Source organism: Pseudonocardia sp. NPDC049154, assembly GCF_040648315.1.
Lineage (GTDB): Bacteria > Actinomycetota > Actinomycetes > Mycobacteriales > Pseudonocardiaceae > Pseudonocardia.
Map to the genome: position 1 here is coordinate 1 of NZ_JBEZDN010000005.1, position 54,722 is coordinate 54,722.

Annotated in this window: 56 protein-coding genes and 1 pseudogene (1 of these 57 running past the window's edge); 26 read left to right on the forward strand and 31 right to left on the reverse strand. The window is 72.6% G+C overall.

Annotation, left to right across the window (positions count from 1 at the left end; genetic code table 11):
* Both AB0B41_RS04500 and AB0B41_RS04505 read left to right on the forward strand, forming a co-directional pair.
* On the forward strand, positions 1-708 hold a 708-nt coding region (locus tag AB0B41_RS04500; protein WP_358198881.1), incomplete at its 5' end, for an electron transfer flavoprotein subunit alpha/FixB family protein.
* A 97-nt stretch (positions 709-805) separates the two neighbouring features.
* On the forward strand, positions 806-1,456 hold the full coding sequence (locus AB0B41_RS04505; RefSeq protein ID WP_358198883.1) for a TetR/AcrR family transcriptional regulator: 651 nt from the start codon (positions 806-808) through the stop codon (positions 1,454-1,456).
* A 15-nt stretch (positions 1,457-1,471) separates the two neighbouring features.
* Here the strand turns inward: AB0B41_RS04505 and AB0B41_RS04510 are convergent, their stop codons facing one another.
* From AB0B41_RS04510 to AB0B41_RS04530, 5 genes are all read right to left on the reverse strand, one after another.
* Positions 1,472-1,714, reverse strand: coding sequence for a lipoyl domain-containing protein (locus tag AB0B41_RS04510; protein WP_358198885.1), 243 nt, complete (start codon positions 1,712-1,714; stop codon positions 1,472-1,474).
* Complete coding sequence (locus tag AB0B41_RS04515) at positions 1,711-2,676, reverse strand: pyruvate dehydrogenase complex E1 component subunit beta (RefSeq protein ID WP_358198887.1); 966 nt, start codon at positions 2,674-2,676, stop codon at positions 1,711-1,713. Before AB0B41_RS04515 ends, AB0B41_RS04510 begins: the two co-directional genes overlap by 4 nt.
* A 74-nt stretch (positions 2,677-2,750) precedes the next feature.
* A complete protein-coding gene (locus AB0B41_RS04520; protein ID WP_358198889.1) occupies positions 2,751-3,725 on the reverse strand; it encodes a thiamine pyrophosphate-dependent dehydrogenase E1 component subunit alpha in 975 nt (324 codons plus the stop codon).
* The gene (locus AB0B41_RS04525) at positions 3,718-5,436 is read right to left on the reverse strand and encodes an FAD-binding protein (protein WP_358198891.1); all 1,719 of its coding nucleotides are present in this window, start codon (positions 5,434-5,436) and stop codon (positions 3,718-3,720) included. Before AB0B41_RS04525 ends, AB0B41_RS04520 begins: the two co-directional genes overlap by 8 nt.
* Positions 5,433-6,785: an SRPBCC family protein gene (locus tag AB0B41_RS04530; protein ID WP_358198894.1), complete on the reverse strand. Its 1,353-nt coding sequence runs from the start codon at positions 6,783-6,785 to the stop codon at positions 5,433-5,435. The genes AB0B41_RS04525 and AB0B41_RS04530 overlap by 4 nt, the downstream gene beginning before the upstream one ends.
* Positions 6,786-6,996: 211 nt before the next feature.
* Between AB0B41_RS04530 and AB0B41_RS04535 the strand changes: the two genes are divergently transcribed.
* Positions 6,997-8,166 carry a thiolase family protein gene (locus tag AB0B41_RS04535; RefSeq protein ID WP_358198896.1) on the forward strand — a complete coding sequence of 390 codons (1,170 nt, stop codon included), beginning with the start codon at positions 6,997-6,999 and terminating at the stop codon, positions 8,164-8,166.
* A 72-nt stretch (positions 8,167-8,238) separates the two neighbouring features.
* Here the strand turns inward: AB0B41_RS04535 and AB0B41_RS04540 are convergent, their stop codons facing one another.
* Positions 8,239-8,847: a TetR family transcriptional regulator gene (locus AB0B41_RS04540; RefSeq protein ID WP_358198898.1), complete on the reverse strand. Its 609-nt coding sequence runs from the start codon at positions 8,845-8,847 to the stop codon at positions 8,239-8,241.
* A gap of 222 nt (positions 8,848-9,069) precedes the next feature.
* Between AB0B41_RS04540 and AB0B41_RS04545 the strand changes: the two genes are divergently transcribed.
* Both AB0B41_RS04545 and AB0B41_RS04550 read left to right on the forward strand, forming a co-directional pair.
* Entirely contained in the window at positions 9,070-9,846 is a 777-nt protein-coding gene (locus AB0B41_RS04545) for an SDR family NAD(P)-dependent oxidoreductase (RefSeq protein WP_358198900.1), read from the forward strand.
* 52 nt (positions 9,847-9,898) lie between these two features.
* Positions 9,899-10,663: a crotonase/enoyl-CoA hydratase family protein gene (locus tag AB0B41_RS04550; RefSeq protein ID WP_358198902.1), complete on the forward strand. Its 765-nt coding sequence runs from the start codon at positions 9,899-9,901 to the stop codon at positions 10,661-10,663.
* Between the two features lie 62 nt (positions 10,664-10,725).
* On the opposite strand, the gene AB0B41_RS04555 is transcribed toward AB0B41_RS04550, so the two are convergent.
* A complete protein-coding gene (locus AB0B41_RS04555) occupies positions 10,726-11,652 on the reverse strand; it encodes an MFS transporter (RefSeq protein WP_358198904.1) in 927 nt (308 codons plus the stop codon).
* 96 nt (positions 11,653-11,748) lie between these two features.
* Between AB0B41_RS04555 and AB0B41_RS04560 the strand changes: the two genes are divergently transcribed.
* The 4 genes from AB0B41_RS04560 to AB0B41_RS04575 all read left to right on the forward strand — a co-directional run bounded on the left by AB0B41_RS04560 (position 11,749) and on the right by AB0B41_RS04575 (position 16,284).
* Positions 11,749-12,891 carry an acetyl-CoA C-acyltransferase gene (locus tag AB0B41_RS04560; protein WP_358198906.1) on the forward strand — a complete coding sequence of 381 codons (1,143 nt, stop codon included), beginning with the start codon at positions 11,749-11,751 and terminating at the stop codon, positions 12,889-12,891.
* 98 nt (positions 12,892-12,989) lie between these two features.
* Positions 12,990-13,862 carry an acyl-CoA thioesterase domain-containing protein gene (locus AB0B41_RS04565; RefSeq protein WP_358198908.1) on the forward strand — a complete coding sequence of 291 codons (873 nt, stop codon included), beginning with the start codon at positions 12,990-12,992 and terminating at the stop codon, positions 13,860-13,862.
* Positions 13,863-13,933: 71 nt separating this feature from the next.
* Positions 13,934-15,142 carry an amidohydrolase family protein gene (locus tag AB0B41_RS04570; protein ID WP_358198910.1) on the forward strand — a complete coding sequence of 403 codons (1,209 nt, stop codon included), beginning with the start codon at positions 13,934-13,936 and terminating at the stop codon, positions 15,140-15,142.
* The gene (locus AB0B41_RS04575) at positions 15,142-16,284 is read left to right on the forward strand and encodes an acyl-CoA dehydrogenase family protein (RefSeq protein ID WP_358198912.1); all 1,143 of its coding nucleotides are present in this window, start codon (positions 15,142-15,144) and stop codon (positions 16,282-16,284) included. Before AB0B41_RS04570 ends, AB0B41_RS04575 begins: the two co-directional genes overlap by 1 nt.
* A 60-nt stretch (positions 16,285-16,344) precedes the next feature.
* Here AB0B41_RS04575 and AB0B41_RS04580 read toward each other — a convergent pair whose 3' ends face one another.
* On the reverse strand, positions 16,345-16,854 hold the full coding sequence (locus AB0B41_RS04580; RefSeq protein WP_358198914.1) for a MaoC/PaaZ C-terminal domain-containing protein: 510 nt from the start codon (positions 16,852-16,854) through the stop codon (positions 16,345-16,347).
* A gap of 122 nt (positions 16,855-16,976) precedes the next feature.
* Between AB0B41_RS04580 and AB0B41_RS04585 the strand changes: the two genes are divergently transcribed.
* Positions 16,977-17,864 (forward strand): amidohydrolase family protein, encoded by an 888-nt coding sequence (locus tag AB0B41_RS04585; RefSeq protein ID WP_358198916.1) that lies wholly within the window; start codon positions 16,977-16,979, stop codon positions 17,862-17,864.
* A complete protein-coding gene (locus AB0B41_RS04590; protein ID WP_358198918.1) occupies positions 17,864-18,700 on the forward strand; it encodes a mycofactocin-coupled SDR family oxidoreductase in 837 nt (278 codons plus the stop codon). The genes AB0B41_RS04585 and AB0B41_RS04590 overlap by 1 nt, the downstream gene beginning before the upstream one ends.
* Positions 18,701-18,741: 41 nt before the next feature.
* On the opposite strand, the gene AB0B41_RS04595 is transcribed toward AB0B41_RS04590, so the two are convergent.
* The 9 genes from AB0B41_RS04595 to AB0B41_RS04635 all read right to left on the reverse strand — a co-directional run bounded on the left by AB0B41_RS04595 (position 18,742) and on the right by AB0B41_RS04635 (position 28,154).
* Positions 18,742-19,620: an enoyl-CoA hydratase-related protein gene (locus AB0B41_RS04595; RefSeq protein ID WP_358198920.1), complete on the reverse strand. Its 879-nt coding sequence runs from the start codon at positions 19,618-19,620 to the stop codon at positions 18,742-18,744.
* Between the two features lie 115 nt (positions 19,621-19,735).
* The gene (locus AB0B41_RS04600; protein WP_358198922.1) at positions 19,736-21,307 is read right to left on the reverse strand and encodes an AMP-binding protein; all 1,572 of its coding nucleotides are present in this window, start codon (positions 21,305-21,307) and stop codon (positions 19,736-19,738) included.
* Between the two features lie 22 nt (positions 21,308-21,329).
* Entirely contained in the window at positions 21,330-21,632 is a 303-nt protein-coding gene (locus AB0B41_RS04605; protein ID WP_358198923.1) for an antibiotic biosynthesis monooxygenase, read from the reverse strand.
* 59 nt (positions 21,633-21,691) lie between these two features.
* Positions 21,692-22,519, reverse strand: coding sequence for an enoyl-CoA hydratase-related protein (locus tag AB0B41_RS04610; protein ID WP_358198925.1), 828 nt, complete (start codon positions 22,517-22,519; stop codon positions 21,692-21,694).
* Between the two features lie 10 nt (positions 22,520-22,529).
* Positions 22,530-23,702, reverse strand: a complete 1,173-nt coding sequence (locus tag AB0B41_RS04615) for an acyl-CoA dehydrogenase family protein (RefSeq protein WP_358198927.1) — start codon at positions 23,700-23,702, stop codon at positions 22,530-22,532.
* Positions 23,699-24,727, reverse strand: a complete 1,029-nt coding sequence (locus AB0B41_RS04620; protein WP_358198929.1) for an acyl-CoA dehydrogenase family protein — start codon at positions 24,725-24,727, stop codon at positions 23,699-23,701. The genes AB0B41_RS04615 and AB0B41_RS04620 overlap by 4 nt, the downstream gene beginning before the upstream one ends.
* An 8-nt stretch (positions 24,728-24,735) precedes the next feature.
* Positions 24,736-26,040: an acyl-CoA dehydrogenase family protein gene (locus AB0B41_RS04625; protein WP_358198931.1), complete on the reverse strand. Its 1,305-nt coding sequence runs from the start codon at positions 26,038-26,040 to the stop codon at positions 24,736-24,738.
* Between the two features lie 15 nt (positions 26,041-26,055).
* Positions 26,056-27,120, reverse strand: coding sequence for a phosphotransferase family protein (locus AB0B41_RS04630; protein ID WP_358198933.1), 1,065 nt, complete (start codon positions 27,118-27,120; stop codon positions 26,056-26,058).
* Between the two features lie 128 nt (positions 27,121-27,248).
* Positions 27,249-28,154, reverse strand: coding sequence for an NmrA family NAD(P)-binding protein (locus tag AB0B41_RS04635; RefSeq protein ID WP_358198935.1), 906 nt, complete (start codon positions 28,152-28,154; stop codon positions 27,249-27,251).
* Positions 28,155-28,255: 101 nt separating this feature from the next.
* Here AB0B41_RS04635 and AB0B41_RS04640 point away from each other — a divergent pair, with 101 nt between their 5' ends.
* Positions 28,256-29,059, forward strand: a complete 804-nt coding sequence (locus AB0B41_RS04640) for an enoyl-CoA hydratase/isomerase family protein (protein WP_358198937.1) — start codon at positions 28,256-28,258, stop codon at positions 29,057-29,059.
* On the forward strand, positions 29,056-29,613 hold the full coding sequence (locus AB0B41_RS04645) for a nuclear transport factor 2 family protein (protein WP_358198939.1): 558 nt from the start codon (positions 29,056-29,058) through the stop codon (positions 29,611-29,613). Before AB0B41_RS04640 ends, AB0B41_RS04645 begins: the two co-directional genes overlap by 4 nt.
* Here the strand turns inward: AB0B41_RS04645 and AB0B41_RS04650 are convergent.
* The 3 genes from AB0B41_RS04650 to AB0B41_RS04660 form a co-directional block, all read right to left on the reverse strand.
* Positions 29,600-31,129: an acyl-CoA synthetase gene (locus tag AB0B41_RS04650; protein ID WP_358198941.1), complete on the reverse strand. Its 1,530-nt coding sequence runs from the start codon at positions 31,127-31,129 to the stop codon at positions 29,600-29,602. The genes AB0B41_RS04645 and AB0B41_RS04650 overlap by 14 nt on opposite strands.
* Positions 31,130-31,160: 31 nt before the next feature.
* A complete protein-coding gene (locus AB0B41_RS04655) occupies positions 31,161-31,949 on the reverse strand; it encodes a glucose 1-dehydrogenase (RefSeq protein WP_358198943.1) in 789 nt (262 codons plus the stop codon).
* Between the two features lie 102 nt (positions 31,950-32,051).
* Positions 32,052-32,660 (reverse strand): helix-turn-helix domain-containing protein, encoded by a 609-nt coding sequence (locus AB0B41_RS04660; protein WP_358198945.1) that lies wholly within the window; start codon positions 32,658-32,660, stop codon positions 32,052-32,054.
* Positions 32,661-32,865: 205 nt separating this feature from the next.
* Between AB0B41_RS04660 and AB0B41_RS04665 the strand changes: the two genes are divergently transcribed.
* The 6 genes and pseudogenes from AB0B41_RS04665 to AB0B41_RS04690 all read left to right on the forward strand — a co-directional run bounded on the left by AB0B41_RS04665 (position 32,866) and on the right by AB0B41_RS04690 (position 37,130).
* Positions 32,866-33,312, forward strand: a complete 447-nt coding sequence (locus AB0B41_RS04665; RefSeq protein ID WP_358198947.1) for a MaoC family dehydratase N-terminal domain-containing protein — start codon at positions 32,866-32,868, stop codon at positions 33,310-33,312.
* On the forward strand, positions 33,312-33,725 hold the full coding sequence (locus tag AB0B41_RS04670) for a MaoC/PaaZ C-terminal domain-containing protein (RefSeq protein WP_358198949.1): 414 nt from the start codon (positions 33,312-33,314) through the stop codon (positions 33,723-33,725). The genes AB0B41_RS04665 and AB0B41_RS04670 overlap by 1 nt, the downstream gene beginning before the upstream one ends.
* 34 nt (positions 33,726-33,759) lie before the next feature.
* Positions 33,760-34,884: an acyl-CoA dehydrogenase family protein gene (locus AB0B41_RS04675; protein WP_358198951.1), complete on the forward strand. Its 1,125-nt coding sequence runs from the start codon at positions 33,760-33,762 to the stop codon at positions 34,882-34,884.
* Positions 34,881-35,852 (forward strand): annotated as a pseudogene (locus AB0B41_RS04680) (class I adenylate-forming enzyme family protein); the annotation flags it as partial. The gene AB0B41_RS04675 and the pseudogene AB0B41_RS04680, both read left to right, overlap by 4 nt.
* Positions 35,853-35,922: 70 nt before the next feature.
* On the forward strand, positions 35,923-36,318 hold the full coding sequence (locus AB0B41_RS04685; RefSeq protein WP_358199206.1) for a fatty acid--CoA ligase family protein: 396 nt from the start codon (positions 35,923-35,925) through the stop codon (positions 36,316-36,318).
* The gene (locus AB0B41_RS04690) at positions 36,315-37,130 is read left to right on the forward strand and encodes an enoyl-CoA hydratase-related protein (protein WP_358199208.1); all 816 of its coding nucleotides are present in this window, start codon (positions 36,315-36,317) and stop codon (positions 37,128-37,130) included. The genes AB0B41_RS04685 and AB0B41_RS04690 overlap by 4 nt, the downstream gene beginning before the upstream one ends.
* A gap of 195 nt (positions 37,131-37,325) precedes the next feature.
* Here AB0B41_RS04690 and AB0B41_RS04695 read toward each other — a convergent pair whose 3' ends face one another.
* The 9 genes from AB0B41_RS04695 to AB0B41_RS04735 all read right to left on the reverse strand — a co-directional run bounded on the left by AB0B41_RS04695 (position 37,326) and on the right by AB0B41_RS04735 (position 45,395).
* Complete coding sequence (locus AB0B41_RS04695) at positions 37,326-38,192, reverse strand: ABC transporter substrate-binding protein (RefSeq protein WP_358198953.1); 867 nt, start codon at positions 38,190-38,192, stop codon at positions 37,326-37,328.
* Positions 38,193-38,246: 54 nt separating this feature from the next.
* Positions 38,247-38,822: a hypothetical protein gene (locus AB0B41_RS04700; RefSeq protein ID WP_358199211.1), complete on the reverse strand. Its 576-nt coding sequence runs from the start codon at positions 38,820-38,822 to the stop codon at positions 38,247-38,249.
* Between the two features lie 2 nt (positions 38,823-38,824).
* Complete coding sequence (locus AB0B41_RS04705) at positions 38,825-38,977, reverse strand: hypothetical protein (protein ID WP_358198955.1); 153 nt, start codon at positions 38,975-38,977, stop codon at positions 38,825-38,827.
* 203 nt (positions 38,978-39,180) lie between these two features.
* On the reverse strand, positions 39,181-40,365 hold the full coding sequence (locus tag AB0B41_RS04710; protein WP_358198957.1) for an acyl-CoA dehydrogenase family protein: 1,185 nt from the start codon (positions 40,363-40,365) through the stop codon (positions 39,181-39,183).
* Complete coding sequence (locus AB0B41_RS04715; RefSeq protein WP_358198959.1) at positions 40,362-41,489, reverse strand: acyl-CoA dehydrogenase family protein; 1,128 nt, start codon at positions 41,487-41,489, stop codon at positions 40,362-40,364. Before AB0B41_RS04715 ends, AB0B41_RS04710 begins: the two co-directional genes overlap by 4 nt.
* A gap of 48 nt (positions 41,490-41,537) precedes the next feature.
* Positions 41,538-42,767, reverse strand: coding sequence for an acyl-CoA dehydrogenase family protein (locus AB0B41_RS04720; protein WP_358198961.1), 1,230 nt, complete (start codon positions 42,765-42,767; stop codon positions 41,538-41,540).
* Between the two features lie 13 nt (positions 42,768-42,780).
* Complete coding sequence (locus AB0B41_RS04725) at positions 42,781-43,812, reverse strand: TIGR03617 family F420-dependent LLM class oxidoreductase (RefSeq protein ID WP_358198963.1); 1,032 nt, start codon at positions 43,810-43,812, stop codon at positions 42,781-42,783.
* A 21-nt stretch (positions 43,813-43,833) separates the two neighbouring features.
* The gene (locus tag AB0B41_RS04730; protein WP_358198965.1) at positions 43,834-44,985 is read right to left on the reverse strand and encodes a thiolase family protein; all 1,152 of its coding nucleotides are present in this window, start codon (positions 44,983-44,985) and stop codon (positions 43,834-43,836) included.
* Positions 44,982-45,395 carry an OB-fold domain-containing protein gene (locus tag AB0B41_RS04735; RefSeq protein ID WP_358198967.1) on the reverse strand — a complete coding sequence of 138 codons (414 nt, stop codon included), beginning with the start codon at positions 45,393-45,395 and terminating at the stop codon, positions 44,982-44,984. Before AB0B41_RS04735 ends, AB0B41_RS04730 begins: the two co-directional genes overlap by 4 nt.
* Before the next feature lie 141 nt (positions 45,396-45,536).
* Here AB0B41_RS04735 and AB0B41_RS04740 point away from each other — a divergent pair, with 141 nt between their 5' ends.
* From AB0B41_RS04740 to AB0B41_RS04770, 7 genes are all read left to right on the forward strand, one after another.
* The gene (locus AB0B41_RS04740; RefSeq protein ID WP_358198969.1) at positions 45,537-46,781 is read left to right on the forward strand and encodes a CaiB/BaiF CoA-transferase family protein; all 1,245 of its coding nucleotides are present in this window, start codon (positions 45,537-45,539) and stop codon (positions 46,779-46,781) included.
* 1 nt (position 46,782) lies between these two features.
* Positions 46,783-47,940 (forward strand): acyl-CoA dehydrogenase family protein, encoded by a 1,158-nt coding sequence (locus tag AB0B41_RS04745; RefSeq protein WP_358198971.1) that lies wholly within the window; start codon positions 46,783-46,785, stop codon positions 47,938-47,940.
* A gap of 19 nt (positions 47,941-47,959) precedes the next feature.
* A complete protein-coding gene (locus tag AB0B41_RS04750; protein WP_358198973.1) occupies positions 47,960-49,606 on the forward strand; it encodes an AMP-binding protein in 1,647 nt (548 codons plus the stop codon).
* Positions 49,607-49,616: 10 nt separating this feature from the next.
* Positions 49,617-50,405, forward strand: a complete 789-nt coding sequence (locus AB0B41_RS04755) for an FCD domain-containing protein (protein WP_358198976.1) — start codon at positions 49,617-49,619, stop codon at positions 50,403-50,405.
* 117 nt (positions 50,406-50,522) lie between these two features.
* Positions 50,523-51,725 carry an amidohydrolase family protein gene (locus AB0B41_RS04760; protein ID WP_358198978.1) on the forward strand — a complete coding sequence of 401 codons (1,203 nt, stop codon included), beginning with the start codon at positions 50,523-50,525 and terminating at the stop codon, positions 51,723-51,725.
* A gap of 1 nt (position 51,726) precedes the next feature.
* Positions 51,727-52,851: a serine hydrolase domain-containing protein gene (locus AB0B41_RS04765; RefSeq protein ID WP_358198980.1), complete on the forward strand. Its 1,125-nt coding sequence runs from the start codon at positions 51,727-51,729 to the stop codon at positions 52,849-52,851.
* Positions 52,852-52,908: 57 nt separating this feature from the next.
* A complete protein-coding gene (locus tag AB0B41_RS04770; RefSeq protein ID WP_358198982.1) occupies positions 52,909-53,817 on the forward strand; it encodes an enoyl-CoA hydratase in 909 nt (302 codons plus the stop codon).
* Positions 53,818-53,846: 29 nt separating this feature from the next.
* Here the strand turns inward: AB0B41_RS04770 and AB0B41_RS04775 are convergent, their stop codons facing one another.
* Together AB0B41_RS04775 and AB0B41_RS04780 are read right to left on the reverse strand one after the other, a co-directional pair.
* A complete protein-coding gene (locus tag AB0B41_RS04775) occupies positions 53,847-54,440 on the reverse strand; it encodes a TetR family transcriptional regulator (RefSeq protein WP_358198984.1) in 594 nt (197 codons plus the stop codon).
* Positions 54,441-54,516: 76 nt separating this feature from the next.
* Positions 54,517-54,722: the final stretch of a helix-turn-helix domain-containing protein gene (locus AB0B41_RS04780; protein ID WP_358198986.1), read on the reverse strand. Its footprint extends 727 nt past the window's final position; only the last 206 of its 933 coding nucleotides appear in the window; its start codon lies off the right edge, out of view; the stop codon is at positions 54,517-54,519.

Below are 54,722 nucleotides of genomic sequence, written 5' to 3' on the forward strand. Positions count from 1 at the left end.
GAGTCCAAGGACCCGGCCGCGGTGCTGATCGGGGTGTCCGCGGACGGTAAGGAGATCGCCGGCCGGCTGGCCATCAAGACCGACTCGGCGCTGCTGGGCGACGTCGTGGCGATCTCCCCCGAGGGCGGGACGCACTCGGTGTTCGGTGGCGCGTTCATCGCCGAGGCCAAGGCCAACACCGCGCATCCGGTGTTCACGCTGCGTCCGGGCTCGGTCGAGGTCGAGGCTGTCGACGGCGCGGGTGCGGAGGAGACGGTCGAGGTCCCGGCGGCATCGGGTCGTAGCGCCACGGTGCAGTCGCGGGAGCCGGTGACCGTCGGGGATCGTCCGGAGCTGACCGAGGCGTCGGTGATCGTGTCCGGTGGGCGTGGAGTCGGGTCGGCGGAGCAGTTCTCCGTGGTCGAGGGCCTGGCCGACTCGCTGGGTGCGGCCGTGGGTGCGTCGCGGGCGGCGGTGGACTCGGGGTTCTACCCGCACCAGTTCCAGGTCGGGCAGACCGGCAAGACCGTGTCGCCGCAGCTGTACATCGCACTGGGGATCTCGGGTGCGATCCAGCACCGGGCCGGCATGCAGACCTCGAAGACGATCATCGCGGTGAACAAGGACCCGGAGGCGCCGATCTTCGAGATCGCCGACTTCGGCGTGGTGGGCGACCTGTTCAAGGTCGCACCGCAGCTGCAGGAGGAAGTCACCAAGCGCAAGAACTGAGCGTCCGCCGGCTCCCGCGCGAGAGCGGGTCCGTGCGCCTCGGGCCGACCGACGGTGTTCTGCCGGGCCGGTCCGAGGCACGCCGTAGGCTCTCCGGGTGGCGACGGACGGCGGCATGGAGATGGGGCGGACCCGGCGCAGCAGCGCGGTGGTGCGCGATGCCGTGCTCGCCGCGGCGCGCGAGGTCTTCACCGAGCGGGGCTTCGCGGGCGCGCGCACCCGGGAGATCGCCGCGCGGGCGGACGTGACCGAGAAGGTCATGTTCCGGCACTTCCCCAGCAAGGTCGACCTGTTCCAGGCCGCGGTGTTCGAACCCTTCCAGCAGTTCGTGGACGCGTTCCTCGCCGAGTTCGACCAGCGTGTGGCCCGCGGACTGAGCGCGGAGCAGCTCGCGGGCGACTACGTGCGGATGCTGTTCGACTTCCTCACCGAGCACCGCTCGGACGTGCTGAGCCTGCTCGCCGCCTACGCCCACGATCCCGAGGTGCTCGCGGTGGGGGAGGGCCCGGGGCCGCTGGACCGGCTGCTCGACGAGCTCGCCGCGGCCGTCGTCGTCGGGCTGGAGGAGACGGGGCTGAAGCCCCCGAACCCTCGGCACGTGGTGCGGTTGACGTTCGGGATGGTGTTGTCGGCCACCGTGAGCAACCCCTTGCTCTTCGGCGACGACGGGACCGGGCCCGAGGAGCTGGTGGAGGAGCTCACCCAGTACGTGATCGGCGGCGTGCTGCGCCGCGACCGGCCCGGGTGAGCCCCTCCGGAGGACTCAGCCGGTGGGCTCGATCTCGGCGACGAGGGTGCCGACCTCGTAGTCCTCGTCCTCCTCGACGAGCCAGCGGACCGTCCCGGTCGCCGGCGCGTCGATCTCCTGCTCGACCTTCTCGGTCTCCAGGACGTACAGGGGCTCCTCGACGGTGGCGCGACCACCGTCGGGGATCAGCCGCTCGGTGAGCCGCCCCTCCTGCATAGACATCCCCAGCTTCGGGATGCGCACCTGCACCGTGCTCACGACACCGCCTTCCGGATCGCGTCCTCCACATCGGACATCTGGTAGAGGTAGGCCTGCTCGAGGTGCGGGGCGAACGGCACCGCGGAGTCCCGTGAGGTCACCCGCACGACCGGGGAGGCGAGCTCACCGAGCAGCTCCTCGGAGATCGTCGCCGACACCTCGGCCCCTACTCCGAACCGGCCGACGGCCTCGTGCACCACGATCGCGCGGCGGGTCTTCGCCACCGACTCCAGCACGGTGCGGGAGTCCCAGGGCGCGACCGTGCGCAGGTCGACGACCTCGACGTCGATGCCCTCGCCCGCCAGCTTCTCGGCGAGCTGCAGGGACTGGCCGACCGGGCGGCCGTAGGTGATCACCGAGACGTCCCGGCCCTCGCGGGCCACGTTCGCGGTGCGCAACGGGATCCGCGCCCCGGGCTCGGGCGCGGGCCCCTTGGTCCAGTACATCTGCGTGTGCTCGACGACGACGACCGGGTCGTCGTCGAAGATCGAGGACAGCAGCAGCCCCTTGGCCTCGGCGGGGGAGGAGGGCACCACGACGGTCAGCCCGGGGACGTGGGCCAGCCACGCCTCAAGCATGTCGGAGTGCTGCCCGCCGAACCCGCCGCCCGCGCCGGTCGCGGTCCGGATCGTCAACGGCACGTGGGTCTGGCCGCCGGACATGTAGCGCAGCTTGGCGGCGTGGTTGACCAGCTGGTCCATCGCGACCGTCACGAAGTTCATCAGCATGATCTCCGCGACCGGGCGCAGGCCCGCGACGGCCGCGCCGACCGCGGCGCCGACGATGGCCTGCTCCGAGATCGGGGTGGTGCGCACTCGGGACGTGCCGAACTCGGTGGAGAGGCCGGAGGTGACCTTGAACGTGCCGCCGCCCTCCTTGTCGCCGATGTCCTCGCCGAGGACGATCACCGACTCGTCGGCCGCCATGGCCTCGCGCAGGGCCTCGTTGAGTCCCTGCTGCATGGTGATCGACCTGCGCCGTGCTGATGATTCGCTCGCACGCTCGCGCTGTGCTGATGATTCGCTCGCACGCTCGCTCATGCAGGCACCTCCTCGCGGTACACGTCGCGGCGCAGCTCGTCGAGCGACGCGGGCGGGCTGTCCTTGGCGAACGCGACCGCCGCCTCGACCGCGGCCTTCGCGTCCCGCTCCACGGCGGTGACCGCGTCCTCGGCCACGCCGAGCTCCAGCAGCCGCGCGCGCAGCGCGGGTACCGGGTCCAGGGCCTGGGCCGCGGCGAACTCCGCAGGGTCCATGTAGGCGCCCGTGTCGCCGAAGTAGTGGCCCATGAAGCGGTAGGTCTCGGCCTCCAGCAGGGTCGGCCCCGCGCCGGAGCGCGCCCGCTCGACGGCCCGGTCCGCCGCGGCGAGCAGGGCCTCCGCGTCGTTGCCGTTCACCGTCTCGCCGACCATGCCGTAGGAGGCCGCGCGGTCCGCGATGTGCGGGGCGGTGGTGCAGTCCGCGTAGCGGGTCGACTCGGCGTAGCGATTGTTCTGACAGAGGAAGACCACGGGCAGCTTCCACAGGGACGCCATGTTCAGCGCCTCGTGAAACGCCCCGATGTTGCTCGCCCCGTCGCCGAAGGTGGCCACGGTGACCCGGCCGTCGCCGGTGACCTGCGACGACAGCGCCAGCCCGACGGCGATGGGCAGCCCGCTGCCCACCACCCCCGTGGTCACCATGACCCCGCTCTCGGGGTGCGTGACGTGCATCGGGCCGCCCTTGCCCTTGCAGGTGCCGCCGGAGCGCCCGAACAGCTCGGCGAACAGCGGCTCCAGCGGGATGCCCTTGGCGATCTGGTCGTGCACGCCGCGGTAGGTGGTGACGAGGTAGTCCTCGCGGGTCAGCGGGGCCAGGCCCGCCGCGGCCACGACCTCCTGACCGCGGGGAGAGTAGTAGGCGATGGCCAGCTCGCCGGAGGTGAGCAGGCCGCGCATGGTCTCGTCGGCCGTGAGGATGCGGACGGCGCCGCGGTAGACGTCGAGCAGCCGGTCGGCTGCGGGATCAGTCACGGGAGGGTGCTCCGATCAGCTCGGGGTCAGAGGTGGGGTCGGCCGCGTCCGCGGCGTGGTGTGCCGCGATCCAGCCGAAGGCGAACGAGGCGCCGATGCTGGCGCCCGCGCCGGGGTAGTGGCGGCCCATCACCGAGGCCGTGCCGTTGCCGGTGGCGTAGAGGCCGGGCAGCGGGTCGCCCGCCTCGTCCAGGACGCGGGCGTGCTCGTCGGTCAGCAGGCCACCACTGGTCCCGACGTCGCCGGGGTAGAGGGCGAACGCCGAGAACGGTCCCTTCTCGACGGGCCCGAGGCATGGGTTCGGCCGCTGCCTCGGGTCGCCGTAGTAGCGGTCGTAGGCCCGCTCGCCCTTGTGGAAGTCCGGGTCCTCGCCGCGCGCCGCGTGCTCGTTGAACCGGTCGACGGTCGCGCGCAGCCGCTTCGGCGGGATCCCGCAGAGGGCGGCGAGCTCCTCGAGGGTGTCGGCGCGCTTCTCGTAGCCGGACTCCAGCCAGGCCTTCGGCGTCACCCCGCCCGGGGTGGTGCCCCACAGGTAGCGGCGGCGGAACCGCGAGTCGGTGATCCACCAGCTCGGGACGGCGCTGCCGGTCTCCTGGTGCCGGGCGTACATCGCCCGCCCGACCTCCATGTACGACGCGGCCTCGTTCGTGTACCGCTCGCCGGTCCCGTCGACCAAGAGCGCGAACGGCTTGGACCGCTCGTACACGGCGAACACCGGCGTGCCGTCCGGCAGGATCGACGACGGGATCCACCAGGCCTCGTCCATCAGGTCCACGGCCGCGCCGTGCGCCATGGCGATCCGGGTGACCTCGCCGGTGTCGCCGACGTTGGCCGAGGTCCAGTCCGCCGACGCGGGCCGGCGGCCGAACTCCTCGCGCATCTCGGCGTTGCGCGCGAAGCCGCCCGCCGCGAGCAGCACGCCGCGGCGCGCGCCGATCCGAATGGCCCGCCCCGCGCGCTCGACGACGGCGCCGACCACCCGGCCGTCGACGTCGACCAGGTCGACCAGCGGGCTGGAGGTCCACAGGGGGATCTCGGCCTTCAGCAGCGCGGTGAGCAGGTAGCCCTGCAGCGCCACGCCGGAGCCGCGGATCCGCTTGCCGCGCAGGGCCGCGGCCATGAACGTCGCGCCGATCCGCGCCACGGTCCGGAGGCTCTTCCCGGTGCGCGGCGCCACGGACAGCGCCGCCACGTCGCCGGTGTAGGCGGGAACCGGGGGCATGTCGTCGCTGATCCGGAACTTCGACTCCCACGGCCCGAGGGTCGCGGTGTCGAACAGCTCGGTCTCCAGCGAGCGCCCGCGGGCCTTGCCGCCGGGGCGGTCGTCGTAGTAGTCGGAGTAGCCCTCGCAGTGCCGCCACGGCACCCCGGCCTCCTGCAGGAACCGGGTCATCGGCTCGACGGTGTCGAGGAACGCCTCGGTCCGGGCCTTCGACGTGGCGGGCCCCTCGTCCCCCACGACGGCGGCGAAGTACGCCAGGGCGTCCTCCCGCGAGTCCGGCACGCCCGCGGCCCTGCTCACCGGGTTGTCCGGCAGCCACAGCACACCGCCCGACATGGCCGTCGAGCCGCCGAGCAGCGGCTCCTTCTCGACGACGAGGGTCTGCAGCCCCCGGTCGTGGGCGACGAGCGCGGCGCACAGCGCCCCGCCCCCGCTGCCGACGACGAGCAGGTCGGTCGTGGCGCCCCAGTCCGGTCCCGGGCCGCTCACGAGCTCACCGGCGGCATCGCGAGGTACCTCCGCAGCGTGCGGTGGAAGTGGGAGATGGCGCGTTCCTGCACGGGATTGACCCGGGAGCCCGGGAACCCGCGCGACTTCATGCCCTGCTGGACGGCGTGCATGTTCTGGAAGTCCTGCTCGAGGATCTTGCCCCACTCCTCGTGGTCCTCCCACACGGTGTGGAACTCGCGCGTGAGCTTCGGCTCGGCGCCGGGGGCGTAGCGCGCGAGCGACCAGATGTCGTAGATGCAGGTGTCCGGGTCGTCGCCGTTCGGGCGGGCTCGGTACCAGAGCGCGCCGTCCGGGTAGGGCAGCACGATCAGGTTCGGGAAGATGTGCCAGTCCTGACCCGCGCGCACGAGGTTCTCCATGCCGAGGTTCGGCCAGCCCGCACCCTCCTCGATCGCGGCCTCCGCCGCGAACCTCATCATCGAGCCGAGCACGACCATCGGGTCCGACCCGTCGTCGAGATCGGTCATCAGGCGCCGGGCCGCGGCCAGGTCGCGCGGGGTCCAGATCGCCTTGAGCTGCTCCTCCATCAGCTCGACGAACCGGACCAGGCCGGGGCGCAGGTCGTCGGGGAAGGGCAGGCCGAGCCGGCGGGACGGGGCGCCCATCGGCCAGTTGCCCTCGGCGCTGGTGAACATGGAGTGCGGCCCGAAGGTGGCGCTGACGGTCATATCGTCGTTGTCGCGCAACAGCTGCGGGTGCGTGGTCTGCACGTGGTAGCCCTCGTTGAAGGCCTCCAGGGCGACCTTCCAGTTCGCGGGCAGGACCACGGTCTTGTACCAGCGATAGCGGAACTTCTCGAACTCGAACGGATCGAAGATCTCGGGGATCGGGTCGAGGTACTCGCGCAACGGCTGCGCGTCGCGGTCCATGTTCACGAACACGAACCCGCCCCACGTGTCGACCAGCGGCTCCTTGAGCCGGAGCTCGCCGCGGTCGATGCCGCCCCAGTCCTGTTCGTCGACCACGTCACGCACCGTGCCGTCGAGGTTCCACCGCCAGCCGTGGTAGCGGCAGTAGAAGTTCTTCGCGGTGCCGCAGCCCTCGGTGAGCTTGCGACCGCGGTGCTGACAGGCGTTGTAGTACGCGCGGATCGACATGTCGCTCATCCGCACCACGATGATCGACTCGTCGGTCACCTCGAAGGTCAGGTAGTCCCCGGGGTCGGGGATCTCCTCCTCGCGGCAGGCGACCTGCCACACCCGGGGCCAGAGCCGTTCCTTCTCCAACCGTACGTAGGCGGGGTCGATGTAGGCGTCCTTGGGGACGAAGTCGTCCCGGACGCCGTGGTCCGGGGCGGCGAGGGGGCGTACGGGATCCACAGCGGTCACCGGGGGGTCCTCCACGTCGAGGTCGTCGGTTCGGGATCAAGACAGCGGCCACTGTCTCTGTCGTGGCGGCGTGTGTCAAGCGTCACGGCGACCTCGTCCGGGTCACCGCCCGCCGATCCGCGGTGACCCACCGCACGTCAGGACGGGTTCCGGCGCCGGCAGGGTGGAGATACCGTTAAATAGTTAGGACAGCACCCCTGGGAGGTCCCTCATGCCGGAAGCCGTCATCGTCGACGCGGTGCGCACCCCGATCGGTAAGCGGAACGGGTCGCTCGCGTCGGTGCACCCGGCGGACCTGTCCGCCGACGTCCTGAAGGCGCTGGCCGCCCGCACGGGGCTGGACCCCGAGCTGGTCGACGACGTGCTGTGGGGCTGTGTCAACCAGGTCGGCGACCAGAGCGCCCAGATCGGCCGCTACAGCGTGCTGGCCGCGGGCTGGCCGGAGTCCGTCGCGGGTGCCACGGTCAACCGGGCCTGCGGATCGGGGCAGACGGCCATCGACCTCGCCGCCGGCATGGTCCGGGGCGGCCTGTACGACGTCGTGGTGGCCGGCGGGGTCGAGTCGATGACCCGCGTCCCGATGGGCTCCGGCCGCGGCGAGGGCCGCCCGTTCGGCACGAACGTCCGCACCCGCTACGCCGCCGACCTGGAGAGCGGCGAGTTCCCCGGCCAGGACTTCAACCAGGGCGTCGGCGCGGAGCGGATCGCGCAGCACTGGGGCTTCTCCCGGCAACGGCTCGACGAGTACGCCTCGCGCTCGCACGAGCTGGCCGCCGCGGCGATCGACGCCGGGAAGTTCGCCTCGCAGGTCGCGCCGATCTCCGCCGTGCCGGACTTCACCACCGACGAGGGCCTGCGCCGCGGCACCACCCCGGAGACGCTGGCCAAGCTCAAGCCGTCGTTCCGGGAGGACGGGGTGATCCACGCGGGCAACGCCAGCCAGATCTCCGACGGCGCGTCCGCGGTGCTGATCACCACCCCGGAGCGGGCGAAGGAGCTGGGGCTGACCCCGATCGCCCGCTACGTGTCCAGCGCGGTCGCCGGCTCGGACCCGCTGATGATGCTGACCGGCCCGATCCCGGCCACGCAGAAGGTCCTCAAGCGCTCGGGGCTGTCGATCTCCGATATCGGGGCGTTCGAGGTCAACGAGGCGTTCGCGCCGGTCCCCCTCGCCTGGCAGGTCGAGCTGGGGGCGGACGAGGAGCGGCTCAACCCGGTGGGCGGGGCGATCGCCGTCGGGCACCCACTGGGCGGCTCCGGCGGGATCCTGCTGACCCGGCTGGTGCACCACATGCGGGACCAGGGCATCCGGTACGGGCTGCAGACCATGTGCGAGGGCGGCGGCACCGCCAACGCCACGATCATCGAGCTGCTGGACTGACGACGGGGGAGGGGGCGGCGGGCCGGGCTCCGGCGCCTCCCTCCCTCGCCCGCGGCCCGGTGGTGGCCGGAGTCAGTCGGCTGCCACCGCGAACGCCTCGCGTACCAGCTTGAGGAGCGCCTCGGCCGAGTCGTCGCGCGACCAGTGCCGCAGGGCGCTGGTCAGGCAGGAGACGGCGACCGCGCCGACCATCGTGTGCGCCAGAGTGGGAATGACGACGCCCGCCTCGTCGGCCAGCCGGTGGGCCACCTCCCGCTCCCAGCGCAGGCGCAGCCGCAGGCTGCGCGCCTCCAGGCTCGGGGTGGTCATGACGAGCCGCGTCATCCGTCTGCTGTGCGGCGAACCCGGCCCGGTCATCGACTCGGCATAGGCGAGCAGTGGCTCGGCGAGCGCGGCGACGGTGGGGCTCGGGTCGGACCGGTTCCCGACGAGCTCGATCAGGGTGGCCGTCGACCCGGCCTCGTCGGAGAAGAGCACGTCCTCCTTGGTGCCGAAGTAGCGGAAGAAGGTCGCCTGGGACACGCCGGCCGCCGTGGCGATCTGCTCGACGGTGGTGGAGTCGAAGCCGTTGCCGTCGAACAGCTCGAGGGCGGCACCGGCGATGTCGGCGTAGGTCCGGGCCCGGTTGCGTTCACGCAACGACGGCGAACGTCCAGGTCCCGGGGTCGTCGCGTGTGTCATGATGACACGTTATCTCACAATGAGAGTGTAACGACTGGTCGAAGACACTCGGACTGCGAGCAGTGGCGCATTGTGCAATGCCGCATCATGGCGATAGAGTCTCTCATTATTGCCGTCGGTGTCGACGTCACTCCACCGGCGGCCGCGACCGGGGATGACCCCCCGGTCCGACCCGAACCCGACGCGGCCCGGCGTGCCGGTTCGCACACCAAGGAGATGACGATGGAGCTCGCAGGCACCTCGGTCCTGGTCACCGGCGGATCCGGCGGCCTGGGCGCCGCGGCCGTCCGGCGCTTTCACGCGGCCGGGGCGCACGTGGTGATCGCCGACCTGTCCGGTGAGGCGGCGGAGAAGACGGCCGCCGACCTCGGCGAGCGTGCGATCCCGGTGGCCACGGACGTGCTGGACTCCGCGAGCGTCGACCGGGCGCTCGCCGCCGCGCAGGCGGCGGCGCCGCTGCGGACGGTGCTGACCGCCCACGGCGCGGCGGGCGGGAAGGCCCAGAGGATCGTCGGCAAGACCGGGGAGGCCGCCCCGCTGGAGGCCTTCGAGTCGATGATCGCCGGCTACCTGACCGGCACATACAACGTGCTGCGGCTCGCCGCGGCGTCGATGGCGGGCAACGAGCCCGTCGACGAGGACGGTCTGCGGGGCGCGGTCATCACGACCGCGAGCATCGCGGCCTACGAGGGCCAGATCGGCCTGGCCCCCTACGCCTCGGCGAAGGGTGGCGTCGTCAGTCTGACCCTGGTGGCGGCCCGCGACCTTGGGGCCGTCGGCGTCCGGGTGTGCTGCATCGCGCCCGGGACCATGCGCACCGCGACGATGGAGTCGGTGGGCGAGGAGGCCCTGGCGGCGTTCGGGAAGGCGGTGCCCTTCCCCAAGCGTCTCGGCAGTCCCGACGAGTACGCCGCACTGGCCCAGCACATCGCCGAGAACGACTACCTGAACGGCGAGGTCATCCGCCTGGACGGTGCCCAGCGGTTCGGCCCCCGCTGACCTGCTGACCGCCGCGGGGGCCCAGAGCGCCCGCTCGAGGAGAGGAACGCACGTGTCCGACGAGGTGCTGGTGAGCAGCCGCGACGGCGTCCAGATCATCACCATCAACCGGCCCGAGGCCCGCAATGCGCTCAACGCCGGGGTCGCCCGCGGCGTCGCGGACGCCGTGGACGAGCTGGAGTCCTCCGACGAGCTGCGGGTCGGTGTCCTGACCGGCGCCGGCGGCACGTTCTCCTCGGGGATGGACCTCAAGGCCTTCCTGCGCGGGGAGTCGCCGGGCATCGAGGGCCGCGGCCTCTGCGGCATCACCGAGACGCCGCCGCGCAAGCCGCTCATCGCCGCCGTCGAGGGGTACGCCCTGGCCGGCGGTCTGGAGCTGGTGCTGGCGTGCGACCTGGTGGTCGCCGCCCGCACCGCCCGGTTCGGGGTGCCCGAGGTCAAGCGGGCACTGGTGGCGGGCGGCGGCGCCGCGCTGCTGCTGCCCAAGCGGGTCTCGACCGCGCACGCCCTGGAGATGCTGCTGACCGGGGAGCCGGTGACGGCGCACCGGGCCGCCGAGATGGGCCTGATCAACCGGGTGACCGACGAGGGCGGAGCGCTGGACGCCGCCCTCGAGCTGGCGGCCTTGATCGCCGCGAACGGGCCGCTGGCGGTCGCCGTGACCAAGCAGGTGGCGCGGGCGACGGTGGACTGGTCGTGGGAGCAGGGCTGGGCCGAGCAGGCCGCGCTGATCGCGCCGGTGTTCCAGTCCGAGGACGCCCGCGAGGGTGCCACGGCCTTCGCCGAGAAGCGCGCCCCGCAGTGGAAGGGGCACTGAGCCACCGAGGACGGTGCCGGGCCGGGGTCGCCCGGCCGGGCACCGTCGGTGCTCCGGTGGGCTCAGACGGCCTCGCGGGCCGTCGGGGACGGCTCGGTGACGGCGGTGGTGGCGGCCATGCTGTCCGGGATCGAGTCGGTGATTCGCGAGGACGCGAGCACGGCCAGGATCCCGAGGATCGAGCCCGCGATCATCCAGTACGCCGGCGAGACGGCCGAACCGGTCCAGAGCACCAGCTGTGCGGTGATGTACGGGGTGAAGCCGCCGCCGATGATCAGGCCGAGGTTGTGCCCCATCGCGGTGCCCGTGTACCGCACCCGGGTGGGGAAGATGCTGGTGTACAGGGAGAAGCCCGAGACCGTCTGCACCGCGTTGAGGATCATGATCGCCGTGTAGGCCACCCCGATCAGCAGCACGTTGCTGGTCGAGCCCATCAGCAGGAACGTCGGAAGCGCGAGCACCGCGATGACCGCCGTGGAGATGATGCAGACCGGACGCCGGCCGAAGCGGTCGGTCAGGATGCCGCCGAGCGGCATGCCGATCACGCAGGAGATGGCGATGACGACGGCCGAGAAGGTGGACGCGAACCCGGTCGAGAACCCGTGCGTCTTCTGGAGGAACCCGCTGACGTAGGTCAGACCGATGTAGCCGACCGCGTTGAGCGCGAACGCGAGCACGGTCACGACGACGAGGGCACCGCGGTGCCCGCTCAGCACCTCGCGGACGGGGCGGCGCTGCGCGGCGGCCTGCGGGCTCACCCGGCGGAACTCCGGGCTGTCCTCCAGCCCGAGCCGGACCACCAGGCAGATCAGCGTCAGCGGCAGGCAGAGCAGGAAGGGGATCCGCCAGCCCCAGGCCACCATGGCCTCCTGGCCGACGCTGAACGCGGTGATGCCGACGACGCCGGTCGCGAGCGCGAAGCCCAGGCTCGAGCCCGCGGGGGTGAGCGAGGACAGCAGAACTGTATGGCGCGGTCGGGGGCGATGCAATGGTGAAGTGACGGCAAGGGTTTCTTTGAGTTAGATGATCTAAATGTTAATCTGGCGGCGGGGTTGCCCGCCTCGCCTGGGGAGTAGGAGTAGGTCATGCGGGACGCTGTCATCGTCGAAGCCGTACGGACGCCGGTCGGGAAGCGCAACGGGTCGCTGTCCACGGTGCACCCCGCCACGCTGTCGGCGCACGTGCTCAACGCGCTCGCCGAGCGGTCCGGTGTCGATCCCGCCGTCGTCGACGACGTGGTGTGGGGCGTGGTGAGCCAGGCGGGGGAGCAGGCCGGCGACATCGCCCGGACCGCGGTGCTCGCCGCGGGGTGGCCGGAGACGGTCCCCGGCTTCACCGTCGACCGTCAGTGCGGGTCCTCCCAGCAGGCGGTGCACAGCGCCGCGGCCGGGCTGATCGCCGGCCAGTACGACGTGGTGGTCGCGGGCGGCGTCGAGCACATGACCCGGGTCCCGATGGGTTTCTCGACCCAGGGGCAGGATCCGTACGGGGAGCGCTTCCACGCCCGTTACGGCGGAGCGCCGAACCAGGGCGTCGGTGCCGAGATGATCGCCGAGCGCTGGGGCTTCTCGCGGACCCGGCTCGACGAGTTCTCCGTCGCCTCCCACGAGAAGGCGGCCGCGGCCCAGGACGAGGGCCGCTACGACGCGCAGATCGCGCCGGTCACCCTGGCGGACGGCACCGTCTTCGCGAAGGACGAGGGCATCCGCCGCGGCACGACCGTCGAGCGGCTGGCCGCGCTCAAGCCGGCATTCAAGGAGGACGGGGTCATCCACGCGGGCAACGCCTCGCAGATCTCCGACGGCTCCGCCGCGCTGTTGATGACCACGTCGGAGAAGGCCGCCGAGCTGGGCCTGCGCCCGATCGCCCGGGTGCACACCGCGGTGCTCGCCGCCGACGACCCGGTGATCATGCTGACCGCTCCGATCCCGGCCACCGCCAAGGCGCTCGCCCGCTCGGGGCTCTCGATCGACCAGATCGGCGCCTTCGAGGTCAACGAGGCGTTCGCCCCAGTGCCGCTGGCCTGGCTGCAGGAGACTGGCGCGGACCCCAAGGCACTCAACCCCAACGGCGGCGCGATCGCCTTGGGGCACCCGCTCGGCGGCTCCGGGGCCCGGCTGATGACCACGCTCGTGCACCACATGCGGGACAACGGGATCCGCTACGGCCTGCAGACGATGTGCGAGGGCGGCGGCCAGGCCAACGCCACCATCGTCGAGCTCGTCTGAACCCTCGCCCCGACCCCGTCCGTCCCCGTGTTCCGCGTCCCACCCAGGAGGCTGTCGATGTCCGACCCGGCCCGTCTCGCCACGCCGTCGGGAACGACGTGACCCTCGACGCCCGGCCGGGCGCCGCACCGGGCTTCCTCAGCGCGGACGCGGTCGCCGCGATGTTCGCGGAGGGGTCGATCGAGGCGGCCCTGGGCATCGAGCCGACGTCGGTCCGCCCCGGCCGCGTCGCGTTCCGGGTGGCGCTGGGGGCCGGGCGGGTGCGGCCACACAGCCTGGATCCGACCCTGCTCGGGGTGCTCGCGGACTGCGCCGCGGGCATCTCGGTGTTCTCGGTCGGGTCGGGTGACACGGCGGGGGTGACCGCGGAACTGCGGGTCGATCTCGTCGGGCGACCGGCGCCCCAGGCCGCCGCCCTCGTCGTGCAGGGCACGGCGCTGCGGGTGGGGCACGGCGGCGGGCAGGGTTCGGTCCGGATCGAGGACGACCGCGGGTTCCTGGTCGCGACGGCCACCGCGATCATGGCGCGCTCCACCTCGCCCCGGCCGCACCCGGTGGGGGAGCCCCGGCCGCCCCTGGCGCTGCCGGTCTCCGTACTGGGTCCGGACGTGTCGGGCGGGGACGGACCGGGCGGCCCGGTCTCGGTCGCGGACGTGGTACCGGACCCGCAGCTGACCAACGCCTACGACGCCCTGCACGGCGGAGTGGTGCTGGGGCTGGCGCAGTGCCATCAGGAGCGGCTGCTGGCGGCGAGCGGCAGACGGGACCAGCACACGAGCGTCACGGCGGAGTACCTGCGGCCGGTCGCTGCCGCGGCGATGACGGCTCAGACCGAGGTCACGCGGTGCAGCGCTCGGTTCTGCTCGCTGCGCACCGAGGTGCTGGCAGCCGACGGCACGGTGTTGGCGCGGGTGCACGGCGCGACCACGGCGGCGGATCTGGACGGTCCGTTCGCCGACCCTTGCGAGTGAGCATCGCAAGTTGATACTGTCTCTCACATTGCGGTCGTGGCCGACCGCGGTGACGACGAGAGGTGCCGAAGATGGCGATGATCGAGAACTCGGTCGGGGAGCTCCCGTACAAGCTGCTGGACTTCGACCAGCACTCGTACGAGGCCGAGGACTGCTTCACCCGGTTCATGCCGAAGGACAAGCTGCACACGGCCGTCTACCCGATCCGCAACGCGGCGGGGAAGAAGGTCCTGCTGGCGAACGACCGGATCGTGACGGCCCTCGAGGCGGACCTCGACCAGGCCTATGTGCCGGGCTCGCTGGTGGAGATGCTCAAGGCGCGCTCGAGCGGCGAGGCGGCGGACGCGGAGCGGTTCTACGAGCCCATCCAGCAGGAGTATCTGAACCACGACGCGCGGCTGGTCCAGCTCACCGAGCAGCAGATCGAGCGGACGATCATGTACCCGGGCGGCTGGGCGCTGATGGCCGAGGCCTACCTGCACGGCATCGACCCGCTCTACAACAACCTGCGCTCCTTCAACCGGTGGATGGCCGAGGACTGGGGGTTCGCCTACCAGGATCGGATCTACGCACCCGCGATGTTGTCCATGCGCGACCTCGACCGGGCCTGCCAGGAGCTCGACGCGGTGATCGAGGCCGGCGCCCGGATCATCACCCTGCCCGCGGGCCCGGCCTACGGTCGCAGCCCGGGTGACCCGTACTTCGACCCGTTCTGGGCCCGGGTCAACGAGGCCGGCCTGGTCGTGGCCTACCACATCGCGGAGTTCCACTACCAGGACAACGTGGCTTCGCAGTGGGGCTGGGGCCTGGTGCCGCCCTTCCAGTTCTCGGCGTGGCAGTGGCAGAACACCTACGGCGAGCGGCCGATCACCGACACGCTCTCGGCGTTGATCTTCGACAACCTGTTCGGGCGGTTCCCGAACATCAAGGTGCTGGTCAGCGAGTTCGGCGCCGAGTGGGTGCCGCACTTCATCCGGCACATGGACAAGAGCCGGGGCATGGGGCGCAACGGCCCGTGGCTGGGTGGGCAGCTCAAGGAGCGGCCGAGCACGGTGTTCAAGAACCACGTCCGGGTGGTCCCGTACCCGGAGGACGACACCGTCGGCATGGTCGAGCGCCTCGGGACCGTCGACTGCCTGGTGATGGGGTCGGACTGGCCGCACGCGGAGGGGCTGCGCGAGCCCGCGGACTTCTACGCGCGCGTCGAGGGTCTGGGCGACGAGACCCGGCGCCGGTTCCTGCGCGACAACGGACTCGAGCTGCTGGGGGTCAAGCCCTGATGAGGCGCACACTGTTCGAGCCCGAGCACGAGGAGTTCCGCAGCACGGTCCGCACCTTCTTCGAGAAGGAGTGCGTGCCGTTCGCGGCGGAGTGGGAGCGGGACGGCAAGGTCGACCGTGAGGTGTGGCGCAAGGCCGGGGCGCGGGGTCTGCTCGGCTGGGAGGTCCCCGAGGAGTTCGGCGGCAGCGGGATCTCCGACTTCCGGTTCAACCAGATCCTCTCCGAGGAGTACTGGGCGACGGGGACCGTGGGTGTCGGGTTCGCCCTGCAGAACGACATCATGGCGCCGTACATGATCGATCTGACCACGGACGAGCAGAAGCGCCGCTGGCTGCCCGGCTTCGTGTCCGGGGACATGATCACGGCCATCGCGATGTCCGAGCCCGGCGCCGGCTCCGACGTGCGGGGGATCGCCACCACCGCGCGTCGCGAGGGCGACGAGTACGTGATCAACGGCTCGAAGACCTTCATCTCCAACGGCCTGCTGTCCGACCTGGTGATGGTCGCCTGCAAGACCGACCCGTCCGCAGGCCACAAGGGCATGAGCCTGATCATGGTGGAGGCGGGCACGCCCGGCTTCACCAAGGGCCGCAAGCTCGACAAGATCGGTCAGCACTCGGCCGACACCGCCGAGCTGCACTTCGAGGACGTCCGGGTGCCGGTCGAGAACCTCATCGGCGAGGAGGGCAAGGGCTTCTACCAGCTCATGCGCAACCTGCCGAAGGAGCGTCTCGGCATCGCGGTGCACGCGGTGGCGGCCTCCCGGCGGGCGTACGAGCTCACCCTGGCGTACGCCAAGGAGCGCGAGGCCTTCGGGCAGGCGATCGGGAGCTTCCAGGTCAACCGGCACGCGCTCGCGGAGATCCGGGCGAAGGTCGAGGTCATGGAGGTCTACCTCGACCAGTGCGTGCTCGCCGCCAACGCCGGGGAGCTGACGTCCGAGGAGGCGGCCTCGGCGAAGTGGTGGACCACCGAGACGCAGTGGGAGGTCGTCGACCGCTGCCTGCAGCTGCACGGCGGCTACGGCTACATCAACGAGTACGAGATCGCGCGGCTCTGGCGTGACTCCCGGGTGCAGCGGCTCTACGGCGGCACCACGGAGATCATGAAGGACCTGGTCGGGCGGTCCATGGGGCTGTAGCCCGAGAGCCACGGACGGGGTGTCGGCGAGTCGCCGGCACCCCGTTCGCGTGCGAGCGGCTCAGTGCTCTGCTTCGGTGAAGTCCTTGCCGCGGATCAGCCGGACGGGGGTGAAGACGAGGACCTCCTCGTCACGCTGGTTGCGCACCGACACGTGCGCGGTGACCACCCCGCGACCCGGCTTGCTCGACGCGCGGGACTCGGTCGTGCGGACGATCGCGTGCAGCGTGTCCCCGACGTAGACGGGGCGCTTGACCGACAGCTCCATGTGCATGAAGGCCAGGCCGGTGCCGTTCAGCACGTTGGTCTGCAGGATCAGGCCCTCGGCGATGCAGTAGATCATCGCGCCCGGGATCAGCCTGCCGGAGTACCCACCCGCCGCGGCGTGCGAGTTGTCGTAGAACAGGGGCTCGTTGAACCCGCCCCAGGTGATGAACTGGATGAGGTCCGCCTCGGTGACCGTCCGCTTCGCGGTCCGGAACGCCGAGCCCTCCGTCATCTCCTCCCAGGTCTTGCCGCTCACCAGCGGCTCGACCTGGCTGCTGGGGACCGGCTTCTCGGTGGTCGTCACGGACGACACCTCCTCGTTGAGTCTGTGCTGTGCACCTGCGCTGTACCTCGCGGTCGCAATCAGCTTAATCTGTCAACCGTATCCGGAACACCCCGCGACCGGAAGGCGAGAGGTAGGCGACGATGCCTGAGCACGACATCGAGTTCTTCGACGCGCACGTCCACCACTGGGATCCCGCGAACCTGCAGTGGTACCCGCACCTCGCGCCCGACGCGGACCTGTCCGACATAGGTCTCGGGGACATCGCCGGGATGCGGCGGCTGTTCGACCAGCAGACCTACCTCGCCGAGGCGCGGCCCTGGCAGGTGACCGGGTACGTGCACGTCAGCGCGGCGGGCGGGCCCGGCACGCACCTGGACGAGACCGACGCCCTCGCGGCCCTGGCCGAGCGGACGGGTTCCCCGCAGGCGATCGTCGGGACCGTCGACGTCACGGGCGGCGTGGCCGGCGTCGCCGCCGAGCTCGACCGGCAGCTGACGGCTCCGGGATTTCGCGGCATCCGGATCCTGGCGGGGGTGGAGTACGACACCCCCCGGGCCGTCGAGCTGCTGCGCCTGGTGGCCGAGCGCGGTCTGGTCTACGACCTCGTGGTGCACCCGGAGACCATGCACCTCGCGGCCCGGACCCTCGAGGCCCTCCCCGGCCTGCCGGTCGTCGTCGAGCACACCGGGTGGCCGCTGCACCCGCACGACGCCGCGGAGCGGGCGCTGTGGGAGCGCGGGATGGCGGCCCTGGCCGAGCGGGAGGACACGGTCCTGAAGTTCTCCGGCCTGCCGATGACTCTGCACGAGATCTCGGCGGCCGCCTTCCGGCCGTGGTTCGAGTACGCGGTGGGGGCCTTCGGTCCCGCTCGCGCCCTGATCGGGTCCAACTTCCCGGTCGACGGGCTGCACGGGACCCTGCCGCAGCTGCTCGACGCCTACCACGAGCTCGCCGCCCCGCTGGGGGCCGACGCCGTGGCCGACCTGTTCTCCGGGAGCGCCCGGCGCGTCTACCTGGGGGAGAAGTGATGGCCGGCCGTTTCGAGGGCAAGACCGTGGTGATCTCCGGTGCGGCGCGCGGGCAGGGCCGCTCGCACGCCGTGCGGTTCGCGGAGGAGGGGGCGAACGTCGTCGGGTTCGACGTGTGCGCGCAGGTCGGCGAGCCCGGGTACCCGGTGTCCACACCGGAGGACCTTGCCGAGACCGGTGAGCTGGTCCGCGCGGCCGGGGCGAAGGGCTTCACCGAGATCGCCGACGTGCGGGACGCGGCCGCGGTCGAGGCGGTGTTCCAGCGTGCGGTGGCCGAGTTCGGGGGCGTCGATGTGGCGGTCGCGAACGCGGGGATCGTGCAGCGCGGCGCGCGGGCCTGGGAGATCGAGGAGGACGTCTTCCGCACGGTGCTCGACGTCAACGTCGTCGGGGCGTGGCACGTGCTCAAGTCCGGCATCACCGCGATGCGGGCCGGCGGGCCACGGGGCTCCGTCGTCGTCATCGGCTCGGGGGCCTCGGTCAAGGGCCTCGCGAACGTCGGTGCGTACGTGACCTCCAAGCACGCGCTGGTGGGCCTGGTGCGCACCGCGGCGAAGGAGGCCGCGTCCGAGGGCATCCGGGTCAACCTGGTCACCCCGGGCAACGTCGGTACCCCGATGTTCCTCAACGACGCGATCAAGGCGATCTACGTCCCGGACATCGAGGACCCCACCGACCAGCAGCTCGCCGAGCGGGCCGCGACCGGCGTCCCGATGCAGATCCCGTACGTGGAGGCCGTCGACATCTCCGAGGCGGTCCTGTTCCTCGCCTCCGACGCCGCCCGCTACGTCACCGGCTCCATCCTGCCGGTCGACGGCGGCAGCGCGATTCCCTGACCGGCGCGGGCGGCCGCGGCGCACGCCGCGGCCGTTCCGGGTCACTCCTTCCAGGGGGGCGTGGTCCACCATGGGTAGAAGTCCGGCAGGTCGGCGCTGCGGTGCGAGGTGAACGCGGGCGGTCGCTTCTCGCGGAACGCGCTGACGCCCTCCTTGACGTCCGGGCCGGTGGTCAGGGCGAGCAGGGCCGCGGACTCCAGGCGGTTCGCCGCGATGGGGTGGTCCTCCGAGAGCCCGCGCCACAGCATCTGCCGGGCGAGCGCCACGGCGATCGGCGAGGAGCCCTCGGCGATGTCGGTGGCCACCGCGAGGGCCCGGTCGAGGACCTGGTCGGCGGGCACCAGCTCGTGCACCAGGCCCGCACGCAGCGCCTCCTCGGCGGGGAAGATCCGACCGGTCATGGTCCACTCCACGGCCTTCCCGATCCCGACCAGCCGGGGCAGGAACCAGCTCCCGCAGGACTCGGGCACGATGCCGCGGCGGGTGAAGGGCAGCCCGAACCGGGCGTCGTCCGCCGCGATCCGGATGTCGGTGGGCAGGGCCATGGTGATCCCGATGCCGACGGCCGTGCCGTTGTACGCGGTGATCCACGGCCGGTTGGACTCGAAGATCCGCAGCGAGAGCTCGCCGCCGACGTCCCGGGTGCCGCCGCGCAGGGGCTTGAAGTCGGAGCCGTCGGCTCGGAAGCCGTCCCGCGCGGACAGGTCGGTCCCCGCGGAGAAGTACCGCCCGGTCCCGGTCAACACCACGGCCCGCACGTCGTCGTCCTGCTCGATCGCGTCCGCGGCGGCGATCAGGGAGTCCAGCACCTCGTAGGTGACCGTGTTGCGCTGCTCCGGTCGGTTCAGCCGCAGCAGGGCCACCGGGCCCCGCCGCTCGACCACCACGACCGGCTCCCGGACCTCGGGGGTCTCCGGCATCCCGCCTCCTCGCGCTGCGCCTGGACTTTCGTCTTTATCATTACACTCGTTGCCGGGTCGGTGCGGCGCCGGACCGGTGTCGTCTCCCGCACCGGGCGAGACGGGTGTCGACGGGTCAGCCGAACCGGTCCGCGCGGACCCGGACGCCGGCGGCCTCGCGGTCCCAGGTGTCCGGGGTGCGGCCCGCGGCGCGCAGCGGCTCCTTCCGGACGCGGGTCGACGCGGTGACCGGGAGGACGTCGACGACGCGGACGTAGCGCGGGATCATGAAGTTCGCCAGGCGTGGTCGGAGGAACTCGATCAGCTCCGCGGGATCGAGCTCGGCGCCCTCGACGAGCTCCAGCACCGCGAGGACCTCCTGGTCACCGGTCTCGCCCGGCACGCCCACCGCCGCCGCGGCCTGGACGGCCGGGTGCGCCGTCAGCTCGCACTCCACCTCGAAGGACGAGACGTTCTCGCCGCGGCGGCGGATGCAGTCCTTGGCGCGGTCGACGAAGTAGTAGAAGCCCGCCTCGTCCTCGCGCAGCAGGTCGCCGGTGTGGAACCAGCCGTTGCGCCACGCCCGCGCGGTCGCCTCCGGCATCCCGAGGTACTCCGTGCACAGCGACCACGGCCGGTCCGCCCGCACGACGAGCTCGCCGGGTGTGCCCCGCGGGACGTCCCGGTCGTGGTCGTCGACCAGCCGGACCTGGACGCCCGCGCGCACCCGGCCGCAGCTGCCCGGGGGCAGGCCCGGCGCGGCCATGATCGGCGAGGACAGCTCCGTCATGCTGAACCCGGTCATCAGGCTCACGCCGAAGCGGCGGCCGAACTCCAGGAAGTCCTCGGTGACCGGGGAGCCGCCGACCTCGCGCAGGGTGTGCGCGCCGGGCTCGGGGCCGTCGGTGTGGACCAGGAACGTGGCCTGGCCGCCCACCAGCGTGGCGAGCGTGCAGCCGGTCTCGGCGACGGTCTGCCAGAACGCGGCGGTGTCGAAGCGGGGCGCGAGGGCGACCGAGGCGCCGTAGAGCACTGCGCGGTAGAAGGTGCCCAGCCCGACCTGGTGGGAGAACGGCGCGGTGATCAGGGAGCGGTCCGCGGGGGTGTCCACGAACTGCGGGGTGGCGGTGTAGACGCAGTACAGCTGCACCGACGTCGTCACGACCCCCTTCGACGGGCCCGTCGTGCCGGAGGTGAACAGCACCGCGCACGGGTCCCACGGCTCGCGCGGGCTGGTGCCCCGCCACGGGGTCGCGGCGGCGAGCTCGGCGGCCCAGTCCTCCCCGGCGACCAGGAGCTCGGGGGCCTCGAGCCCGCGCAGATGGTCGACGAGGTCGCGGTGGGCGACCAGCAGCCGGGCCCCGGACGTCCGGAGCACATGCGCGAGGACCGTGCCGCGCAACGCCGTGTTGACCGGCACGACCGTCGCGCCGAGCAGCGCGCAGCCGAGCACGACCTGCACGCCCTCGACGCCGTTGGGCAGCCAGTGCAGCACCGCGTCACCGGGGCCGACGCCGTGCGCGGCGAACACCCCGGCCGCCCGCCTGCCCTCGGCGAGGGCCTGCGCATAGGTCCACTCGGTGCCGTCGGCGTAGCGGACGAGGACTGCGTCGGGGGTCGCGGCGGCGCGCTCGGCCAGCATCAGCTCCAGGACGCACGAGTCGCGGTCGGGGACGGTGGGGTCACCGGGCGGCAGCAGCCTGATCACCGGCCACCCCCTGCGGCCCGGCTCATCGGACGTCCGGGTCGAGCACCGTGATCCGGCTGATCTCGAGGTTCGACGCGAGCGCGGTCAGCGACGCACCCAGCTCCGCCAGTCGGAGGTTCGCGCGGTGGACCGCGAAGGCCTCGCGGTCCCGGTAGCGCTCGTAGAGGTACACCCGGGCGGGGTTCGCGGATTCGGGACAGACGTCGAAGGCGTCCGTCCCGGGGTCCTCGCGCGCGACTCGGGACATCTCCGCGAGCAGGGTGAGCAGGTCCTCCCGGCGGTCCTGCGGGACGTCGATGGTGACGATGGCGCCCAGTGCGCTCATGGTGCTCCTCTCGGTGGGGTGAGGGCGCCGAGCCCCCAGCGGGTCGGCGGGCGGGCCCGTCACAACACCTCGCTCGGCAGCGCGGGCCAGGTGGGCTCCGTGGTGGGGTCGCCCGTCCACCGAGCGGGTCGCTTCTCCAGGAACGCGGCCACGCCCTCCGGCGCGTCCGGTTCGAGGGCGACCCGGGTGAACAGGTCGGTCTCCTCCGCGCGCAGCTCCGCGAACCCGGTGTCCGCGGCCTTGCGCAGCAGGTACTTCGTGACCGCGACCGCCCGCGGGGCCGTGTTGCGGGCCAGGTCGCGGGCGATCTCCAGGGCCCGGTCGAGGACGTCCGCCCGGTCGACCGCCTCCCCGCACACCCCGAGCCGGACGGCCTCCTCGCCGTCGATCCGCCGCCCGGTGAGCAACAGGTCGCTCGCCACGGCCCAGCCCGCGATCCGGGGGAGGGTCCAGTGCGCGCCCATCTCCGGGATCACGCCGAGCCGGGTCATCGGCGCCGCGAGCCGGGCGTCCCGCGCGACGACCCGGATGTCGCAGGTCAGGCTGAAGGTCAGGCCCATGCCGACGGCGTCGCCGTTGAGCGCGGCGATGACGGGTTTGCGCACGTCCCGGGGGGTGACGATGGTCCGCAGGACGTCGGCCGGCTGCTGGTCGGAGCCCGGGCTGGAGATCGGGCCCGACGTCAGGTCGGCACCGACCGAGAACGAGTCGCCCGCCCCGGTGACCACCACGGCGCGGACGGTGCCGTCGGCGTCGCAGCGGGACAGGGCGTCGGTCGTCTCCTCGACCATCGGGATGGTCCAACCGTTCCGCCGGTGCGGACGGTTCAGCGTGAGCAGCGCGATGCCGTCGCCGACGTCCTGCAGCCGGAGGTTCTCGTAGTCCATCGGTGCTCCTTCACTGGGCGGGATCGCGGGGGAGGCCGAGGGCCCGTTCGGCGAGCAGGGTCCGGACGATCTCGTCGGTGCCCGCGGAGATCCGGATGCCGGGGACGGTGAGCGCGAACTCGGACCAGGCGAAGGTGCCGGGCGCCCCGGTGTCCGCGGTCATCGCCGGGCCGAGCAGGTCCGCGGCCAGCGCGGCGATCTTCCGGAGGGTCTCGGTCCAGGTCAGCTTGCCCATGGCGGTCTCGGGGCCCGGGCCCTCCGCCTCGGCCCGCTCGAGGGTCAGGGCGCGGACCCGCATGAGCGCGTAGCACTCCGCCCAGCGGGCCCGGATCTCCGGATCGTCCACGCGGCCGCTCGCCCGGACCAGCGCCGTCAGGTGCTCCACCGTGGAGGACAGGTCGTGCCCCGCGTTGCCGGCGACCACGCGTTCGCGGGAGAGCGTGGACCGGGCGATCGCCCATCCGTCGTTCTCCCGGCCGAGCAGCTGGTCCTCCGACAGCCACACGTCGGTCAGGAACACCTCGTTGAACGACGCACCGCCGCTCGCCTGGCGCAGCGGCCGCACCTGCACCCCGGGCGCGTGCATGTCGACGACGAACGCCGAGATCCCCTGCCGGCGCGGCGCCTCGGGATCGGTGCGGGCCAGCAGCAGCCCGACGTCGGCGAGGTGGGCCACCGTCGTCCACACCTTTTGGCCGTCGACCCGCCAGCCGGCGCCGTCCCGACGGGCACGGGTGCGCAACGAGGACAGGTCCGAGCCGGCGTCGGGCTCGGAGAAGAGCTGGCAGGCCACGACCTCGCCGCGGTGCAGTGGCCGCAGCCACCGCGCGCGGGCGGCGGGGGTGCCGAAGTCCAGCAGGGTCGGCGCGACCATGCCGAGGCCGATCCCGAAGACCGACTGGTCGGGGATCCGGTACCCGGCCCGCAGCTGCGCGTAGGCGGTCGCGTGAGCGTCGTCGAGGCCGGCGCCGCCGTACTCGACCGGGCCGGTGAGCCAGCCGAACCCGGCGTCGAACTCGGCGGCCCGCCACGCCTTGGCCGCGGCGAGCTGAGTGGCCTCCTCGGCCGGGTCGGGGCGCTCCGGGAGGAGCGGGATGCGGTCGGCGGCCGTGGTCTCCGGTTCGGTGAGGGGGGACGCGTGGGTGTCGAGGAAGCGGCGCGCCCGGTCCAGGAAATCGCTCACAGGCCCGCCCGATCCGCGAGCCGGAGCCGGTGGTCGGCCCGCCCGCCGAGGGCGGCGGCGTCGGCGAGGCACCGGCGGACGACGAGGTGGGCCGGGTGCTCCCAGGTGAACCCGATCCCGCCGTGGACGTGCTGGGCGGCATCGGCGACCGCGACGACGACGTCTGCGGCGACGGTCTGCGCGAGGCTCGCCAGCAGCGGGGCGTCGGGGCTCGCGGCGTCGGCGGCCCAGGCCGCCGCGCGCACCGCCGACCGCAGCGACTCGACGCCGATCAGCATGTCCGCGCACAGGTGCTTGACCGCCTGGAACGAGCCGATGGGCCTGCCGAACTGGACCCGGTGCCCGGCGTACTCGACCGCGGCCTCCAGCGCCGCCTGCGCGGTGCCGAGCTGCTCGGCGGCGAGCAGGACGCCCGCGCGGTCGAGCGCCGCGGCGAGCACGCCCGTGGCGTCGGGCTCGACGAGCGGCGTGGCCGGGGCGCCGGTGAACCGGATCCGGGCCTGGGGGCGGGTGGCGTCGAGCGTGCGCAGCGGTGCGCGCTCCACGGTGCTCGTGTCCACGGTGCTCACGTCCACGGCGGCGACCCCGACCCCTCGCGGGGTCGTCACCGGGACGAGCAGGAGCTGCGCCTCGGCGCCGAACGGGACGAATCCCGCGGTGCCGCGGAGCACCCAGTCCGCGTCGGCGGTGCAGGTCGGAACCGCACCGCGTCGCCCGGGGAGCCAGGTCAGCGTGGCGATCGCCCCGTCGGCCGGCGCCGCGCCCAGCACCGCGGCGGCGGTGGCGACTGTGTGGAAGGGAACACAGGTCAGAGCTCGGCCGAGCTCCTCGGCGACGGCGACCAGGTCCCGCAGACCGCCCTCCTCCAGCACCCCGAGCGCGACGAGCCGCGTCCACGCCTCGAGGTCGACCTCGGGCCCGTCGTCGAGCGCCGCGCGGGCGCGGGCGACGGGGTCGCCCGCGGTCGCGATCCGTCGGACGGTGGCGGCCAGGTCCTCGTGCTCCGGTGAACGAGTCAGGTCCATGTTCCTCCTCAGGTCCGCTCGGCGGCCTGCTCGGCGAGCGCCTCGGCGTGCTTGGCCCGCGCGGCCTCGACCAACGGCGGCAGCCAGATCGACGGGTACTCGGTGGGGGAGGGCTCGTGATCGCGCAGCACCAGCCGCGCCGCGGTGGAGAGGTGCACCTCGGTCGGCCCGTCCCACGTGGCGTAGCCCGGGACGAGGCTCCACAGCGGACCGAACGGCATCTCGTTCGACAGGCCGAGGGCGCCGTGCAGGTGGATGGCGCGCTCGAGCACGTCGTGCGCCACGCGGGCGGAGAGCACCTTGGCGACGGCGATGTCCCGGCGGACCTCGTGGGTGTAGCCCCGGCCCTGGTCGATCCTCCACGCGGTGCGCAGCACGAACAGGCGGAACTGCTCGATCTGCGCGTAGCTGTCGGTGATCGACTGCTGGACGAGCTGCTGGGCGGCCAGCGGCCTGCCCCTGGTGTGCCGGGAGAGCACGCGCTCGCACGCGGCGTCGAAGGCGAACTGCGCCTGTCCGACGGCCCGCATCGCGTGGTGCACCCGGCCACCCGAGAGTCGGGTCTGCGCGATCTCGAAGCCCTGGCCGGGCTCGCCGAGCAGCCCGTCGGCACCGATCCGCACCCGGTTGTACCGCAGGAGCGCGTGGTCCATCGCGTCCTCGGTCTCGTTGAAGTACCGGGTCCGGCGGACCCGCTCGATCCCCGGCGTCTCCCGCGGCACGAGGAACATCGACATCCGCGCGTGCGGGGGGGCCTCGGGGTCCGTCACCGCCATCACGATGAGGAACGCGGCCTCGTCGGAGTTCGAGGTGAAGAACTTCTCGCCGTCGAGGACCCAGCCGTCGCCGTCGCGCTCGGCGCGGCAGACGAAGCCCGTCGGGTCCGCGCCGCCCTGCGGCTCGGTCATCGAGAAGGCCGAGAACAGCTCGCCCGCCAGCAGCGGCTCGAGGTAGCGCAGCTTCTGCTCGGCGGTGCCGTAGTGCGCGAGGACCTCGGCGTTGCCGGTGTCCGGACCCTGCACGCCGAAGATCGTGGGACCCCACTGGTAGGGCGCCAGGATCTCGTTCATCAGGCTCAGCTTGACCTGGCCGAAGCCCTGTCCACCCAGGTCCGGGCCGAGGTGGCAGGCCCAGAGCCCGCGCTGTCTGACCTGCTCCTTGAGCGGGTCGATGACCTTCTTGAGCCAGGCGGGCGGCACCTTGTGGTGATGGTGCGGCCAGAGGATCTCCAGGGGCGCGACCTCGGTGCGCACGAACTCGCGCATCCACTCGAGCTGCGCCTCGAACTCGGGCTCGGTGCTGAACTCCCACATCGCTGTGGCTCCCTCCTACAGGGCCCGCTCGCCGCGGGCGAACTCGGCGGCGGCGGTGAACAGGCCCGGCACGATCCGCGCCATGGGGTTCTCGGACTCCGACTTCCCCGCGCGGGCCTCGCGGTGGTAGGTGCCCTCCAGGATCACGGCGAGCTTGAACAGCGCCAACGCCGCGTAGTAGGGCAGCGCCGAGGTGTCGAGCCCCGAGCGCTCGGTGTAGCGGGCGGAGAGCTCGGCCCGGGTCACGCCGTAGTCCACCGGCGGTCCGCCCGCGGTGATCACCGGCTGCTCGCCCGGGTCGGTCCACCGCGCGAGCAGATGGCCGATGTCCAGCAGCGGATCGCCGATCGTGCCGGTGTCCCAGTCGATGACGGCGGCCAGCCGACCGGGCGGCTCGGGCGCCACCATGACGTTGAACGGGCTGTAGTCGCCGTGCATCAGGCCGATCGGCCCGTTCTCCGGCCGGTTCGCCTCGAGCCACTCGGTGAGGAACCCCAGCTCGGGCAGCTCGCGGGAGCGGTACTGCTCGAGCTGGCCGAGCCACCGGCAGACCTGGCGCTCGAGGAACCCGGCGGGCTTGCCCAGCCCGTCGAGCCCGCGAGCGCGCCAGTCCACCGCGGCGAGGTCGACGAGCGCGTCGACGTAGGCGAACGCGAGCTCGCGGCGCAGCCCGGCGTCCGAGGCGAACGGCTCCTGCAGCGCGAAGCCGGGGGTGAAGCCCTCGACCCGGTCCATCACCAGGAACGGGACGCCGACGACGTCGGCGTCCTCGCACAGCGCCCGCGGCGTCGGGTGCGGGACGGCCGTCCCCTCCAGCGCGGTGAGGATGCGCCACTCGCGGACCATGTTCGAGGCGCTGGGATGGTTGAGCACCGCGGGCGGCCGCCGCAGCACCAGCTCCTGATCGCCCAGGCGCAGGGCGAACAACGCGTTGCCGATGCCCGTCGCCGTGCCCATCCGAGTGGCGGTCAGCGGGGCGTCCGGGGTGGCCAGGCGCGGCCCAAGCCAGGCCCGGAGCCCCTCGACCTCGAGGTCCGGCTCGGCCGGGTTCGGTCGTTCCCCCACGGTCGGACTCGCCATGACGGATCCGCACCTCCTTGCATAGTGGCAGGTGCTGCCACTATGCGTTCGAGGTGCGGTGACAGTCAATAATGTCAGTGTGTGACAACTTCGGATTGTCGGGGGCGGGGCCGGGTCCCGCACGCCGTTCAGCTCCGGCCGATCACCGCCCGCAGGGCCTCGCGGTGGCGTTCGGCCCAGGCCTTCGCCGTGGTCGACATGCTCAGGCCGACCTCCGCGGCGTGGGCCGGGCGGGCCGGGTAGCCCACGGCGTCGAACCACTCCTGGGTGGCCGACCAGGAGAACCGGCCCAGCCGCGCGTCGACCTCCACCGCGGGCAGGGTGGTCGCGCGGACCTGGCGCCCGGTCGCCTCGGTCAGCACGCCGGCGAGCTCGGGGAAGGTCGGCGCGTCCCCACCGAGCTCGATCTCGGCGCCCGCGAACCGCTCGGGCTCGCGTGCCACGGCGACCACGGCGGCCCCGAAGTCCTCGGCGGCGACGAACCCGACCGGGGTGGTGGGGGCTGTCGCGGTGAGCAGCTCGCCCGCACCGAGCAGCGGGAACATCCAGCCGACCTTGGGCGGCAGCAGGTTCTCCAGGAAGAACGCGGGCTTGACGATCGTGTACGTCGGACCCGCGGAGCGCACCGCCGCCTCGGCCTCCTCCTTCTGGTCCCAGTAGTAGCCCGTCGTCCCCGGGTCGACGTCGGGGTGTCGGACGCGCCAGCCGGTGCCCGAGACCGAGGAGTGCACGAGATGGCGGACCCCCGCCGCGGCGGCCGCCCGGGCGAGGTTCGTGGCCTGGCGGACCTCGGCGCCGTCGCGCCCGGTGGGCTGCATCGAGAAGACCGTCGTCTGCCCGGCGCACGCCCGCTCCAGTGCGGCCGGGTCCTCCGTGTCGCCCTGGACGAGCCGCACGCCGGCGGGCAGGGTGGCCTTCACCGGGTCCCTGACCAGTGCGGTCACCTCCAGGCCTGCCGCATGGGCGGCCCGGGCGACGGCTCCGCCCTGCATGCCGGTCGCGCCGCTGACGAGGATTCGGACCGTGTCGTTCATGGCACGGGAGTATGCCGGACCACTCGGAGAACAGGCAGATCTTTGATAGGTTCTGGGGGCGCCCGGTCCTTCGGGCTCGCCGCGGAGAGGGAGAGGGATCAATGACGACCACCCAGCACGACGCCACCGCCACGACGACGGGTGACCAGCCCCCGGCGCTGCTGGTCGAGCGCTCGGAGGGCATCGTCACGGTGACCCTGAACCGGCCCGAGGCCCTCAACTCGTTCGACGACGAGCTGCACCGCGAGTTCCCCCGCCTGATGGCCGAGCTGGACGACGACGACGAGGCCCGCGTGGTCATCCTCACCGGCGCGGGCCGCGCGTTCAGCGCCGGCGGCAACACCGCGGACTTCCTCCGCTTCAGTCAGGACTACTCCGCCCGCCGCCAGGCCATGCGCCAGGCCCGCAAGCTGGTCGAGGCCATGCTGTCCACCGAGGTCCCGGTGATCGCCGCGGTCAACGGCCCGGCCGTCGGTCTCGGCTGCACCCTGGCCACCCTCTGCGACGTCGTGCTGGTCGCCGAGGAGACCTTCCTCGCGGACCCGCACGTGTCCGTCGGCCTCGTCGCGGGCGACGGCAGCGCGGTCACCTGGCCCTTCCTCACCAGCCTGCTCAAGGCCAAGGAGTACCTGCTCACCGGAGACCGGATCCCGGCCGCGGAGGCCGTCGCCCTCGGGCTGGCCAACCACGCCGTCCCCGGCGCGGACCTGCTCGCCGAGGCCCGCAAGCTGGCCGAGCGGATCGCCAAGCAGCCGCCGCAGGCGGTGCGGGACACCAAGGCCACGCTGAACCAGCACCTGCGCGGCGCGATGGTCGCCACCCTGGGCATGGGCCTCGCCGCGGAGAGCCAGTCGCACGACACCGCGGAGTACAAGGCCATCGGCGAGCGCTTCGCCGGGAAATGAGCGAGCAGGACATCGCGGCGGGCCCCGTGCGTCGGGACCCGCCGCCCCGGCTGTCCGAGCTCGAGGTACTGGTGGCGCACGAGGACATCCGCCAGCTCGCCGCGCGGTACGCGCTCGCGGTGTCGCAGGGGGACCTGGACACCGTCGTCGACCTGTTCGTCGAGGACGTCCAGGTCACCCGCGAGGTCCGCGGCCGGGCGGCGCTGCGCGAGTTCCTCGGCGCCCAGGTCGACGCGATGCCGGTGAGCATCCTGCTGGTGGCCGGGCACGTCATCAACCTGCTCGACGCCGACCACGCCGCGGGCACCGTGAGCTGCCTGTGCGAGATGGGTCGCGAGGACCGCTGGGTCCGGCAGGCCATCGCCTACCGGGACCGCTACGAGCGGCGCGACGGCCGATGGTACTTCGTGGACCGCAGGCACGACCTCTACTACGGCGTGGACGTGCCGGAGCGCCCGGTCGGCCAGCCGGACGCGCACTGGCCGCGCAGCATCACCGGACGCGGCAGCGTGCCGTACCGCTGGGCGACCTGGCAGGCCCTCAGGAACCGATGAGCTCGTCCCGGATCTGGTGCTTGCGCAGCTTGCCGGTGGGGGTCCGGGGCAGGGTCTCGACGAACCGCACGTCCCGCGGCACCTTGTAGCCCGCGAGGACCGTGCGGGCGTAGGCGGTCAGCTTCTCGACCAGCTCGGGACCCGCCGCTGCGGGGTCCGCTGGCTGCACCAGCGCGACCACCTGCTCGCCCCTCTCGGGATCCGGCAGCCCCACCACGGCCACGTCGGTCACCGCGGGGTGGATGACCAGCGCGTCCTCGATCTCCTGCGGGTAGATGTTCACCCCGCCGGAGATGATCAGGTGGGTACGGCGGTCGCTGAGGAACAGGTAGCCGTCCTCGTCGAGGTGGCCGACGTCGCCGACCGACGTGCCCCCGCGCGCGTCGTGCGCGGCGGCGGTCTTGCCGGGGTCGCCGTGGTAGCTGAAGGGGGTGCCACCGGTGAACCACACGGTGCCGACCTCGCCCGCGGGCAGCGGGTTGCCCGCGTCGTCGGTGATGTAGGGCTCGCCCATCAGCGCCTTCCCGACCGACCCGGGCTTGCGCAGCCACTCCTCCGAGGTGATGGCGGTCGCGCCCATGCCCTCGGTGCTGGAGTAGAACTCGTAGAGGATCGGACCCCACCAGTCGATCATCGCCCGCTTGACGTCGACGGGGCACGGGGCCGCGGCGTGGACCGCGTGCCGCAGGCTGGACAGGTCGTAGCGCTCGCGCACCTCCCGGGGCAGCTTCAGCATCCGGACGAACATGGTGGGCACGAACTGCGCGTGGGTCACCCCGTGCCGCTCGATCAGGGCCAGCGCGGCCTCGGCGTCGAAGCGCTCCATGCAGACCACGGTCGCGCCGATCCGCTGGGCGGCCTGGGACCAGGCGATGGGCGCGGAGTGGTAGAGCGGTGCGGGGGAGAGATAGACGTCCCCCTCGACCATGCCCAGGCCCCGCAGCCACTGCTCGGCGGCACCATAGGGGTAGGTGCCCATCGGGGTGTTCGACAGCGGCCTGCGGATGCCCTTCGGGCGGCCCGTGGTGCCGGAGGAGTACATCATGAAGTCGCCCTCGCCCTCGTCGGGCAGCGGCGTGGCGGGCTGCGCCGCGAGCAGCGCCTCGTAGTCCTCCCAGCCCGGTGCGGGGGCGCCGACCATGAGCCTGCCCGCGGGGGCGAGGTCGGTCCCGTCGACGATCGACGAGGCCAGGGCGGCGAGGGTGTCGGAGCTGATGAGGACGTCCGACCCGCTGTCCTGCACGATGTAGGCCGCCTCGCCCGCCGTCAGGTGCCAGTTGACGCCGACGTAGTACAGCCCGCTGCGCTGCGCCGCCCAGGCCGCCTCGAGATACTCGGCGCGGTTCTCGGCGAGGATCGCCACGCAGGCGCCGGACTGCAGCCCGCGGGCCCGCAGCAGGTGGGCCAGCCGGGTGCTGCGGTCGTTCAGCTCGGCGAAGGTCCGGGTCGCCCCGCTGGGCTCGACGACCAACGCGAGCCGGTCGGGTGCGGACTGAGCGTGGACTCCGAGGTGCATCGGTGCTCCCCTTCGTGGCGATCGGCTGCGATCAGGACATCTGTCGGTAGAGCCCGCCGTCGACCCGCTGGATCGTGCCGGTGACGAACCGGGACGCCGAGGTGGCGAGGTAGAGCGCGGGTCCCACATAGTCCTCGGGCACGCCCATCCGGCCGAGCGGCATGTCGCGGGTGGACTCGGCGCGCATCTCGTCGCTCCACGCGGCGGCGATGTCGGTGTCCACCGGGCCCGGGAGCAGGGCGTTCGCCCGCACGGTGGGTCCGTAGGCGTCGGCGAGGGCGACGGTGAGCGCGTTCAGCCCGGCCTTGGCGCAGGCGTAGACGATCTCCCGGCCGCTCGGGCGCAGCGAGCCGACGGTGCTCACGTTGATGATCGAGCCGCCGTCGCCCGCCTTCATCAGCTCGGCGATCCGGATCGAGAGCCGGAACGGGCCCTTGAGGTTCACCGCGGAGACCTTGTCGTAGTAGGCCTCGTCGATCTCCGCGAGCGACGGGTAGTGCGGGGACATCCCGGCGTTGTTGACCAGGACGTCGCAGCGGCCGAACTCGGCGGCGACGGTGCCCGCCAGCCGGTCGCAGTCCGCCCAGGAGGCGGCGTGGAAGGCGATCGGCAGCGCGCGGACGCCGTGCACCTCGCGGACCTCGGCGGCGACCGCCTCGCAGGCCTCGAGCTTGCGGCTGGCGACGACCACGTGGGCGCCCTCGGCCGCGAACCCGTCGACGAGTGCGCGGCCGATCCCGCGGCTGCCGCCGGTGACCACCGCGACCTTTCCTGCGAGTTCGTCCATCAACGGGCTCCCGCCGGGCGGTACGGCGTCCATGCCGGCAGCGTCACAGCGACCTCAATCGTCTAGCGGAGTGACAGTGACCGACATAGTGGTCGGGCAGGGACGAACCCGTCAAGGGTGAGGAGAGAGACGCTCTCAGGTAAGGGCGTCGAGGGCGCGCGCGACGAAGTCGGCAGCGTCGTCCACGCCGCCCGAGCGGACCCAGGCCATCCATCCCATGGTGGCCGCGGTGACCGTGGCCGATGCCCGCACCCACGGCGCCAGGTCGCCCGCGGTCGCGCCCGCGCGCCGGGCCCACTCGTCGCCGACCGACGGGTCGAGGAAGGAGTCCCCGACCATCCGGGCCCACACGTTCGGGGTGTCGAGGAACAGCCTGCCCAGCGCCAGCGCGACCGGTCGGTTCGCCACCGGCACGTGGGAGGTCGCCATGAGCGCCGCGCGAAGTGCCTCGGCCGGGTCCTCCGAGGGCGGTCGGTCCCGGTACGCGGTGACGAGATCGGCGTTCATCCTGTGCCAGTACCGAGTGAGCGCCTCCTCCTTGGTGGCGAAGTAGCGGAAGAAGGAACGCTGCGACATCTTCGCGGCCGCGGCGATGTCGTCGACCGACACGGCCTCGTAGCCGTGGGCGAGGAACAGCTGCACAGCGACGCGGGCGATGTCGTCCTTCATCAGTCGCCTGCGACGGGTCACCAGGTCCTCGTCGGCGTCCGCGGTCGAGGAGGGCACGGGGAGGCCCGGGTTCATCCGTCCACACTACAGCGGCCGCCGTTCGTGTCATGACCCGCCACCTGCCCTCGGCACGCTCCCGGCGGCTAGAAGCATAATCATCTATCTGTTAAAGTCGCGTGTTCCGGTGGGTGTGGCCGGCCTCTCGAGCACCGGCGGTCCACGGACCGTGCAGCTCCGGCGCTGACCCGCGACCGGACTGACGAGTGAGAACGAGGAGTACATGAACGCGGATCGGTTCCCCGTCGAAGCGGGACACGTACTGATGTTCAAGCGGGCGATCGGCGACCCCGCGGCCGAGGCGGGCGCGGACACCGAGGGCCAGGTCTACGCCCCGCCCACGTTCGTCCAGGCCGTGGCGCAGTTCGAGGTCGGGCACCGGCTACGGCCGGGCGCCGGGAAGTGGTTCGGTTCGGCGAGCGGCACGGGCGAGCTGCCCGCCGGCGGCGCCGGCCTGCACGCCGAGCAGAGCTACGTCTACCACCGCCCGGTGAAGGTGGGCGACGTGCTGTCGGCCACCGAGCGGGCCGGGGAGACCTGGAAGAAGGAGGGTCGCTCGGGCACCCTCACGTTCACCGAGCAGATCACCGAGTACCGGGACGCCGCGGGGGAGCTCGTGGTGACCGCGCGCTCCGTCAGCGTGCTCCGCACCGCTCGTCAGGAGGCCTGATGACCACCACCGCACCGTCCCTGCCCGCCGTCGGCGAGGAGCGCACCCTGGTCGTCGTCGACGACCTCACGCGCACCCGGCTCGTGCAGTACGCCGGTGTGTCCGGCGACTACAACCCGCTGCACACCGACGAGATCTTCGCCCGCGACGTCGCCGGTTACCCCGGTGTCTTCGCCCACGGGATGCTGACCATGGGCCTGACCTCCCGGGTCGTCACCGAGTGGGTCGGCGAGGAGCGGCTGACCGAGTTCGGGGTGCGCTTCGCGGCGCAGGTCTGGCCCGGGGACACGCTCACCGCCACCGCCACCGTGGAGTCCGTCGAGGCCGGCGTGGCGAGGTTCGGGATCACCACCGTGAACCAGAAGGGCGAGGCCGTGATCAAGGGCTGGGCGACCGCCCGCCTCGCGGACTGACCCCTCCCCCTGGACCGGGCGCCGAGGAGCGGCAATGGATTTCGCGTTCAGCGAGGAGCAGCGGGAGCTGGGCACGGTCGTCCGGTCCCTGCTCACGGAGCTCTGGGACGAGACCGAGGTGCGCAGGCTCGCCGCCACCGAGCTCGGGTGGGATCCCGCGCTCGTGCGGCGCTGCGCGACCGAGGTCGGCATCCAGGGCATGGCCGTGCCCGAGCGGTTCGGGGGTGCCGGGTACGGCGTCGTCGAGCTCGGGGTGATCTTCACCGAGCTCGGCCGTGCGCTGGTCGGCGGCCCGTTCCTGGCCTCGGTCGGGCTGGCCACCCCCGCGATCCTGGCGTCGGCGGACGACCACGCGGCGGCGGACCTGCTCCCCGGGCTCGCGGCGGGGGAGACCGTCGCGACCCTGGCACTGGTCGAGGAGTCCGGCTCCTGGGACCCGACCGCGGTCACCAGCACCGCGCGCGCCGCGGAGGAGGGCTGGGTGCTCGAGGGCACCAAGGAGTACGTGCTCGACGGCGCCTCGGCGGACCTGCTCCTGGTCGTCGCGGCCGGGCCGAGCGGACCGGGCCTCTTCGCGGTCGACGTCGCGACGGCCGCGGACACCCTCGACCGCACGCCCCTGAACGTGGTGGACCCGACCCGCAAGCAGGCCCGGATCACCTTGCGGGACACTCCGGCCCGGCTCGTCGGCACCGAGGGCGGCGCCGCCGAGCCCGTCCGGCAGGCGCTGCGGATCGGCGCGGTGCTGTTGGCCGCCGAGCAGGTCGGTGGGGCGGAGCGGGTGCTGGAGATCTCGGTGGAGTACGCCAAGGTCCGCGAGCAGTTCGGGCGCGCGATCGGCTCGTTCCAGGCGATCAAGCACAAGTGCGCGGACATGCTGCTGCGCATCGAGGCGGCCCGGTCGGCCTCGGCGTACGCACTGTGGGCGGCCGACCGGAGCCCCGAGAACCTCCCGCAGGCCGCGGCGATCGCGAAGTCCTACTGCTCGGAGGCCTTCTCCTTCTGCGCCGGGCAGAACCTGCAGATCCATGGCGGCATGGGCTTCACCTGGGAGCACTCGGCCCACCTCTACCTGCGCCGGGCGAAGACGGGGGAGTCCCTGCTGGGCTCGCCGAGGGAGCACCGGGCCGCGCTCGCGGGTCTGGCGGGGATCGGGTGAACGTCGAGCGGACCTGGAACGCGCAGGTCGTCGCCGCGCACCGGGAGCTCCCCGCCGCCGTCGTCGGGCCCGGGCGGACATGGTCGGGCGCCGAGCTGCTGGGTCGGGCCGCGGCCTACGCCGCGTGGCTCGAGAGGCTCGACGTGCCGCACGGCACCGCCGTCCCGGTCCTGGTCGGCCGCACCGGGGGCGAGGCGATGGCCGCGACCCTCGGCGGGGCCGCCGCCGGGCGCCCGCTCGCCGCGCTCGGGCCGCGCCTCACGGTGCACGAGCTCGCGCCCGTGGTGAAGGGCCTCGACTCCCCGCTGATCATCGGCGACGCCCGCACGATCGAGGCCGCGGAGCGGGTGGCCGCCGAGACCGGCGTGCGGGCCGTCGCGCTGCCGGACCTCGATCCGATCGGCACCCCGCTGGCCACGCCGCCGCCCGAGGCGGTCGCGCTCGTCCTGCACACGTCCGGGACGACGGGGCTGCCCAAGCCCGTGCCGTTCCGCCAGGACCGGCTGTTCGCGCGGGTCCGCACCAACGCCGGCCTGCTCGGGCTCGGACCCGGCAACCTGTACGCGTCGCTGTCCCCCTGGCACCACATCGCGGGGCTGGGGAACATCGCCGTCGCGATGGGGGCGGGCGCCACCGTCGCGGAGACCGAGTCCTTCAGCGTCGCCGAGTGGGCGCGGATCCGAGGGCTGGGCCCCACACACGTGCTGATGGTCCCGACCATGATCGAGATGGTGCTCGGGGAGGGCCTGCTCACCACGCCGGGCCTGCGCGCCCTGCAGTACGGCGGCGCACCGATCCACGTGGACACCCTGCGCCGGGTGCTGGAGGCGCTGCCCGAGGCGGACCTGATCAACATGTTCGGGCAGACCGAGGGCAGCCCGATCACCTGCCTGCTGCCCGAGGACCACCGGCGGGCCGCGCGGGAGCCCCACCTGCTCAAGTCGGTCGGTCGCGCGGCCCCCGGCGTCGAGCTGCGGCTCGACGCGCAGCACCCCCGAGACCGGGGTCGGCGAGGTCTGGGCCCGCGGCGACCATCTCATGATCGGCGACGCGGAGGGCTGGCTGCACAGCGGCGACCTCGGCCACCTCGACCAGGAGGGCTACCTCTTCCTGTCCGGCCGCAAGGCGGACAAGATCGTCCGCGGCGGGGAGAATGTGTTCCCGGTCGAGGTCGAGGACGTGCTGGTCACGCACCCCGCCGTCGCCGAGATCGGGGTCGTGGGCGTGCCGGACGCGCGGCTCGGGGAGACCGTGGCCGCGTTCGTCGTGCCCGCGGACCCGGCCAACCCACCGGAGCCGGAGGTGCTGCGCGCCTACGCCCGCGAGCGGCTGTCCGGCTTCAAGGTGCCCGCGGTCTGGCACACGGTTGCGGCGCTGCCGCGCAATGCGTCGGGCAAGGTGCTGCGCCGGCTGCTGACCGCGGAGGACAGATGACCGACCGGGTCCTGCTCACTGTCTCCGACGCCGGGGTCGCCGACGTCCGGCTGAACCGCCCCGACAAGCTCAACGCCGTCGACGACGCCATGTACGAGGCCCTGCTCACCACGTGGGCCGAGCTGCACGCCCGCACGGACGTGCGCGTCGTCGTGCTGTCGGGGGAGGGCCGCGGGTTCTGCGCGGGCCTGGACCTCGGCGCGTTCGCGGCCATGGCCGACGGGCGGGCCTTCCGCCGCGCGGACGCCGACGAGTGGGCCGCGGGCTTCGACCTCGGCGAGCTGCCCGCCGGCCTCACCCGCGGCCAACGCGTGGTGCTCGGCCTTCGGAACCTGCCCATCCCGGTGGTCGCGGCCCTGCACGGGCCCGCGCTCGGCGCCGGCCTGCAGATCGCGCTCGGCGCCCACGTCCGGATCGTCGCGCCGTCCGCGAGGCTCGGCCAGCTCGAGATGGAGTGGGGCCTCACGCCGGACATGGCGGGCACCCAGCTGCTGCCCCGCCTGGTCGGCGCCGACGTGGCCACCGAGCTCGTCCTCTCCGCCCGCATGGTCTCCGGCGAGGAGGCCGTGCGGATCGGGCTGGCCACGCGGACAGCCGACGATCCGCAGGCCGCCGCGCACGAGCTGGCCGCGGTGATCGCCTCCCGGAGTCCCTCGGCCGTGCGGGCCGCGCTGTGCATGCTGCACACCGACGACCTCGCCGCCGGGCTCACCGAGGAGGGCAGCTTCATGAAGGCCAACGTCGGGAGCCCGGACCAGCGCGCCGCCGCCGAGGCGAGGCTGGCGGCGCGCCGGCGCTCACCGCCCAGGTAGCGCTCTGCTCGATCTCGGCCATTCGCTCGCCCGCCTCCGCGGCCGTGCAGGGACAGCTCGATCCGGACGTGACGCAGCAGGTAGACCCGGTCGGCCACCCGCGGCACCTTGCTCACCGGGCCCAGGCTGAGCTCGTCGGCGAGCAGCAGTGCGGGGTCCCGGGCTCGAGCCCGGCCGAGGGTGAGCATCTGCTGCTCACCCCCGGACGGCAGCCCCGCGCGGGTGTCGAGCTTGTCCGAGAGCTCCGGGAACAGCTCGAGGACCCGCTCGATCGACGGGCTCGGGGGAGGCGAGCACGAGCTTCCCGTCCTTCACGGTGTTGAGGTACACGTTGTGGTTCGACACCTGCGGGAAGTTGGCCGGGCCGGCTGCGGTCGGTGTCCACGGCTTCTGTACCAGCATCGGGATGTCCCTGGCCGCGTTCAGCGCCTCCGTCAGGGTCCCGGCGTCGATGGTCTGCTTGTCCTTCAGCAGGGTCGGCAGCACGGTGACCGCTGGCCAGGGGACGAGCGCGTTCGGGAACGGCTTCGCCGGGTCGGCGGCGGCGTTGCCCGCCTGGAACTCCGCGGCGATGTCGTCCGCCATCACCTTGGTCTCGGGGTCGGCGGCGGCGGACCGCAGTGACAGGGTTGCGGTGCCGATCGTCATCCGGCTGGTCTGGGCCGCGGGTAGCGAGGCCAGGTCGCCCTCGGTGATGCCGCCGGTGTTGAGCAGCCACCGGATCTGCAGGGCGGACTGGTCGGCGGCCCGGATCGTGTGGACGATCATCTGCTGCGGGAATGCGATGATCGACGCCTCGGCGCCCGACGACTGGATGCCTGCCACGAAGGGCGCGTAGTCGGCGGTGCTCGACGGGATCTTGGCCGTGCCCGCCACGGTCGGCCCCAGCTTGGTCGCCAGGCCGGTCAGCGTGGACAGGGTGGTGCCGGGCGAAGGCGACGGCCTTGTTCGGGTCCGCCTCGTCGTTGCAGTGCACGAGCTGCAGCGGGCGCCCGTTGATGCCGCCGCGGTCCTTGACGCCGCGGACCGCCGCGTCGGCGACCGCGATCCGGTCGGGGGCACTGTAGAGGTTGGTGCCGGTCGGAGCGATCTAGCCGATCTTGATCGGCTCGCCGGTCAGTCCGCCCGTGGCAGAGCTGTCGGCGGCGGACCCCGCCGCCGCACGCGTGAGGGCCGGGGCACCGATCGCGAGCGCGCACACCAGCGATCTGAGCCGGGTTCTACGCATTGGGGTCCTGCTCGTCGAGGGTGGGGGGAGAGCGGGTCCCGGTCACGCGGGTGTGCTGTCGGGGGTGCGACCCCGAGGTCGGCGCGCCGCACGGCGGGATCGGCCGCGACCTCGGCCGGGGTCCCGGTGGCGATCTGGTGGGCCGAAGTCGAGCACGGTGATCCGGTCGCAGGTGGCCATGACCGGCGACATGTCGTGCTCCACGAGCAGCACGCAGAGCCCGAGCTCGCCCGCCGGCCTACGGACGAGCCGGGTGAGCTCGGCCCGTCACGAGCTCGTCGAGGCCCGCGGCGGGCTCGTCGAGCAGCACGACCGACGGCCCGCCCGCCAGCCGCCGGGCGATCGCGATGAGCCGGCGTCGGCCGAACGCCGTAGCGCAGGGTGACCAGGGCCTGCGGGATGATCAGCACGCCCAGCGTGGCGATCATCCGGGCCAGCGGCGACGACGTTCGCAGCGGCCACATGATCAGCAGGTGCACAGCGGCGCCGAGGATCGCCCGGCGGCCACCGCAATCAGCACGACGGGCACGGTGGGCAGCCCGGACGCCTCGGCGAGGTCGGAGTAGACGAACGCGCCGACGAGCGCGAGCCCGCCGTGGGCGATCCGGCACGGGCGCATCGTTGCTCCCTCGGGGACGAATCAGCAGGAACAGAAATCACATGACCTGGTCCAAGCTGTCGACCCTGGCAGTGGCTGCCGGAGGTGCCGTGATGCCCTGCCCGAACGCCGGCCGACCCCTGGTCCGGCGGGGGACCAGGGGCGTGTCGGGGTGGCGGGCGGCCAACCGGGCCGCCCAGAGGGGACGGGTCAGACGGGGCGGCTCAGACGGGGCGGGGCTCCCGCGGCATGCCGAGCAGGCGCTCGGCGATGATGTTGCGCTGCACCTGCGCCGTGCCGCCGTAGATCGTCTCGGCGCGGGAGAGCAGGTAGGCGCGCTGGACGGGATCGAGCTCGTAGTCCGGCCCGGTGGCGGTCACGTCGTCCGCCATCGCCTCGGTGGCCCGCTCCAGCAGCTTCTGGTGTTCGACGGCCTGGAAGAGCTTCGCCGTGGTGGACTGCGGCCCGGGCTGCTCACCCGCCGCCAGCTCGCCCAGCGTGCGCTCGGTGGTGGCGCGCATGAGCCGCACCGCGATCCACGAGTCGACCAGCCGGTCCCGCAGGCCGGCGGGCAGCCGCCGCTCCCGGGCCAGCTCCAGGGTGGCCTGGATCTCCCGCTCGTAGCCGAGCTGGACCGGCATGAGCACCGAACCGCGCTCCACCGCCAGCGCACCCATCGCGACCCGCCAGCCCTCGTCGACGGGCCCGACGACGTTCTCCTTCGCGGTGCGGGCACCGTCGAAGAAGACCTCGCAGAACTCCGCCGCGCCCGCCATGTTGCGGATCGGCCGGACGTCGATGCCCGGCTGGTCCCGCGGCACCATGATCAGCGAGAGTCCCTTGTGCCGCTTGGCCTCCGGGTCGGTGCGACACAGCACGTAGAACCAGTCGGCATACATGCCGAAGGTCATCCAGATCTTCTGGCCGTCGAGCACCCACTCGTCGCCCTCGAGTCGGGCCCGGGTGCGCAGCGAGGCCAGGTCGGAGCCCGCTTCCGGCTCGCTGAAGCCCTGTCCCCAGAACTCCTCGACCGCGCAGATCCGCGGCAGGAAGCGCTGCTTCTGCTCCTCGGTGCCGAACATCGCCAGCGTGGGGCCGAACAGCTCCATGCCGTGCACGCCCGCGCGGTAGGGCGCCCGCGCGCGAGCTAGCTCGGTGGTCAGCACCATGTCGTGCTCCGCGGAAGCGCCGCGTCCGCCCCAGGCCTCGGGCCAGGTGATGCCCTGCAGCCCGGCGGCGGCGACGACCTTCTCCCAGCGGACCCGGATGTCCCAGCCCTCGGCGTCGTCCGTGCTGCCGATGCCGAGGTGCTCGGCGAACTCGCCGGTGAGATGCTCGGCGAGCCAGCCGCGCAGGTCGGCGCGGAACTTCTCGGGGTCCGGGTCGATGGCCAGGCGTGTGTCGCTCATCGGGCTCCTCCGCTCAGGCCGAGTGCATCGGCGAGGCGTTCGCGGTGCGCGGCGGGCGTGCCGAACAGGGACTCGGACGCCTTGGCGCGCTTGAAGTACAGGTGGGCGGGGTGCTCCCAGGTGAACCCGATCCCGCCGTGCACCTGGATGCACGTCGCGGTGGCCGCGGTGGCGGTCTCGGAGCAGAACACCTTTGCCGCGCCGGCGGTCAGCGCCAGCTCGGGATCGTCGGTGTCCAGGGCCAGCAGCCCGGCGTAGGCCGCGGACCGGGCTGTCTCGACGGCCGTCAGCACGTCGGCGCAGAGGTGCTTGATCGCCTGGAAGGAGCCGATCGCACGCCCGTACTGGTAGCGGGTCTGCGAGTACTCGACCGCCAGCTCCAGGGCGCGGGCGGCGACGCCGACCTGCTCGGCGGCCAGGTGGATCGCGCCGGTGGCCAGCAGCCGCTCGACGGCCGCGCGGCCCGCGGACACCTCGCCGAGCAGCCGGGCGGGGGCGCCCGCCAGCTCGACCCGGGCCTGCTTGCGGGTCTGGTCGAGCGTGGGCTCGGGGGTGAGGGTCACCCCGTCGGCCCTCGTCTCGACGACGAACAGTGCGGGCCCGTCGGCGGTGCGGGCGGCCACGACCAGCAGCGCGGCCGCGGCCGCGTCCACCACGTGGATCTTGGTGCCGGTGATCGTCCAGTCCGCACCGGAGCGCTCGGCGGCGGTGGCGACGTCGTCGGCGGACCAGCCGCCCGGGACGTCCAGCACCGCGACCGCGCCGACTGCGCCCTGCTCGGCGAGCTGGGGAAGGAGCTCCTTGCGGGCTGCCTCGTCGCCCGCCGCGCGGATCGCCTCGGCGGCCAGCGCGGTGGACAGCAGCGGGCCGCCGAACACCGCGCGCCCGGCCTCCTCCAGCACCAGGCCGAGCTCGACGTGCCCGAACCCGGCCCCGCCGAACTCCTCCGGCACGGCCATGCCCTGCAGGCACAGCTGTTCGGCCATCTGCCGCCAGAGGGCCGGGTCGTAGCCCTGCGCGGTGTCCATCTGCCTGCGGACCTCGGCCTCGTCGGACCGGTCGGCGAAGAAGCCGCGCACGACGGTGCGCAGCTCCCGTTGTTCGGCGGTCAGGGTGACAGCCATGGGCGTCCCTCCACGTTGGGGGTGGACCCCGGACGGGCCGGGGTGAGGTCAGGAGGTGGCGGGGCGCGGTTCGCGCGGCAGGCCCAACACCGACTCGGCCAGGATGTTGCGCTGCACTTCGGAGGTGCCCGCGTAGATCGTGCCCGCGCGGGCGTTGAGGTAGCTCCCGAGCCACGTGCCGGTCTCCGGCGGCGCGCCCGGGTCGTCGGTCCGGAAGGCGCGCAGCGGCAGCCGTCCGCTCAGCACCTGCAGCCGCATGCCCTCGAGCTCCAGCGCGAGATCGGTGGCGCGCTGGTGGTACTCGCTCCAGTACAGCTTGGACACCGAGGACTCGGGGCCGGGCGCGTTGCCCGCCAGGTAGCCGGTGAGCACGCGGTAGCCGAGGAACCGCATGATCTCCACCTCGCAGTAGAGCTGCGCGAGCCGGTCCGCGACGACCGGGTCGCCGATCCGGCCGGTGTCGCGGGCCAGCTCGACGAGCCGGTCGAACTCGGCGCGGAAGAGGATCGGGTTGGTGGCCGCCTCGTCCCCGCGCTCGAAGCCCAGCAGGGTCTGGGCCACCTTCCAGCCGCCGTGCACCGGCCCGACGACGTTCGCACTCGCCGTGCGCGCGTCGTCGAAGAAGACCTCGTTGAACTCGCTCTCGCCGGTGGCCGAGCGGATCGGCCGCACCTCGACGCCCGGCTGGTCCATCGGGACCAGCAGGAACGAGATGCCGCGGTGCTTGGGCGCCGCCGGGTCCGTGCGGGCCAGCACGAAGATCCAGTTCGCCCGCTGGGCCTGCGAGGTCCAGATCTTCTGCCCGTTGAGCACCCACTCGTCGCCGTCGCGCACCGCGCGGGTGGACAGCGAGGCGAGGTCCGAGCCGGAGCCCGGCTCGGAGTAGCCCTGGCACCAGCGGTCCTCGCCGGACAGGATACGCGGCAGGAAGTGGCTCTTCTGCTCGTCGGAGCCCCAGAGCAGCAGGGTGTTGCCGACCATCTTCACGCCGAAGGTGTCGTTGTGCCCGCCGACGGGGACACCCGCCTTCGCGAGCTCCTCCACGAGCACCACCTGGTGCAGCTTGGTGAGCCCCCGGGCGCCGTACTCCTCAGGCCAGGTCACGCCGAGCAGCCGTCGGCGCGCCAACACGTCCCGCCAGCGGGCGACGAACGCGTCGGCCTCCTTGGGGTCGGTCAGCGCGCCCAGCCCGCGCCAGACCCCGGGGAGCTCCTCGGCGAGGATGGCGCGGACCTCGGCGCGGAACTCCTCGGCCTCCGGGGGGTAGTCCAGGTTCACGGCGCGGACCTCGTCACTGAGTCGCTGTCAGGGAGTCGATGGCGGGACGCCAGATCCGGGGTTCGTGCTTGTAGGGGGCGTAGAAGCTGAACCGGTCGACGAGCCCGCCGAAGCGCGCCCGTACCGCGTCGCCGAGCCGGTCCGGCTCCGCGACCACGGCGAAGGTGTGCAGGATCTCGTCGTCGACCAGCTCGCCCATCCGCTGCCAGCGATCCTCGGACTCACTGCGGGACAGGGTGTTCAGCTCGTCGCCGAGGTGCTCCCAGCCGTGCAGCTCCAGCACCGGGCGGTAGGCGGGCGTGCTGCCGTAGAAGGCGATCTGCCTGCGGGTGCCGCGCACGGCCTCCGCAATCTCCTCCTCGGTCCGGCCGGTCACGACCAGCCCCTGCAGGCTGATCGAGAAGCCCTCGGCGGACCGGCCCACCGACTCCCGGGCGGCCTGCACCGCGGGCAGCGTGCGCTCCCGCAGGTACCGCTCGGTGGTGAACGGGTGGGGCATCAGCCCGTCGCACACCTCGCCCGCCACGCGGGTCATGTGCTCCCCGACGGCGGCGAGGTAGACCGTCGGCGGGCCCGCCTCGCTGGGCTCCGGCGAGAAGAACGACGTCATCAGGGTGTGGGTGTAGAAGTCGCCCCGGAAGTCCAGCTTGGCGCCGGTGTTCCAGGCGTCCCAGATGGCATGCAGCGCGGAGACGTACTCCTTCATACGCGCGGCGGGCCTGCCCCAGGGCATGCCGAACCGGCGTTCGATGTGGGCCTTGACCTGGCTGCCCAGACCGAGCAGGAACCGACCGCCGGTGAGCACCTGCAGGTCGTGCGCGGTCTGGGCCAGGGTCATCGGACTGCGCGCGAAGGCGACGGCAACGGCCGTCCCGAGCTGCACGCCCTGGGCGGCGGCGGCGGCGCTGACCAGCGGCAGGAAGGGATCGTGGCGGGACTCGGTGCTCCACACCCCGTCATATCCGTCCGCCACGGCCGCGCGGGTCTCGTCGGCGACGCCGACGAGCGTCCGCCCGTCCGTGGTCAGCTTGGTGTCGACCTTCATCGGTGTCTGCTCCGACCGCCGTCAGCGACTGAGGATGGTGACCGCCGAGGCCCCGGGGGCCCCGTAGAGGTGGGTGTACCCGACATCGGGGTTCCCCTCCACCTGGCGGTCGCCCGCCTGGCCGCGCAGCTGCAGCACGGTCTCGTAGATCTGCCGCAGGCCCGACGCCCCGATGGGCTCGCCGTTGGCGATCAGGCCGCCGTCGGTGTTGACCGGGAGCCTGCCCCCGATCTCGGTGGCGCCCTCGGCGATCCACTTCTCCTGGTCGCCGTCGGCGCAGAAGCCGTTCTCCGCCATGTGGATCAGCTCGGAGCCGGCGTCGGTGTCCTGCAGCTGGGCCACCTTCACGTCCTCCGGGCCGATGCCCGCCCGCTCGTAGGCCGCCTTCGCGGCGTCCACCGTGGGGCTGGGTGCGGTCTCCAGCGGCAGGGACGGGCTCTGCAGCTCGAACGCGCCGGTCCGGCGGCTGCGCAGCTCGGCGGCGCGCACGTAGACCGGGGTCGAGGTGAACTGGCGGGCGATGTCCCCGCGGGCGAGCACGACCGCCGCCGCGCCCTCGCACGGGTTGCAGTACATGTAGCGGGTCAGCGGGTAGTTGACGACGGCGGCGTCCCGGATCTCCTCCATCGAGACGGGCTTGCGCCGCCAGGCGTGCGGGGTGCGCGCGCCGTTGGCCAGGTTCTTCGCCGCGACGGCCGCCAGGCTCTCCTTCGAGATGCCGTGCAGCCCCATGTACCGGTTGATCTTGGTGCCGAAGAAGTGCGTGGTGAGGAACAGGCCGGTCTGGCCGTACCACTGGGGCAGCCCGACGACGGACGGGTCGGCGGCGAACGCCCCGCGCGGGTGCTTGTCGAAGCCGATCGCCATCGCCACGTCCGCCTCGCCGTTGCGCACGGCGGCGGCGGCCATCTGCAGCGAGGTGCCGCCGGTGGCGCAGCCGTTGAACACCCCGCGCACCGGGATGCCGGTCAGGCCCAGCCACCCGGTGATCGCGTCCGGGTTGGACACCTCGTAGCTGCCCACGAACGCGGTCTGCACGCGGGACCACTCGGTGCCGGCGTCCGTGAGGGCGTAGCGCGCGGCGTCGGCGCCCATCTCGAGGGCGAGCTTGTCGCCGTGCCTGCCGAAGGGGTGCAGCCCCACCCCGATGATCGCGACGTCGATGTCACTCATGCCTGCTCCTCCTGCTCGGAGCTCACGGGGGCGAACGCGTAGGTCAGCACCTCGGTGCCGTCCTGCCGGGTGGTGTAGGGGACCACCACGACCTCCATCTCCATGCCGATGCGCAGCTTGGCCGGGTCCGGCTCGGTGAACCGGCCCTGGACCAGCAGCTCGCCCGGCAGCTCGACGTAGCCGAGCGCGTAGGGCTGGAAGGTCTCGGCGGTGTCCGCCCCGTCGTACGGGGGCGACGGCGGCCGGAACTGCTGCGTGGTGAAGGCCCACAGCGTGCCGCGGCGGGAGAGCAGCCTGCGGTCGTCGCCGGGCCGGGCGGGGAAGGACAGGACGCCGTCGCGCTCGGACGCGATCAGTTGCGGCTCGTCCGACGGCCAGGTGAACAGATCATCGGTGACCGGCACCTGCACGGTGACACCTCCAGCTCGAAAGTTGAGACACGCTGTCATCTCACTGTTTCACCTCGGTCGCGTCGAGTACAGCGTCGCGATCCCCCACGACCGAACCGGGCCTCGCCAACGACCCCGCTATACGTTTAGCATATTTACCTGATGAACACTTCAGACGGCGACGCCGCGGTCTCGGGGGGCGGCCCGCTCGCCGGCCTCACGGTCGTCGCGATCGAGCAGGCGGTCTCGGCGCCGATGTGCAGCCGCACGCTGGGTGATCTGGGCGCTCGCGTCGTCAAGATCGAGAACCCGCGCACCGGGGACTTCGCCCGGCACTACGACGACGTGGTCCACGGCCAGTCCGCCCACTTCGCCTGGCTCAACCGGAACAAGGAGTCCCTGGCCCTGGACGTCAAGTCCGAGAAGGGGCAAGAGGTCCTGCACCGGCTGCTGGCGCGGGCGGACGTGCTGGTGTCCAACCTGGCGCCCGGCGCGACCACCCGGCTCGGGATCGACGCGGACCAGCTGGCCGCGCGGCACCCGCACCTGGTGGCCGTCGAGATCAGCGGCTACGGCACCGGTGGTCCGCTGTCCCACAAGCGGGCCTACGACCTGTTGGTCCAGGCCGAGTCCGGGGCGTGCGCGATCACCGGCTGGGAGGGCAGCCCCGCCAAGCCGGGCCCCCCGATGGCGGACGCGTGCACCGGGCTCTACGGCGTGATCACCGTGTTGGCCGCGCTGCAGGACCGGGGCCGCACCGGCCGCGGCACCACCGCAGCCGTCAGCCTGTTCGACACCATGGCCGAGCTGATGGGCTACGCGCTGACCTACACCCGCTACTCCGGGGAGGAGCAGCAGCCGGTCGGGATGGGGTCGCCCGCGGTGGCGCCCTACAGCGCGTACCCGACCAAGGACGGCCACACCGTCGTCCTCGGCACCACGAACGACGCCGAGTGGCAGCGGCTCGTCGCGACCATGGGCCGACCCGACCTGGCCGAGTCGGAGCCGCTGCGGCGCAACCCCGACCGGGTCGCCCGGCGCGCCGAGGTCGATGAGGCCGTGGGCGCGTGGGTCGCGCAGCTCACCGCGGACGAGGTGCAGGAGGCGGCGGACGCGGCGGGGATCGGGAACTCTCGGTACAACACCCCCGCCCAGGTCGTCGCGCACCCGCACCTCGCCGCCCGCGACCGCTGGCGGGAGATCGACTCGCCGGGCGGGCCGGTCACCTCCCTGCTGCCGCCGCCGATCATCCGCGGCCACGAGCCCCGCATGGGCGCACTGCCGGCGATCGGGGAGCACACCGACGCAGTCCTGGCCGACCTCGGCTACCGCGAGGCCGACCGCGCCGCCCTGCACGCGGCAGGTGTGGTCGGCGCCCCCGCCGCGACCCCCTCACGAGGAGCATGAGATGCAGACCGACGACCTGAAGGACGTCCTCGCCGCGGTGCGGGACTTCGTGCGCACGGAGGTCGTGCCGCTCGAGGAGCAGATCGACGAGCGCAACGAGATTCCCGCCGAGATCGTCGAGGCCTGCAAGAAGATGGGCCTCTACGGGTTCACCATCCCCGAGGAGTACGGCGGCCTCGGGCTCACCGCATCGGAGGAGGTGCAGCTGGTCTTCGAGCTCGGTTGGACCACTCCCGCGCTGCGCTCACTGTTCGGCACCAACAACGGCATCGCCGGGCACGTGCTGCTCGAGGGCGGCACCGACGAGCAGAAGGCCGAGTGGTTGCCCAAGCTGGCGAGCGGCGAGGTCACGGCGAGCTTCGGGCTCACCGAGGCGGACGCGGGCTCGGACCCGTCGAGCCTGACCACCACCGCGCGCCGGGACGGCGACGGCTGGGTGATCAACGGGTCGAAGCGCTACATCACGAACTCGCCGGTGGCGGACGTGATCATGGTCTTCGCCCGCACCAACCCGGACGCACCGGGCAACCGCGGCATCTCCACGTTCCTGGTGCCGCGAGAGACCCCGGGCCTGTCCATCGGGCCCAAGGACCACAAGATGGGCCAGTTCGGCGCCTGGACCGCCGACGTGTACCTCGACGACGTGCGCGTCCCCGCGTCCGCCGTGATCGGCGGCGAGGGAGGCGTGGACAACGGCTTCCGGATCGCGGCCCGGTGCCTCGCGCACGGCCGCGTGCACATCGCCGCGCTCTGCGTCGGCATGGCGGCCCGCCTGGTCGAGGAGTCCGTCGAGTTCGCCAGGACCCGCGAGGCGGGCGGCAAGCCGATCGCCACGTTCCAGCTGGTCCAGGGCCTGATCGCCGACTCGGTGACGGATCACCTGGCCGGTCGTGCGCTGGTGGTCGAGACCGCGCGGGCGTTCGACGCGGGCACGGACACGATCGCCGGGCCGTCGGCGGCCAAGTACTTCTGCTCCGAGATGGTCGGCCGCGTCGCCGACCGCGCGGTGCAGGTCCACGGCGGCGCGGGCTACATGCGCGGGGTCGCCGTGGAGCGCTTCTACCGGGACGCGCGGTTGTTCCGGATCTACGAGGGCACGAGCCAGATCCAGCAGGTCATCATCGCCCGCTCGGCGCTTGGTCCCGCCGCCCGGGCCTGACACGGAAGGAATGCTCTCGATGGGTGCCGAGGACGGAGTGGTTCGGGCTCCAGAACTCCCCGACGAGCTCAAGGTTCGCTACGACCTGGAGTTCCGCTCGATCCCGGACGTCGTCCGGGTCAACGCGACACGGTTCGCCGAGGACGAGGCGATCGTCGAGGGGCCGCTGCGGTGGACCTTCGCCGACCTCGACGCGCAGCTGGTGCGCGGAGTGCGGGCCATGATCGCGGCCGGTGTGGAGCCGGGCGACCGGATCGGCCTGTGGGCGCCGAACTCGGCGCTGTGGGTGCTCGCCGCCCTCTCGATCCAGGGCGCGGGCGGGGTGCTCGTCCCGCTCAACACCCGCTTCAAGGGCGACGAGGCCGCCTTCGTGCTGGAGGCGAGCCAGGCCCGCGGGATCGTCACGGTCACCGACTTCCTGGGCCTGGACCTGCTGGGCTCGCTGCGCGAGGCGGCCCCGCACCTCGCGGAGCTGCACACGGTGGTCCTCTCGGGCGCGGTGCCCGAGGGTGCCCAGAGCTGGGAGGACTTCGCCGCCACCGGCGAGTCCGTCCCGGCGGCGGAGGCCGAGGCGCGGATCGCCGCGGTCTCCGGGGACGACCTGTCGGACATCATGTTCACCTCCGGCACCACCGGCAGGCCGAAGGGCGTGATGCTCACCCACGCCCAGTCGCTGCGGGCGCACGGCTGGTACACGAAGGTCCTGACGTTCGGCCGGGGCGACCGCTACCTGATCGTCCCGCCGTTCTTCCACACGTTCGGCTACAAGGCCGGCTGGATGGGCTGCCTGGTGCACGGCACCGCGATCCACCCGGTCGCCACGTTCCACCCCGAGGAGGTGGCGCGCCGGGTGGTCGACGAGGACATCAACATCCTCCTCGGGCCGCCCGCCCTGTTCAACGACATGCTGGCCTGGCAGAAGCGGACGGGCGAGCGGCTCGCGCTGCGGGTCGTGATGATCTCGGCGGCGTCCGTGCCGCCCGAGCTGATGCGCCGGGTCGTCGACGAGATGAGCGTAGAGGTGCTGGTCAGCTCGTACGGGATGACCGAGAACACCTCGCTGGCCACCACCACCTACCCGGGCGTGGACGCGTTCGAGGACGTGGTGTCCACCGTGGGTCGGGCCGTGCTGGACGTCGAGCTCAAGGTCGTCGACGAGAAGGGCGAGCCGGTGCCCCCGGGGACCGCGGGCGAGCTGCTGACCCGCGGCTACAACGTGACGAGGGGGTACTGGCAGGACCCGGCGGCCACGGCCGCCGCGATCGACGAGGACGGCTGGCTGCACACCGGCGACGTCGTGGTCATGGACGAGCGCGGATACGTGCGGATCACCGACCGCAAGAAGGACATGTACATCAGCGGCGGCTTCAACGTCTACCCGGCGGAGGTCGAGCTGATCCTCGGCGGGCACCCGGACGTCGCGGCCATCGCCGTCGTCGGGGTGCCGGACACGCGCATGGGCGAGACCGGCGCGGCGTTCGTGGTGCCGCGCGACGGCGCGACGATCGACCCCGACGGGTTCCGCGCCTGGGCGCGCGAGCACATCGCGAACTTCAAGGTGCCGCGCTACGTCGTGGTCACCGACGAGCTGCCGCGCAACGCGAGCATGAAGGTGACCAAGAACCTCCTGCGCGAGCGGGCGGAGCGGCTGGTGACCGAGCGATGACCGACCCGCGATGAGCACCGAACCCGCAGCGTGGCGGGACCGGAGCCTCCCCGAGGTGGGTCGGCGGGTGCGGGTCCCGAAGATGGCGGAGATCGTCGCCGACTACGTGCGCAGACAGATCGTGCGCGGCGAGCTGCGCGGCGGTGACGCGCTGCCGCGGGAGGCCACGCTGCTGGCCCGGTTCGACGTGTCGCGGCCGACCCTGCGCGAGGCCTTCCGGGTGCTGGAGTCCGAGGGGCTGATCGTCGTGCGGCGAGGGGCCAACGGCGGGGCGAAGGTCCAGGAGCCGGACCCGGCCCTCGCTGCGCGCCAGGCCGGGCTGATCCTGCAGCATCGCGGGACCACCCTGGCCGACGTCGACGAGGCGCGGATCGTGCTGGAGCCGCAGGCAGTGGGGCTGCTGGCCGAACGGGCCGACGCCGAGTCGGTGGCGCGGCTGCGTGCGGCGCTCGCGGGGCACGACGCCGCGGCCCACGAACCACTGCGGTCGATCCGCGTCCACGTCGCGTTCCACTCCCTGCTCGTGGAGCTCGCCGGGAACCGGACCCTCGAGCTGCTCGCGCGACTGCTCGAGCAGATCGTCGACCAGGCGAACGTCGAGCAGGTGGCGTCGACCGTGGGCACTCCCGCGCACGCCCGGGCGAGCCGCAAGGGCTTCTCCGCGCACCACCTCGTCGTCGACCTGATCGAGGCGGGGGAGCGGGAGGCCGCCGCGGGCCTGTGGCGGCGTCACCTCGTCGAGGCCCGCGCATACCTGGAGCGCCCACACGTGACGACGGTGCTCGACCTCATGGCGTGACCGGCGGCCGTGCACGTATTGTGCCATGGTCAGTCAGGATGATAGCATCTCTCATGATTTGCCCGTCGGTGTCGACGCGCGCCCCGACGGGACCCACCACCGCAGGAGGGACCCCTCATGGCTCTGATCGAGAACTCGGTCGGCGAGCTCCCGTACCGGCTCCTGGACTTCGACCAGCACTCCATCGAGGCGGAGGACTGCTTCACGCGGTTCATGCCGAAGGACAGGCTGCACACCGCGGTCTACCCGATCCGCAACGCCGAGGGCCGCAAGGTCCTACTGGCCAACGACCGGATCGTCACCGCGCTCGAGCACGACCTGGACCAGGCCTACGTCCCCGGTTCGCTCGTGGAGATGCTGAAGGCGCGCTCGTCGGGCAACGCGACGGACGCGGAGCGGTTCTACGAGCCGATCCAGCAGGAGTACGTCGACAAGAAGGCCCGGCTGGTCCAGCTCACCGAGCAGCAGATCGAGCGGGCGATCATGTACCCCGGTGGGTGGGGGCTGTTCGTCTGGGCCTACCTCAAGGGGAACGTGCTCTTCGACAACCTGACCTCGTTCAACCGCTGGATCGACGAGGACTGGGGGTTCAACACCGAGGACCGGATCTACGCGCCCGCCCTGCTCTCGCTCGACGACCTCGACCGGGCCTGCGCGGAGCTCGACCGGGTGCTGGCCGCGGGCGCGCGGTTCGTCATGCTGCCTCCCGGCCCGGTCGACGGCCGGTCGCCGGGAGACCCCTACTTCGACCCGTTCTGGGCCCGGGTCAACGAGGCCGGCGTGGTCGTGGCGTACCACATCACCGAGTACCACTACCAGGAGAACGTGGCCTCACACTGGGGCTGGGGCCTGGTCCCGCCGTTCCAGTTCTCGGCGTGGCAGTGGCAGAACACCTACGGCGAGCGGCCGATCACCGACACGCTCTCGGCGTTGATCTTCGACAACCTGTTCGGGCGGTTCCCGAACATCAAGGTGCTGGTCAGCGAGTACGGGGCCGAGTGGGTGCCGCACTTCATCCGGCACATGGACAAGAGCCGGGGCATGGGGCGCAACGGCCCGTGGCTGGGTGGGCAGCTCAAGGAGCGGCCGAGCACGGTGTTCAAGAACCACGTCCGCGTGGTCCCGTACCCGGAGGACGACACCATCAGTCTCGCCGACCGCCTCGGTGGCGTGGACGCGCTCGTGATGGGGTCGGACTGGCCGCACGCGGAGGGCCTGCGCGAGCCCGCGGACTTCTATCTCAAGGTCGAGGGGCTCGGTGAGGAGCAGCGGAGGCGCTTCCTGCGGGACAACGGCCTCGAGCTGCTCGGCGCGCGCTGATATGAAGAGTACCGCGGTCACTCCGCTGTCGAAGGAGACCGTCGCGCCGGAGGAGGTGGGCGTCGACCCGTACCGGCTCGACGTGCTGCTGCGCCGGATCCGCCTGGAGGTCGAGCACCACGGGCTGCCGTCCGCGCAGGTCGCGGTCGCCCGCTCCGGACGGCTCGTCGCCTCGGAGACGTTCGGCGAGGGCGCACCCCGCTACCTCACGCAGTCGGTGGGGCGGACCGTGGTAGCCAGCGCGATCTGGAAGCTCATGGGCGAGGGCAGGGTCGACCCGGGGGAGCGGGTGGCGGACATCATCCCGGAGTTCGGCACCAACGGTAAGGAGGCCGTGACCCTCGCACACATGCTCACGCACTCCGCGGGCCTGGCCTTCGCCCCGTTGGGGTTCCCGAAGATGACCGACCGGGAGGCCCGGCTCGCCGCGTTCGCCAAGTGGCGCCTGGACGACCCGCCCGGCGAGGTGTTCCAGTACCACCTCACCTCCACGGCGTGGATCATCGCCGAGGTGGTCGAGCGACGGACCGGGCTCACCCTCGCGGAGTACCTCCGCCGCGAGATCGCCGAGCCGCTGGGCCTCGACCTCGCGCTCGGGCTGTCGGCGGAGGAGCAGATCGCGACGGTCGCGCCGATGGTCTGCACCGACGGGGACGGCAGCGAGGTCGACCCGTGGGGCCCGTGGTTCTTCCGGGAGCGGGCCGTCGTCGCGGCGGGGGAGCCCGCGCACACCGTGTGTGCGGGCGCCTCGGACATCGCGCTGCACTACCAGGCGCTGCTGCACTCGCCGCTGTGGTCGCGGGAGGCGATCGCGGAGGCGACCCGGCCGCACGTCACGGCGGTTCCCGCGGGCGATCCGCTCTACGGCGGCGGCACCAAGCCGACGTCGGTCGGGCTGTTCGTGGTCGTCCGCGGCGAGAACCCCGACGGCTGGATCCCCGCGACCGGCTCGCCGGAGACCTTCGGGCACGGCGGTTCGGCGTACCAGATCGGCTTCTGCGACCCGCGCAGCGGCCTGTCGTTCTGCGTGTTGAGCAACGGCTACCCGCAGAAGGGCTACGACCTCACCTCGCGCGGCGCGGCGACGATCACCAACTGGGCCAACCTCGGCGCCGACCTCACCTGAAGACCCCACCCACCACCGGCCGCCGCGGCGGCGAGCACGAGGAGACACCTGACACCGATGAGTCGCGCGGAGAAGTTCGAGTACGTCCGCTACGAGCTGCTGGACGACGGCGTGATCGCCCGGATCACGCTGAACCGGCCGGAGGCGCGCAACGCGCAGAACCGGGCGATGCTCGTGGAGCTCGACGAGGCGTTCGCCCTCGCCGAGGCCGACGACACGGTCCGGGTGGTGATCCTCGCGGGCGCGGGCAAGGCCTTCTCCGCGGGGCACGACATGGGCTCGGAGGTGCAGCAGCGGGAGATGACGCCGGGACCGGGCGCGCACCCGTCGAGCCTGGTCCACGGGGGCAGCCGGTCCGGTGGCGTCGAGCAGCAGCTGCTGCAGGAGTGGCAGCACTTCTTCGCCAACACCCGGAACTGGCGCAACCTGCGCAAGATCACGATCGCGCAGGTCCAGGGCAACGTGCTGGCCGCCGGGCTGATGCTGATGTGGGCCTGCGACCTGATCGTGGCGGCCGAGGACGCGGTGTTCGCCGACGTGGTCGGCACCCGGCTGGGCATGTGCGGGGTCGAGTACTTCGCCCACCCCTGGGAGTTCGGGCCGCGCAAGGCCAAGGAGCTGCTGCTCACCGGGGACGCCCTCGACGCCGACGAGGCCCACCGGCTCGGCATGGTCAGCAAGGTGTTCCCGCCGGAGACGCTCGTCGAGCAGACCCTGGAGTTCGCCCGCCGGATCGCGCAGCGCCCCACCCTCACCGCGCTGCTGATCAAGGACTCGGTGAACAACACCATGGACACCATGGGCTTCACCGCGGCGCTGCAGGCGAACTTCCACGTCCACCAGCTCAACCACGCGCACTGGCGCGAGGTGAACGGCGACGGCTACCCGGCGGCGAAGCCGGGCGTGGACATCCCAGACTGGCGTACCGCGGGCCCGCCCAGGATCGCCCGGCGCGACGTGCCGTAGACGCCCCGCACAGCCCGCGCGGACGGCACTCAGCCGGGCAGGACCGACCGGAAGGCCTTGGCGACCAGCGCGGGCAGGTCGGTCGAGTCCGCGTGCCGCCAGTGCCGCAACGCGCTGGTGAGACAGGAGACGGCGACGGCTGCGACCGCGGTGTCTCCCAGGCTCGGGGAATCGCGGCCGCCCTCCGCCGCCAGCCTGCGCGCGATGTCCTGCTCCCACCGCAGGCGCATCCGCAGGCTGCGGGACTCCAGGCTCGGCGTGGTCATGACGAGCACGGTGAGCCGCCTGCTTCGCGATCCCGCGTTCTCCGTGAGCATTGACTCTGCGTACGCCAGGACGGGCGCGGCCAGCGCCTCGACGGTCCGGGCCGGGTCCGGACGCTCCGCGACGAGCCGCACCATGGTCTCGGCCGCCTCGTCCTCGCCCGCGAACAGCACGGCCTCCTTCGAGGCGAAGTAGCGGAAGAACGTCGCGGGGGAGACGCCGGCCTCGGTCGCGATCCGGTCGACGGTCGTGCCGTCGTAGCCGTGCTCCTCGAACAGCGCCAGGGCCGCGTCGGTGATCTCCGCGTAGGTGCGGGCCCGGTTGCGTTCACGCAGCGTCGGGACGCGTTCCGTCGTCACGCCACCTCCCGGTTCGTCCTCTCGCCGCACCGACCCTACCGGGCGCGACCCGGTCGACGTGCGGGCGCAGTCGATCTCACGCCCCGCGGCCCACCGACTGCCGCGCGGACACCGTCCGCTCGTCGGTGCCCGCGAGCAGCCGCACCCCCGGGACGGCGCGCACCGCGTCCTTCATCCGGGTCGCGATCTCCAGCATCTCCGGCCCGTTGCGGCGGTCCGGCAGGTTGAGCACGACCAGCGCCGCGTCCACCCGGCCGCGCTCGTCGCACAGCGGGATGCCGA

What these genes read in the sequence shown, in the direction of transcription:
- AB0B41_RS04545 (WP_358198900.1), top strand. Translation starts at nt 9,070, where the DNA reads ATGGAGCTCGCAGGCACCTCGGTCCTGGTCACCGGCGGATCCGGCGGC.
- AB0B41_RS04590 (WP_358198918.1), top strand. Translation starts at nt 17,864, where the DNA reads ATGGCCGGCCGTTTCGAGGGCAAGACCGTGGTGATCTCCGGTGCGGCG.
- AB0B41_RS04690 (WP_358199208.1), top strand. Translation starts at nt 36,315, where the DNA reads ATGACCGACCGGGTCCTGCTCACTGTCTCCGACGCCGGGGTCGCCGAC.
- AB0B41_RS04665 (WP_358198947.1), top strand. Translation starts at nt 32,866, where the DNA reads ATGAACGCGGATCGGTTCCCCGTCGAAGCGGGACACGTACTGATGTTC.
- AB0B41_RS04675 (WP_358198951.1), top strand. Translation starts at nt 33,760, where the DNA reads ATGGATTTCGCGTTCAGCGAGGAGCAGCGGGAGCTGGGCACGGTCGTC.
- AB0B41_RS04610 (WP_358198925.1), bottom strand. Translation starts at nt 22,519, where the DNA reads ATGGACTACGAGAACCTCCGGCTGCAGGACGTCGGCGACGGCATCGCG.
- AB0B41_RS04700 (WP_358199211.1), bottom strand. Translation starts at nt 38,822, where the DNA reads ATGTGGCCGCTGCGAACGTCGTCGCCGCTGGCCCGGATGATCGCCACG.
- AB0B41_RS04625 (WP_358198931.1), bottom strand. Translation starts at nt 26,040, where the DNA reads ATGTGGGAGTTCAGCACCGAGCCCGAGTTCGAGGCGCAGCTCGAGTGG.
- AB0B41_RS04760 (WP_358198978.1), top strand. Translation starts at nt 50,523, where the DNA reads ATGGCTCTGATCGAGAACTCGGTCGGCGAGCTCCCGTACCGGCTCCTG.
- AB0B41_RS04575 (WP_358198912.1), top strand. Translation starts at nt 15,142, where the DNA reads ATGAGGCGCACACTGTTCGAGCCCGAGCACGAGGAGTTCCGCAGCACG.
- AB0B41_RS04745 (WP_358198971.1), top strand. Translation starts at nt 46,783, where the DNA reads ATGCAGACCGACGACCTGAAGGACGTCCTCGCCGCGGTGCGGGACTTC.
- AB0B41_RS04670 (WP_358198949.1), top strand. Translation starts at nt 33,312, where the DNA reads ATGACCACCACCGCACCGTCCCTGCCCGCCGTCGGCGAGGAGCGCACC.
- AB0B41_RS04655 (WP_358198943.1), bottom strand. Translation starts at nt 31,949, where the DNA reads ATGGACGCCGTACCGCCCGGCGGGAGCCCGTTGATGGACGAACTCGCA.
- AB0B41_RS04640 (WP_358198937.1), top strand. Translation starts at nt 28,256, where the DNA reads ATGACGACCACCCAGCACGACGCCACCGCCACGACGACGGGTGACCAG.
- AB0B41_RS04650 (WP_358198941.1), bottom strand. Translation starts at nt 31,129, where the DNA reads ATGCACCTCGGAGTCCACGCTCAGTCCGCACCCGACCGGCTCGCGTTG.
- AB0B41_RS04630 (WP_358198933.1), bottom strand. Translation starts at nt 27,120, where the DNA reads ATGGCGAGTCCGACCGTGGGGGAACGACCGAACCCGGCCGAGCCGGAC.
- AB0B41_RS04660 (WP_358198945.1), bottom strand. Translation starts at nt 32,660, where the DNA reads ATGAACCCGGGCCTCCCCGTGCCCTCCTCGACCGCGGACGCCGACGAG.
- AB0B41_RS04515 (WP_358198887.1), bottom strand. Translation starts at nt 2,676, where the DNA reads ATGCAGCAGGGACTCAACGAGGCCCTGCGCGAGGCCATGGCGGCCGAC.
- AB0B41_RS04725 (WP_358198963.1), bottom strand. Translation starts at nt 43,812, where the DNA reads ATGAAGGTCGACACCAAGCTGACCACGGACGGGCGGACGCTCGTCGGC.
- AB0B41_RS04540 (WP_358198898.1), bottom strand. Translation starts at nt 8,847, where the DNA reads ATGACACACGCGACGACCCCGGGACCTGGACGTTCGCCGTCGTTGCGT.
- AB0B41_RS04645 (WP_358198939.1), top strand. Translation starts at nt 29,056, where the DNA reads ATGAGCGAGCAGGACATCGCGGCGGGCCCCGTGCGTCGGGACCCGCCG.
- AB0B41_RS04605 (WP_358198923.1), bottom strand. Translation starts at nt 21,632, where the DNA reads ATGAGCGCACTGGGCGCCATCGTCACCATCGACGTCCCGCAGGACCGC.
- AB0B41_RS04620 (WP_358198929.1), bottom strand. Translation starts at nt 24,727, where the DNA reads ATGGACCTGACTCGTTCACCGGAGCACGAGGACCTGGCCGCCACCGTC.
- AB0B41_RS04765 (WP_358198980.1), top strand. Translation starts at nt 51,727, where the DNA reads ATGAAGAGTACCGCGGTCACTCCGCTGTCGAAGGAGACCGTCGCGCCG.
- AB0B41_RS04595 (WP_358198920.1), bottom strand. Translation starts at nt 19,620, where the DNA reads ATGCCGGAGACCCCCGAGGTCCGGGAGCCGGTCGTGGTGGTCGAGCGG.
- AB0B41_RS04740 (WP_358198969.1), top strand. Translation starts at nt 45,537, where the DNA reads ATGAACACTTCAGACGGCGACGCCGCGGTCTCGGGGGGCGGCCCGCTC.
- AB0B41_RS04635 (WP_358198935.1), bottom strand. Translation starts at nt 28,154, where the DNA reads ATGAACGACACGGTCCGAATCCTCGTCAGCGGCGCGACCGGCATGCAG.
- AB0B41_RS04715 (WP_358198959.1), bottom strand. Translation starts at nt 41,489, where the DNA reads ATGGCTGTCACCCTGACCGCCGAACAACGGGAGCTGCGCACCGTCGTG.
- AB0B41_RS04770 (WP_358198982.1), top strand. Translation starts at nt 52,909, where the DNA reads ATGAGTCGCGCGGAGAAGTTCGAGTACGTCCGCTACGAGCTGCTGGAC.
- AB0B41_RS04685 (WP_358199206.1), top strand. Translation starts at nt 35,923, where the DNA reads ATGATCGGCGACGCGGAGGGCTGGCTGCACAGCGGCGACCTCGGCCAC.
- AB0B41_RS04570 (WP_358198910.1), top strand. Translation starts at nt 13,934, where the DNA reads ATGGCGATGATCGAGAACTCGGTCGGGGAGCTCCCGTACAAGCTGCTG.
- AB0B41_RS04710 (WP_358198957.1), bottom strand. Translation starts at nt 40,365, where the DNA reads ATGAGCGACACACGCCTGGCCATCGACCCGGACCCCGAGAAGTTCCGC.
- AB0B41_RS04750 (WP_358198973.1), top strand. Translation starts at nt 47,960, where the DNA reads ATGGGTGCCGAGGACGGAGTGGTTCGGGCTCCAGAACTCCCCGACGAG.
- AB0B41_RS04585 (WP_358198916.1), top strand. Translation starts at nt 16,977, where the DNA reads ATGCCTGAGCACGACATCGAGTTCTTCGACGCGCACGTCCACCACTGG.
- AB0B41_RS04535 (WP_358198896.1), top strand. Translation starts at nt 6,997, where the DNA reads ATGCCGGAAGCCGTCATCGTCGACGCGGTGCGCACCCCGATCGGTAAG.
- AB0B41_RS04560 (WP_358198906.1), top strand. Translation starts at nt 11,749, where the DNA reads ATGCGGGACGCTGTCATCGTCGAAGCCGTACGGACGCCGGTCGGGAAG.
- AB0B41_RS04755 (WP_358198976.1), top strand. Translation starts at nt 49,617, where the DNA reads ATGAGCACCGAACCCGCAGCGTGGCGGGACCGGAGCCTCCCCGAGGTG.
- AB0B41_RS04705 (WP_358198955.1), bottom strand. Translation starts at nt 38,977, where the DNA reads ATGCGCCCGTGCCGGATCGCCCACGGCGGGCTCGCGCTCGTCGGCGCG.
- AB0B41_RS04730 (WP_358198965.1), bottom strand. Translation starts at nt 44,985, where the DNA reads ATGAGTGACATCGACGTCGCGATCATCGGGGTGGGGCTGCACCCCTTC.